The 57671-nt window shown below is 73.1% G+C and carries 47 protein-coding genes and 1 riboswitch (2 of these 48 cut by a window edge); of the genes, 29 read left to right on the top strand and 18 right to left on the bottom strand.

The features are described from left to right. Positions 1 to 256 carry the start of a glycine oxidase ThiO gene (gene thiO / locus IE096_RS24575; RefSeq protein ID WP_229820574.1) on the bottom strand. Its footprint begins 893 nt before the window's first position, so the window shows 256 of its 1149 coding nt (coding positions 1-256); the start codon lies at positions 254 to 256; the stop codon falls past the left edge of the window. A gap of 105 nt (positions 257 to 361) precedes the next feature. Then, a riboswitch (TPP riboswitch) is annotated at positions 362 to 474 on the bottom strand. 166 nt (positions 475 to 640) lie between these two features. Between thiO and IE096_RS24570 the strand changes: the two genes are divergently transcribed. The 5 genes from IE096_RS24570 to IE096_RS24550 all read left to right on the top strand — a co-directional run bounded on the left by IE096_RS24570 (position 641) and on the right by IE096_RS24550 (position 5205). Next, a complete protein-coding gene (locus IE096_RS24570; RefSeq protein ID WP_189455258.1) occupies positions 641 to 1867 on the top strand; it encodes an NAD(P)/FAD-dependent oxidoreductase in 1227 nt (408 codons plus the stop codon). Between the two features lie 125 nt (positions 1868 to 1992). Continuing rightward, positions 1993 to 2358 (top strand): Rv2175c family DNA-binding protein, encoded by a 366-nt coding sequence (locus tag IE096_RS24565; RefSeq protein WP_189455256.1) that lies wholly within the window; start codon positions 1993 to 1995, stop codon positions 2356 to 2358. Positions 2359 to 2462: 104 nt separating this feature from the next. After that, entirely contained in the window at positions 2463 to 3116 is a 654-nt protein-coding gene (gene thiE / locus IE096_RS24560) for a thiamine phosphate synthase (protein WP_189455254.1), read from the top strand. Between the two features lie 108 nt (positions 3117 to 3224). Continuing rightward, a complete protein-coding gene (gene metF, locus IE096_RS24555) occupies positions 3225 to 4142 on the top strand; it encodes a methylenetetrahydrofolate reductase [NAD(P)H] (protein ID WP_189455253.1) in 918 nt (305 codons plus the stop codon). Positions 4143 to 4182: 40 nt separating this feature from the next. Then, positions 4183 to 5205, top strand: a complete 1023-nt coding sequence (locus tag IE096_RS24550; RefSeq protein WP_189455251.1) for a hypothetical protein — start codon at positions 4183 to 4185, stop codon at positions 5203 to 5205. A gap of 88 nt (positions 5206 to 5293) precedes the next feature. Here IE096_RS24550 and IE096_RS24545 read toward each other — a convergent pair whose 3' ends face one another. The 5 genes from IE096_RS24545 to IE096_RS24525 form a co-directional block, all read right to left on the bottom strand. Next, positions 5294 to 6802, bottom strand: coding sequence for a phytoene desaturase family protein (locus tag IE096_RS24545; protein WP_189455248.1), 1509 nt, complete (start codon positions 6800 to 6802; stop codon positions 5294 to 5296). A gap of 84 nt (positions 6803 to 6886) precedes the next feature. After that, a complete protein-coding gene (locus IE096_RS24540) occupies positions 6887 to 7477 on the bottom strand; it encodes a DUF4126 domain-containing protein (protein ID WP_189455246.1) in 591 nt (196 codons plus the stop codon). 283 nt (positions 7478 to 7760) lie between these two features. After that, the gene (locus IE096_RS24535) at positions 7761 to 8375 is read right to left on the bottom strand and encodes a TetR/AcrR family transcriptional regulator (RefSeq protein WP_126913749.1); all 615 of its coding nucleotides are present in this window, start codon (positions 8373 to 8375) and stop codon (positions 7761 to 7763) included. 35 nt (positions 8376 to 8410) lie between these two features. Next, positions 8411 to 10618 carry a YhgE/Pip family protein gene (locus IE096_RS24530; RefSeq protein ID WP_189455245.1) on the bottom strand — a complete coding sequence of 736 codons (2208 nt, stop codon included), beginning with the start codon at positions 10616 to 10618 and terminating at the stop codon, positions 8411 to 8413. Then, positions 10590 to 11351, bottom strand: a complete 762-nt coding sequence (locus tag IE096_RS24525; RefSeq protein WP_189455243.1) for an ATP-binding cassette domain-containing protein — start codon at positions 11349 to 11351, stop codon at positions 10590 to 10592. Before IE096_RS24525 ends, IE096_RS24530 begins: the two co-directional genes overlap by 29 nt. Positions 11352 to 11579: 228 nt before the next feature. Here IE096_RS24525 and IE096_RS24520 point away from each other — a divergent pair, with 228 nt between their 5' ends. Then, positions 11580 to 12335, top strand: coding sequence for a methyltransferase (locus IE096_RS24520; protein WP_189455241.1), 756 nt, complete (start codon positions 11580 to 11582; stop codon positions 12333 to 12335). A 258-nt stretch (positions 12336 to 12593) separates the two neighbouring features. Further along, positions 12594 to 13004, top strand: a complete 411-nt coding sequence (locus tag IE096_RS24515; protein WP_189455239.1) for an SCO2097 family morphological protein — start codon at positions 12594 to 12596, stop codon at positions 13002 to 13004. Between the two features lie 106 nt (positions 13005 to 13110). On the opposite strand, the gene IE096_RS24510 is transcribed toward IE096_RS24515, so the two are convergent. The 4 genes from IE096_RS24510 to IE096_RS24495 form a co-directional block, all read right to left on the bottom strand. After that, the gene (locus IE096_RS24510) at positions 13111 to 15498 is read right to left on the bottom strand and encodes a transglutaminase TgpA family protein (protein WP_189455237.1); all 2388 of its coding nucleotides are present in this window, start codon (positions 15496 to 15498) and stop codon (positions 13111 to 13113) included. Further along, on the bottom strand, positions 15495 to 17045 hold the full coding sequence (locus IE096_RS24505) for a DUF58 domain-containing protein (RefSeq protein WP_189455235.1): 1551 nt from the start codon (positions 17043 to 17045) through the stop codon (positions 15495 to 15497). The genes IE096_RS24510 and IE096_RS24505 overlap by 4 nt, the downstream gene beginning before the upstream one ends. Further along, positions 17045 to 18091 (bottom strand): AAA family ATPase, encoded by a 1047-nt coding sequence (locus tag IE096_RS24500; RefSeq protein WP_189455232.1) that lies wholly within the window; start codon positions 18089 to 18091, stop codon positions 17045 to 17047. Before IE096_RS24500 ends, IE096_RS24505 begins: the two co-directional genes overlap by 1 nt. Positions 18092 to 18293: 202 nt before the next feature. Beyond that, positions 18294 to 18857 (bottom strand): beta-class carbonic anhydrase, encoded by a 564-nt coding sequence (locus IE096_RS24495; RefSeq protein ID WP_189455230.1) that lies wholly within the window; start codon positions 18855 to 18857, stop codon positions 18294 to 18296. A 410-nt stretch (positions 18858 to 19267) separates the two neighbouring features. Here IE096_RS24495 and rsmH point away from each other — a divergent pair, with 410 nt between their 5' ends. The 16 genes from rsmH to IE096_RS24415 all read left to right on the top strand — a co-directional run bounded on the left by rsmH (position 19268) and on the right by IE096_RS24415 (position 37434). Then, positions 19268 to 20227: a 16S rRNA (cytosine(1402)-N(4))-methyltransferase RsmH gene (gene rsmH / locus IE096_RS24490; protein ID WP_189455229.1), complete on the top strand. Its 960-nt coding sequence runs from the start codon at positions 19268 to 19270 to the stop codon at positions 20225 to 20227. Beyond that, positions 20224 to 20859 carry a cell division protein FtsL gene (gene ftsL / locus IE096_RS24485; protein WP_189455228.1) on the top strand — a complete coding sequence of 212 codons (636 nt, stop codon included), beginning with the start codon at positions 20224 to 20226 and terminating at the stop codon, positions 20857 to 20859. Before rsmH ends, ftsL begins: the two co-directional genes overlap by 4 nt. 7 nt (positions 20860 to 20866) lie before the next feature. Beyond that, the gene (locus IE096_RS24480) at positions 20867 to 22765 is read left to right on the top strand and encodes a peptidoglycan D,D-transpeptidase FtsI family protein (RefSeq protein WP_189455227.1); all 1899 of its coding nucleotides are present in this window, start codon (positions 20867 to 20869) and stop codon (positions 22763 to 22765) included. Positions 22766 to 22780: 15 nt separating this feature from the next. Beyond that, a complete protein-coding gene (locus IE096_RS24475; RefSeq protein WP_189455226.1) occupies positions 22781 to 24475 on the top strand; it encodes a UDP-N-acetylmuramoyl-L-alanyl-D-glutamate--2,6-diaminopimelate ligase in 1695 nt (564 codons plus the stop codon). 65 nt (positions 24476 to 24540) lie between these two features. Continuing rightward, positions 24541 to 25962, top strand: a complete 1422-nt coding sequence (locus IE096_RS24470; RefSeq protein WP_189455225.1) for a UDP-N-acetylmuramoyl-tripeptide--D-alanyl-D-alanine ligase — start codon at positions 24541 to 24543, stop codon at positions 25960 to 25962. Further along, on the top strand, positions 25962 to 27026 hold the full coding sequence (gene mraY, locus IE096_RS24465; RefSeq protein WP_189455224.1) for a phospho-N-acetylmuramoyl-pentapeptide-transferase: 1065 nt from the start codon (positions 25962 to 25964) through the stop codon (positions 27024 to 27026). Before IE096_RS24470 ends, mraY begins: the two co-directional genes overlap by 1 nt. Further along, positions 27008 to 28450 (top strand): UDP-N-acetylmuramoyl-L-alanine--D-glutamate ligase, encoded by a 1443-nt coding sequence (gene murD / locus IE096_RS24460; RefSeq protein ID WP_189455222.1) that lies wholly within the window; start codon positions 27008 to 27010, stop codon positions 28448 to 28450. Before mraY ends, murD begins: the two co-directional genes overlap by 19 nt. Positions 28451 to 28559: 109 nt before the next feature. Beyond that, positions 28560 to 29945, top strand: coding sequence for a putative lipid II flippase FtsW (gene ftsW, locus IE096_RS24455; RefSeq protein WP_189455220.1), 1386 nt, complete (start codon positions 28560 to 28562; stop codon positions 29943 to 29945). A 6-nt stretch (positions 29946 to 29951) separates the two neighbouring features. After that, entirely contained in the window at positions 29952 to 31046 is a 1095-nt protein-coding gene (murG, locus tag IE096_RS24450; RefSeq protein ID WP_189455219.1) for an undecaprenyldiphospho-muramoylpentapeptide beta-N-acetylglucosaminyltransferase, read from the top strand. Positions 31047 to 31075: 29 nt separating this feature from the next. Further along, a complete protein-coding gene (locus tag IE096_RS24445) occupies positions 31076 to 31972 on the top strand; it encodes a cell division protein FtsQ/DivIB (protein WP_189455217.1) in 897 nt (298 codons plus the stop codon). A 240-nt stretch (positions 31973 to 32212) separates the two neighbouring features. Next, positions 32213 to 33460: a cell division protein FtsZ gene (gene ftsZ, locus IE096_RS24440; RefSeq protein ID WP_189455215.1), complete on the top strand. Its 1248-nt coding sequence runs from the start codon at positions 32213 to 32215 to the stop codon at positions 33458 to 33460. A 119-nt stretch (positions 33461 to 33579) separates the two neighbouring features. Beyond that, entirely contained in the window at positions 33580 to 34344 is a 765-nt protein-coding gene (gene pgeF, locus IE096_RS24435) for a peptidoglycan editing factor PgeF (RefSeq protein ID WP_373298200.1), read from the top strand. Further along, positions 34341 to 35066, top strand: a complete 726-nt coding sequence (locus IE096_RS24430; protein WP_189455211.1) for a YggS family pyridoxal phosphate-dependent enzyme — start codon at positions 34341 to 34343, stop codon at positions 35064 to 35066. The genes pgeF and IE096_RS24430 overlap by 4 nt, the downstream gene beginning before the upstream one ends. A gap of 121 nt (positions 35067 to 35187) precedes the next feature. Then, entirely contained in the window at positions 35188 to 35802 is a 615-nt protein-coding gene (locus IE096_RS24425; RefSeq protein ID WP_126913729.1) for a cell division protein SepF, read from the top strand. 71 nt (positions 35803 to 35873) lie between these two features. After that, on the top strand, positions 35874 to 36158 hold the full coding sequence (locus IE096_RS24420; RefSeq protein ID WP_086567466.1) for a YggT family protein: 285 nt from the start codon (positions 35874 to 35876) through the stop codon (positions 36156 to 36158). A 61-nt stretch (positions 36159 to 36219) separates the two neighbouring features. Then, positions 36220 to 37434, top strand: a complete 1215-nt coding sequence (locus IE096_RS24415) for a DivIVA domain-containing protein (protein ID WP_189455209.1) — start codon at positions 36220 to 36222, stop codon at positions 37432 to 37434. A gap of 212 nt (positions 37435 to 37646) precedes the next feature. On the opposite strand, the gene ileS is transcribed toward IE096_RS24415, so the two are convergent. Beyond that, a complete protein-coding gene (gene ileS, locus IE096_RS24410) occupies positions 37647 to 40784 on the bottom strand; it encodes an isoleucine--tRNA ligase (RefSeq protein ID WP_189455207.1) in 3138 nt (1045 codons plus the stop codon). A 441-nt stretch (positions 40785 to 41225) separates the two neighbouring features. Between ileS and IE096_RS24405 the strand changes: the two genes are divergently transcribed. The 4 genes from IE096_RS24405 (at position 41226) to IE096_RS24390 (ending at position 46016) form a co-directional block, all read left to right on the top strand. Beyond that, complete coding sequence (locus IE096_RS24405) at positions 41226 to 42659, top strand: TraR/DksA family transcriptional regulator (RefSeq protein WP_229820569.1); 1434 nt, start codon at positions 41226 to 41228, stop codon at positions 42657 to 42659. Positions 42660 to 42723: 64 nt separating this feature from the next. Further along, a complete protein-coding gene (lspA, locus tag IE096_RS24400; RefSeq protein ID WP_189455205.1) occupies positions 42724 to 43290 on the top strand; it encodes a signal peptidase II in 567 nt (188 codons plus the stop codon). A gap of 48 nt (positions 43291 to 43338) precedes the next feature. Continuing rightward, on the top strand, positions 43339 to 44280 hold the full coding sequence (locus IE096_RS24395) for an RluA family pseudouridine synthase (protein WP_189455202.1): 942 nt from the start codon (positions 43339 to 43341) through the stop codon (positions 44278 to 44280). Positions 44281 to 44423: 143 nt separating this feature from the next. After that, on the top strand, positions 44424 to 46016 hold the full coding sequence (locus IE096_RS24390; RefSeq protein ID WP_189455200.1) for a Na+/H+ antiporter: 1593 nt from the start codon (positions 44424 to 44426) through the stop codon (positions 46014 to 46016). A gap of 9 nt (positions 46017 to 46025) precedes the next feature. On the opposite strand, the gene IE096_RS24385 is transcribed toward IE096_RS24390, so the two are convergent. Then, positions 46026 to 47129, bottom strand: a complete 1104-nt coding sequence (locus IE096_RS24385) for a mechanosensitive ion channel family protein (RefSeq protein WP_189455198.1) — start codon at positions 47127 to 47129, stop codon at positions 46026 to 46028. Positions 47130 to 47210: 81 nt separating this feature from the next. On the opposite strand from IE096_RS24385, the gene IE096_RS24380 reads away from it, so the two are divergent. Continuing rightward, on the top strand, positions 47211 to 47798 hold the full coding sequence (locus IE096_RS24380) for a dienelactone hydrolase family protein (RefSeq protein WP_189455196.1): 588 nt from the start codon (positions 47211 to 47213) through the stop codon (positions 47796 to 47798). Positions 47799 to 47850: 52 nt separating this feature from the next. On the opposite strand, the gene IE096_RS24375 is transcribed toward IE096_RS24380, so the two are convergent. The 6 genes from IE096_RS24375 to IE096_RS24350 form a co-directional block, all read right to left on the bottom strand. Further along, on the bottom strand, positions 47851 to 49503 hold the full coding sequence (locus IE096_RS24375) for an alkaline phosphatase D family protein (RefSeq protein ID WP_189455194.1): 1653 nt from the start codon (positions 49501 to 49503) through the stop codon (positions 47851 to 47853). A 111-nt stretch (positions 49504 to 49614) separates the two neighbouring features. Then, on the bottom strand, positions 49615 to 50466 hold the full coding sequence (locus IE096_RS24370) for a thioredoxin domain-containing protein (RefSeq protein WP_189455192.1): 852 nt from the start codon (positions 50464 to 50466) through the stop codon (positions 49615 to 49617). A gap of 45 nt (positions 50467 to 50511) precedes the next feature. Then, positions 50512 to 51135, bottom strand: coding sequence for a hypothetical protein (locus IE096_RS24365; RefSeq protein WP_229820568.1), 624 nt, complete (start codon positions 51133 to 51135; stop codon positions 50512 to 50514). A gap of 118 nt (positions 51136 to 51253) precedes the next feature. Then, positions 51254 to 52084, bottom strand: coding sequence for a thioredoxin domain-containing protein (locus IE096_RS24360; RefSeq protein ID WP_189455188.1), 831 nt, complete (start codon positions 52082 to 52084; stop codon positions 51254 to 51256). A gap of 86 nt (positions 52085 to 52170) precedes the next feature. After that, positions 52171 to 52812, bottom strand: a complete 642-nt coding sequence (locus tag IE096_RS24355) for a hypothetical protein (RefSeq protein ID WP_189455186.1) — start codon at positions 52810 to 52812, stop codon at positions 52171 to 52173. Between the two features lie 37 nt (positions 52813 to 52849). Continuing rightward, positions 52850 to 54187 (bottom strand): DUF2252 domain-containing protein, encoded by a 1338-nt coding sequence (locus tag IE096_RS24350; protein ID WP_189455184.1) that lies wholly within the window; start codon positions 54185 to 54187, stop codon positions 52850 to 52852. Positions 54188 to 54344: 157 nt separating this feature from the next. Between IE096_RS24350 and dnaE the strand changes: the two genes are divergently transcribed. Continuing rightward, on the top strand, positions 54345 to 57671 hold the 5' portion of the coding sequence (gene dnaE, locus IE096_RS24345) for a DNA polymerase III subunit alpha (RefSeq protein WP_189455182.1). The gene runs 213 nt beyond the window's last position; 3327 of the gene's 3540 nt are visible here — the first part of the coding sequence; the start codon lies at positions 54345 to 54347; its stop codon lies off the right edge, out of view.

Raw genomic sequence — 57671 nt, 5'->3', positions numbered from 1 at the left:
CGCAGGCGCGGTAGCCGGTGTCCTGGCCGCTGGCCTCCTCCAGCTCGGCCGTGAAGGCGGGGTAGCGCCGGGCGGAGGCCAGGTTGAGGGCGAGCAGGGTCTCCTCGCCGTAGTGGAGCTCGGTGACGGCGGCCAGCATCCCGGCGGCCACCCGGGCCGCGCCCCCGCCGGGCGCGGGGTCGGCCACAGCCACGCGCAGCCCCCGCTGGGCCGCGCGCCAGGCCGTGACCAGGCCGATCAGACCGCCGCCGACCACCAGGACGTCGGGTGTCCGCGGGCCGGGGCCGAGATGACGCGGGCGCGCGGGGCGCGCCCTGGTTCGATGTGCCGGTGTTCGATCCCCAGGGGTTCGATGCGCGTGCATGGGCGTCCAGCCCCTCCCTTCGCCGGCATGACCCGGATCAGGTTCGTACGGTCGGAGGCCGTCCAGCCTCCCTCTCAGCCCGGTCCGCCCGGGCTCCCGCGAGTGCTTGCAGCTTGCCACCCTAGTACGGCCCGAGGACCGCCCGGAAGGGCGGCCGGGCCCGGTCGGCGACCCGTACGGCCCAGCGCGGCGTGAGGCCGTGGTCATGACGTTGTGTCAGAGGTCTCCTCACGCGGCGCTCCGGCCTACCGGGGCGTCGGGCCTACAGTTGATCGTGTGAGCGAGGAGACGAACACCAGCAGTGACCGGCGCGTCGTGATCGTCGGCGCGGGCATGGCCGGGGTGCAGACCGCCGTCGCCCTGCGCGAACAGGGCTGGCAGGGCGCGATCACCCTCCTGGGCGCCGAGCCCCACCAGCCCTACGACCGGCCGCCCCTGTCCAAATCCGTGCTGCTCGGCAAGGCCGAGGGCTCCGCCTTCGCCGTGGACTTCGGCTCGCTCGGCATCGACCTGCGGCTCGGCCTCACGGCCACCGGCCTGCGCGCCGCCGAGCACGTCCTGGACACCGACGCGGGACCCCTCGGCTACGACGTCCTGGTCGTCGCCACCGGCGCCGAGCCCATCGGCCTGCCCGGCGCCGGGGACCTGCCCGGCGTCCACGTCCTGCGCACCGTCGACGACGCCGAGCGGCTGCGCCCCGTCCTCACCCGGCAGCAGGACATCGTCGCCGTCGGGGCGGGCTGGATCGGCGCCGAGTTCGCCACCGCCGCCCGCGAGGCGGGCTGCCGGGTGACGGTCGTCGAGGCCGCCGACCGGCCGCTCGCGGGCGCCATGCCCGCCGAGGTCGCCGCCCACATGGTCGACTGGTACGCCCACAGCGGCGCCCGGCTGCTGACCGGTGCCCGGGTCACGGCCGTCGAGCCCGGCGCGGTCGTCCTCGACGACGGCACCCGGCTGCCCGCCGACGCGGTCGTCGTCGGCATCGGGGCGCGCCCCGCCACGGGCTGGCTCGCGGGCTCGGGCGTCGAGCTGGCGGCGGACCGCTCCGTCGTCACCGACGACCGCCTGCGCACCTCGCTGCCGGACGTCTACGCGGTCGGCGACTGCGCCTCCTTCCCCTCGGCCCGCTACGGCGAGCGGCTGCTCGTCCACCACTGGGACAACGCCCTCCAGGGCCCCCGGACCGTCGCCGAGAACATCGTGCACGGCCCCGAGGAGGGCTCGGTCTACGACCCCGTGCCGTACTTCTGGTCCGAGCAGTTCGGCCGGTTCGTGCAGTACGCGGGGCACCACGCCTCCGCCGACGAGCTGGTCTGGCGCGGCAACCCCGCGGGTGCGGCCTGGACGGTGTGCTGGCTGCGCTCGGGCGTGCTGGTGGCCCTGCTGGCCGTGGGGCGGCCGCGCGATCTGGCCCAGGGGCGCAAGCTCATCGAGAAGGGCGCGGTCCTCGACCGGACCAGGGCGGCGGACGCGTCCGTCCCGCTGAAGGCCGCCGTGGTCTGACGGGCCGTGCTCCGAGGCGGTCGGAGGGTGGTTCGGGGGTGGTTCAAGGGGCCGGTGGGGTGGCCGGGGCCCGGCTCGGGTCAACCCGGCTACCGGCTGTCAGTCCCGGATGGCAGGCTTGTCCCGTGACCGAGATTGACGTGAAGATCGATGCGCTCGTACCCGCCTGGCTCAACCTCCCCGACATCGCGGAGATGATGGGCGTCGAGGTGACGCGTGTCCGGCAGCTGGTCAAGGAGGGCCAGCTGATCGCCGTGCGCCGTGGCGAGAACCGTGTGCTCATGGTGCCCGCCGCTTTCATCAGCGAGGGCAAGGTCGTCAAGGGCCTGGCCGGGACCCTGACGCTGCTGCGCGACGACGGCTTCAGCGATGAGGAGATGCTGGAGTGGCTGTTCACCGCCGACCCGACCCTGCCCGGCACCCCCGCGCAGGCGCTGAGCGAGAATCGCGGCACGGAGGTGAAGCGCCGCGCCCAGGCGCTCGCCGTCTGAGCCGTACGTAGCACCACCAGCACCACCTGAGAACCACCGTCCGGTGTGCGGGCGCGAGGCCCCGGCCCGCGCCCGCACACCGCCCACCCGGGGGAGAAGCACCCATGTCCGTCACCGCGCGCGAGCGGCTCGCCGAGGCCCGGCTGTACCTGTGCACCGACGCGCGCAAGCGCCAGGGTGACCTGCCGGAGTTCCTCGACGCGGTCCTCTCCTCCGGAGTGGACGTCGTCCAGCTCCGCGACAAGGGCATGGAGGCCGGGGAGGAGCTGGAGCACCTCGCCGTCCTCGCCGAGGCCGCCCGCCGCCACGGCAGGCTCCTCGCGGTCAACGACCGGGCCGACGTCGCCCACGCCGCCGCCTCCGACATCCTCCACCTGGGCCAGGGCGATCTGCCCGTGCCCGCCGCCCGGGCGATCCTCGGCGACGAGGTGCTGATCGGCCGCTCGACGCACGCCGAGGCCGAAGTGGCCGCCGCCGTCGCCGAGCCCGGTGTGGACTACTTCTGCACCGGCCCCTGCTGGCCCACCCCCACCAAGCCCGGCCGCCACGCCCCCGGCCTCGACCTCGTCCGCTACGCGGCCTCCCTCGCACCCGCCCGGCCCTGGTTCGCCATCGGCGGCATCGACGCGGGCAACCTGGAGCAGGTGCTGGAGGCGGGCGCGCGCCGTGTGGTCGTGGTCCGCGCGATCACCGAGGCGGACGACCCCGGCGAGGCCGCCGCCCAGCTCGCCAAGCGCGTCCGCGCCTACGACGCGTGACCGCCGCTGTCCAAGGAGTGGGACGGATCATGGACCTCCGCCGGATCAAACGGGCATAACGTCATTCTTGGTTGGGGTGCCCGGCGCGCCGCTGGTTAACTTGCCGGTATGGCCCTTGGCACTGCCTCCACCAGGACGGACCACGCGCGCACCGTCCGTGAGCTGCTCGCCTCCGGAGAGCGCTCGTACTCGTTCGAGTTCGCCGCCCCCAGGACGGAGAAGGGCGAACGGACCCTGTGGGACGCCATCCGGCGGATCGAAGCCGTCGCCCCCACGTTCGTCTCCGTGACCTACGGCGCCGGCGGCTCCTCCCGCGAGGGCACGGTCCGCGCCACCGAACGCATCGCCACCGACACCACGCTGACCCCCGTCGCCCACCTCACGGCCGTCAACCACTCGGTCGCCGAACTGCGCAATGTCATCGGACAGTACGCCGACGTGGGCATCCGCAACATGCTCGCGCTGCGCGGAGACCCGCCCGGCGACCCCATGGGCGAGTGGGTGCGCCACCCCGAGGGCGTCCGGTACGCCGCCGAGCTTGTCAGCCTCATCAAGGAGTCCGGCGACTTCTGCGTGGGCGTCGCCGCCTTCCCCGAGATGCACCCGCGCTCCACGGAATGGGAGTCGGACATCCGGCACTTCGTGGACAAGTGCCGGGCGGGCGCCGACTTCGCCATCACCCAGATGTTCTTCCACGCGGAGGACTATCTGCGGCTGCGCGACCGGGTCGCGGCGGCCGGCTGCGACACCCCGATCATCCCCGAAATCATGCCGGTCACCAACGTGCGGCAGATCGAACGGTTCGCACAGCTCAGCAACGCGGCGTTCCCCTCGGAGCTCGCTGAACGGATCCTCGCGGTCAAGGACGACACGGCCGCTGTACGCTCAATCGGGATCGAGTACGCGACGGACCTGTGTGCTCGGTTGATGGCCGAGGAGATTCCCGGGTTGCATTTCATTACCCTGAACCACTCCACGGCCACGTTGGAGATCTACCAGAACCTGGGACTGCACCAGCGGTCCTGACGGCCGGCCGGCGACGGCGGCCGTACGAGAGGGGCGTTGGATGGGCTGGACGGTCCTCTACATCGCGTTCGGCGTCGTCGCGCTCTGGCTGCTCGCCGAGGTGCTGCTGCAGTACAAGGCGCGGTTGCGCTGGCGGCTGCTCGCCTTCACCGGCTTCCTCGGCGTGGTCGCGGGCGTGCTCGTGCCGTCCGTGGTCGTCATCGTCATCGGCGCCCTCGCCTTCGGAGTGGGGCAGACCTTTGTGACGCTGTCCTTCCGGCGCGGCTTCTCCCGGGGCTGGGCCCTGCGCCGGGGCGCGGCCGACGACGGCGACGGGCCGGGCGGCGCCGGTGCGGGGCCGGGCGGACAGGCCGGTTCCGCCGGTGCCACCGGTTCCACCCGTTCCACCCGTTCCGCCGCGGGGAACTCCCGGGCCGCCGGCGGCCGCGCCGGGCGCCGCCGCAAGGGCGGCGAGCGGCCCCCGGCCCCGGCCGCCCCCTCCCCGACGGCCTCCGACCTGACCCTGCCCGCCTCCGGCCCGGACGCCCTGCCGACGCTCGGCGGCGAGGCGGCGGGCGCCCCGGCCATGAGCGCCGGCCTCGGCGGCGCCCCCGACCTGACGCACGGCGTCCCCCCGCAGCCGACCGCCGAACAGCCCCACCTCATGGGCCACGAAGCCCCGGCCGCGACCGACTTCGGCCAGTACGGCGGCCAGCCCGCCCAGGGCGGCCAGTACGGCGGCGGCTTCGACTACGGGCAGGCCCAGGGCCAGTACGCGTCCTACTCCGACCCGTACATCGGCAACCGTCCCCCGTCCTACGAGACGTACGACGCCTACGGTCAGCAGCAGTCCTACCCCCACCAGCAGCAGTACGGTGTCGGCGCCTACTCGGCGGGCGCGTACGCCCCCCAGCAGTACGACACGGACACCCCGCCCGGCGGGGTCTGGGTGCCGCAGCAGCGCGACACCGACGCCGCCCCGGGCACCACCCCGGCGGCCCCGCCCGCGCCGCACGCCCCGCACGAGCAGAACCCGCCGTACGGCCAGGGCCAGGGGTACGACGAACAGCGCTACCGCTACTGAGTGCTCCGCTGGAGGTCCGGCGAGTCATCCGCGGGTGCGTCGTGGCTGGTCGCGCAGTTCCCCGCGCCCCTTCGGGGCGCCCTGGTGGCTACTGGGAGCCCCGCCAGTCGGCCCCGGAGACGACCAGGCCCGCGACCATCGCCCCCGACATCCCGGCGTGCGCCAGCCCGCCGCCGGGGTGGGCGAAGCCGCCCACCAGATAGCACCCGGGCAGCCGGGTGAGATTGCCCGGCCGCAGGAACGCCCCCCGTGCCCCGGCCAGTACGGGCGCGGGCACCCCGCCGCCCTCGGCCCCGGTCGCCGCCTCCGTGTCGGCGGGGGTACGCACCTCCCGCCACAGCAGCCGCTCCGCCAGATCCGGGACCGCCGCCTTGGCGGACTCGACCACGCGATCGGCGAAGGCGGCGGCGGCCCGCTCGTCACGCCAGTCGGCGCGCTCGCCGTGCGGCGCGACGGTGGCCGTCAGGGTCACGGCCTCGTGCCCCTCGCCGGGGACGGTGGCCGGGTCGTCCGGCCGGAGCACGGTCACCGTCGGGCGGTACGAGGCCGCGCCCGCCGTGCCGAAGACGGCCTCCAGCTCCGCCGCGCGGTCACCGCCGTGGACGACCGTACGGTGGGCGGTGCCCTCGGGGCGGGCGCCGGAGAGCGCCAGGAACACGCTGAACCTGCCCGGGGGCACGGGCGCCGCCGGCGCGGTCTCCGCCGCTCCCGGGGCGACGGCCGCCAGCCGGGCGGGGGAGACCCCGGCCACCACCACGTCCGCCTCGGCCACGCTTCCGTCGGCCAGCCGCACCCCGGCCGCGCGCCCGTCCTTCTCCACGACGCCGACGACGTCCGAGCCGAAGCGGAACTCCACGCGCCGCGCCAGGCACCGCTCGTACAGCGCGTCCGCGAGGCCGCGCATGCCGCCGGTCACGTACCAGCTGCCGAAGGTCTGCTCCAGGTACGGCAGGACCGTCGCGCTCCCGGGCGCCTCGCGCGGGTCGAGCCCGTAGGCGAGGGCGTGGCTCTCCAGCAGGGCGATCAGCCGCGGGTCCGCCAGCTCCCGCTCGGCGACGGACGCGAGCGTCACCGGCACCGGGCGGCGGAACAGCCCCTTGCGGTGGGGCAGCGCCGGGTACGGATCGCGGCCCAGCGCCTCGGTGCGCTCCGCCCGCAGCGGCTCCTCCAGCAGCGGCCGCCGCGTCGCGTCCCACACCTCGCGCGCCCGGTTGACCAGCTCGCTCCACCGCTCGCCCGCGCCCGCCCCCACCGCCGCGTCGAGCGCGGCGACCACACCGGCCCGGGAGGCGTTGGGCAGCGCGAAGTCCGTGCCGTCGGGGAAGAGATGGCGGCTCGCCGGGTCGACCTGGACGAGCCCGAGGCTCTGCTCCAGCGACTCCTTGCCGGTCTTGACGAACAGGTCGCGGTAGACGGCGGGCAGGTGGAGGAGGGCGGGGCCGGTGTCGAACGCGAAGCCGGCGCGGGTGAGGCGTCCGACGCCTCCGCCGTGGGTGTCCGTTCGCTCGTACACCGTCACCCGGTTGCCCGCGACGGCGAGCCGGGCGGCGGCTGCCATCGCGCCCATCCCGGCGCCGATCACCACAATCTGTGCCATGACGCCGACCTTATCGGGGTGGTGAGAGTGCCCCAGTCCCGCCCTTTCCCCGTTTCCCGGGGCTCCGCCCCAGACCCCCGCGCCTCAAACGCCGGCGAGGCTGGATCGCCGTTCGCGACGGCGCCGCAGGAACGCGCGTACCCGCTTCCAGAGGAAGACGACCAGCCCGATCCCCGCCGCCAGCAACGTCGCCGCGATGATCGCCGCCGCCACCGGGTGGAAGATCGCGAACACGATCAGCGCCGCGACCCCGAGGTCCTCCACCAGGCTCAGCACGATGTTGCTGGCCGGCTCCGGTGACGTGTTGACCGCCATGCGCGTGCCCGTCTTCACCAGGTGGCTCAGCAGCGCGGCCGAGCCGCCCACCGCGCCCGCCGCGAGCTCGGGGAGGGAGCCGTGCTGGCCGGCGAGCAGCGCGCCCACCACGCCTCCGGCGACGGGCCTGATGACGGTGTGGACCGCGTCCCAGACCGTGTCCACGTACGGGATCTTGTCGGCGACGGCCTCGCAGAGGAAGAGCACGCCCGCCGCGATGAGGACGTCGGGGCGCTGGAGCGCCCCGGGCACGTCGTCGCTCACCCCCGTCGCGCCGAGCAGACCGAGCAGCAGGACCACGGCGTAGGCGTTGACACCGCTGGCCCAGCCGCTTGTGAACACCAAGGGAAGCACCGACACGCGGAAGATCGTAACCGCCGTCCCGGGGTCCCTGAGTACGCGTACTCAGGCGCGGAGATGAGTACGCGCGCGGATGGGGCGCACCCCGTCCGGGAGGAAGAGTGGTGGTCGCGGAAGGGGCCGCCGGAGCCGGTACCGCCGATACGGGGCGGCGGAACGGCGGACGGCGGACCCCGACGCGGGCGGGGGAGGTACGGGGGAACACGGGGGAATCGCGGGGGAACGACGGCCCGGTGCGGACCGAGGGGGATCGGGCCGCACCGGGCCGGCGGACGTCCGCGCGCTAGCGGCCCGCGCCGCTCACCCGCCCCTGCAGCAGCCGCGACAGCGCCGAGTGCACCTCGTCGATCGACCGTTCCGGCTGGAACGACTGCCAGTCCAGCGCCGCCACCAGCACCATGCCGAACAGCGCCGACGCCGTCAGCGGGATGTCCAGCTCGGTGCTCAGCTCGCCCGTCGCGACCGCTTCGGTCAGGACGGCCTCGATGACGGCGATCGCCTTCTGCCGCACCTGCATCAGCGTCGACTGCCAGGCCCGGTTGGTGCGCCACAGCTCGGCCACGTAGAGCTGGGTGAGCGAGGGGTAGCGGGTGATGAAGTCCAGGCCGGCCCGGATCATCGCGTCCAGGGCGTCGACCCGGCTGCCGCCGCGCTCGGCCGTCTCGTCGGCGGCGGCCTGGAGGGAGTCGGTCAGCAGCTCGATGCCGTGCCGCAGCAGCTCCTCGAAGAGCACGGTCTTGCTGGCGAAGTTGTAGTAGACCGTGCCCTTGGCGACGCCGGCGCGCTCGGCGATCTCGTCCACGGTGGTGGAGGAGAAACCCTGTTCGGCGATGAGGGTGACCGCTGCTTCGAAGAGCTTGCGCCGGGTGTTCTGCCGCCGTGTACCGCTGCTGTCCATGACGGTGATTCTCCCCGTACCGGCCGTGTCCGCGCTCACAGGCTCAGCTCCGGGTGCAGCCGGTCCACGGACCAGACCTGTTTGCCCCGCGCCGAGAGGGCCGTCAGGGCCAGGGCGGCGGCGGTGAAGGCCGCCAGGACGCCGCACGCCTGCCAGACGGGGGCGAGGCCGCCGCCGGTGATGAGGTGGCGCAGCCCCTGTACGACGTAACTCATCGGCAGGAAGGGATGGATCGCGTTGAAGAAGCCGGGGCTGGTCTGCACCGGGTAGGTGCCGCCCGCCGAGGTCAGCTGGAGCATCAGCAGGGCGAGGACGAGGATGCGCCCGGCGGGCCCGAAGCGGGCGTTCAGCCATTGGACGACGGCCGCGAAGCACGCGACGACGAGGACGACGAAGCCCGCCGTGCCCGCCGCCCGCACCGGTCGCAGGCCCAGCCCCCAGTGGAGGACGGCCAGCAGCGCGGCCGCCTGGACGACGCCGATGGCGACGACGGGCAGCCAGCCCGCCACGGCGATCCGCCAGGCGGAGGCGCCTGCGGCCAGCGCGCGCCGGTTGAGGGGCTGGATCAGCATGTAGGCGACCATCGCGCCCACCCAGAGCGAGAGCGGGATGAAGTAGGGGGCGAATCCGGTGCCGTATTCGGGGGCCTTGTGGAGCGCCTTGGCGGCCAGGGAGACCGGGTCGGCCATCACCTCGGTGCGGGCGTCGCGCTCCTTCTTGCCGTAGTCGGGGATCTTCGCGGCGCCGTCGTGGAGGCCGCCCGCGAGTTTGGCGGAGCCGTCGGACAGCTTGACCATGCCGCCCTGGAGGGTGTCCGCGCCCTCGCGCAGCCGGCCGATGCCGTCGTCGAGGTCGGCGGCGCCCGTCCTGGCGGTGCCGAGCCCGTCGCGCAGCCGTCCGGTGCCCTCGCCGATGCGGCCGGCGCCCTCGGCCACCTGCTGGGCGCCGTCGTTGAGGGCGTTGACCTTCCGTACGGCGCCGTCGATGTCCCGGGCGAGGTGCGGGGCCTCGTCGGCGAGCCGTTCGGCGGCGGCGCTCAGGGCGTCCAGCTGCCCGGGGAGCCGGTCGAGTTCGCCGTTCTCGTTCCGCACGAGGGCGTCGAGCTTTTCCGCGCCCTCGGCCGACTGCCGCGCGGCGAACACGGCTTTCTTCAGGGCCGGGCAGTAGTCGCCCGGCGTGGAGGCGCCGGTGGCGGTGCCGGTCCCGGTGGTGGTGCCGGCCCGGGTGCCGGTGCCGGTGCCGGTGCCGGTCGCGCACAGCTTGTCGTACGCGGCGGACAGGTCGTCCGCGCCGCGCCTGGCGGCCCTGGCGAGCGGGCCCGTGACGGCGGGGGAGGGCAGGTCGGCCAGGTGCTCGCGGACGGTGCGCGCCTCGCGGGCGACGCCACGGGCGGCCTCCCCTATCTCGCCCGCGTGCTCCTTGACGAACGCGCCCTCCTTGCCGGCGACGCCGTTCACCTTGTCGGCCAGCTGCCGGGTGCCGTCCGCCACGCGCGCGGCGCCGCCGGCCAGTCGCCGGGCGGCGGAGTCCAGGGTGCCGGCGCCGTCGTGCAGCCGGTCCACGCCCTGCTCGAGCTCGCCGCTGCCATGACGGGCGCGGGTCAGGCCGTCCTTGAGGTCCCCGGCGCCCTTGCGGGCCTCGCCGATGCCCTCGCCGAGCCGGTCGGCGCCGCCCGCCGCCTCCTCGGTCTTGCCGTGGAGGCTGGAGAAGGAGACGAAGATCTTGTCGTAGAAGGACCGTGACGTCCTGCGCGACGCGGCCGCCCGGACCTCGGAGAAGACCGAGCGGGAGATCTGGCCGACGATGTAGTTGTTCGCGTCGTTCGTCCGGACCTGGAGCGCGCCGGTCACGGGGGAGCCGCCGGAGCCGGAGCCGGCACTGGAGGCGAGCAGCCTGCTGAAATCGGCCGGGATGGTCAACGACAGGTAGTACGTCCCCTTCTCGACCCCCTTCCGGGCCTCGGCGGCGCTCGTCTCGTGCCACTGGAAGGACTTGGAGTCGCGCAGCCCCTTGACGATCGAGTCGCCGGCCGCCAGCCGCTCGCCGTCCACCGTCGTGCCCCGGTCGGCGTTGACCAGCGCCACCGGCACCTTGTCGAGCCGCCCGTAGGGGTCCCAGAACGACCACAGGTACAACGCGCCGTAGAGCAGGGGCAGCAGGAGCAGGGCGACGAGCGCGGCGCGCGGCAGCCGGCCCCTCCCGAATCGTTTCAGCTCAAGGACGGCCAATTTCGGCGAGCGCATCCGCCGCTCCCTTCGGGGCCTGTGACATGGTCCGGTCGGTGCGGACGACCAGCGCGTCGCCCGGTGGCGGCGCCTCCGCGCACACCGCGAGCACGGTCGTACCGGCCCCGGCGAGGGCGCGCAGCAGCGCCCACGCCTGCTCGCGTTCGGCCGCTGTGAGCTTGAGGTCGGTGTCGTCCACCGCGATAAGCCGGGGCGAGCCGACGAGCGCGAGGGCCAGCGACAGCCGCAGCGCCTCCAGCCGCCCCAGATCCCGTACGGCCGTGCCGGCGCCCTTGGGCAGCGCGGACACCTCCAGCCCGGCGGCCGCGAGCGCGGCCTCGGTACGGGCCGCCTCCCGCGCCGCCTTCTCCGCCCCGGTGCGGAACAGCGCGCCGGGCGAGGCGCCGAACCTCCGCTGGAGCAGCGCGCGTTCCCGCAGGTGCTCGCCGACGGTCAGGGAGGCGTCGAGCTCGGCGACGCCCGGGACGTGCGCGAGCGCGCTCAGGCGCCGGACGGCCGCCATCCGCCGGGGCAGGGTCAGGCCCGCGATCTCGGCGTGCCCGGCGGACGGCCGCATACGACCGGTGAGAGTGAGCAGGAGACAGGTGCGGCCCGAGCCGGAGGGGCCCTCGACGGCCACGAGCGAACCGGGTGGCGCGTCGACGTCCACCGCGCGGAACGCCCAGCCGCGCGGCCCCCGGACACCGAGGCCCGTCGCCGCGATCGCGGCTCCGTGCGGGATGCCGTCCACAGGACCTCCAAGCAACCTTGGACTGACCGGTCAGTGCAAAAGTATGCGGATCGCTCCCTTCCTCCGTCAACCCCGTTCCCGAACGCGGGAGTTCGCGCAGGTCGTGGCCGGTTCGCACCGATGCGGGAGGGCGCGTGGCGCGAGGTGCCGGGCGGTGCGGTCCGGCCCATTAGGCTGGTGCCGCCCGACGTCAGTCACCCGCAGTCACCCGCCGAGGAGTCACCCGCCGTGTCAGACCCGCTGCGCCCCCGGGCGTCCCTCCGTACCGCCGTGGTCTGGGAGGTCCTCAAGGACGCCCTCGACCGCCGGGTCAAGGCCGCCGGACGGGAGGCCCTGGACGTCCTCGACACCGGTGGCGGCTCCGGCAAGTTCGCGGTGCCCCTCGCGCGGCTCGGCCACCACGTCACCGTCGTCGACCCCAGCCCCAACGCGCTGTTCGCGCTGGAGCGCAGGGCCGCCGAGGCCGGGGTCGCCGAGCGGGTGCGCGGCGTCCAGGGCGACGCCCACGGCCTGTTCGACGTCGTCGACCGCGACGGATTCGACGTCGTGCTCTGCCACGGCGTGCTGGAGTACGTCGAGGACCCCGCCGACAGCGTCCGCAACGTCGTCGCGGCCCTCCGCCCCGGCGGCACCCTCAGCCTGCTCGCCGCCGGCCTCGGCGGCGCCGTGCTCGCCCGCGCCCTCGCCGGGCACTTCACCGAGGCCCACCAGGCCCTCACCGACCCCTCCGGCCACTGGGGCGCCGGGGACCCGCTCACCCGCCGCTTCTCCGCCGAGCAGCTCTCCGGCCTCGTCGGCGACGCGGGCCTTGAGGTCTCCGCGGTGCACGGCGTGCGCGTCTTCGCCGACTTGGTGCCCGGCGTGCTCGTCGACCACGAGCCCGGCGCGCTGGACGCGCTGCTGCGGCTGGAGGCCGCCGCGGCCGAACTGCCGGCCTTCCACTCCATCGCCACGCAGCTGCACGTCCTGGCCGAGCGGGACTGACGCGACCCCCCGTCCCCGCCTCGTCCCCGCCTCGGGCGGACCCCACCCGATCAGCTCGTTCGCCCCGTATGATCGGGGGACACCGTCCGGCATGGCCGATCGGCAGGCAGGGAATGTACGTCCCGACGGCATCGATCGCCACACCGGGGCCGGTGGCCGAATTGGCGCAGAGGGGCGGGTTTCACGGGGGCGATTCCCTGCCTATCCTGAAAGGGTCGCACCCGGTCGCCCCCCGCGACCGACGAGTAGGAGGACTCCGTGCCGCTCTCGGAGCACGAGCAGCGCATGCTCGAGCAGATGGAGCGAGCGCTGTACGCCGAAGATCCCAAGTTCGCCACAGCGCTCGAGGGCAGCGGCCTGCGCACGTACACCCGGCGACGGGTCTACCAGGCGGTCGCGGGTTTTCTGGTGGGCATCGCGCTCCTCATGGCCGGAATGGTCACCCAGCGGATCTGGATCAGCGTGGCGGGCTTCCTCGTCATGCTGGGCTGCGCCGTGCTCGCGGTGACGGGGTGGCGCAAGGCGCCGAGGCCCGGCGTCCGGCGCGTCGGCGGTCCCGGCGGGCCCGGTGGTCCGGGCATGGCACGGCGGCCGGTCGGCCGCCGGCGCGGCATGATGGACCGCATCGAGCAGCGATGGCAGCGGCGACGGGACGAGCAGGGGCACTAGCCCGCTTTGTCTTGACACGTGTGCTCCTTACCCGTGGGGCCAGGACGGACGTCCTGGCCCCACGGGCGTATGCGGGGGTCGCCAGGGGCACGCGGCCCAGCCCCGGTCACGGGAAGGGGCGGGAGCGGGGGATCAGCCGCCGCAGGCGCGCCCTCGCCGCCGACCGGACGCCCGCCCAGAACCCGGCGCACGCCCACACCACCCGCACCGCCGACCGGGGCGCCACCACGGCCCGCACCCGCGCCCGGCGCCCCGCCGAGGCCCGCAGGCCCGCCCGGGCGGCCTCGACGTCGGCGCTCGCCGTCGCCCCGGCGGGCGGCGGCGACGGCGCGTACAGCGTCTGCTCGACCGCCGTCGCCAGCCGCCCCACGGCCTCCGCGTGCGGTCCGGCCAGCCGCGCGTCCCGGACGATGCGGGCCGCCGCCATCCTGGGGGTCAGGGAATCGTCCGGCGGGATGCCGTAGTCCCACGCGGAGTCGGTCAGCTCGCGCCAGGCGGCCAGCGGGCGCGGCCCGGCCCGGCCGTCGAGCCGCCGGGCGCACGCCCGCCTCCGCCACAGGTGGGGCAGCGCGGGCAGCAGCAGCGCGGCCAGCGCTGCCACGATCACGACGGCCAGGGTGAGCGGCGACGTACCGCCGGAGGACCCGCCCGCCTCCAGCCGCACGACGCCGCCGCAGCCGTCGACCTTCTTCAGCTCGGGCGGGCAGCCGCCGTCCGCCGAGGGCGCCGGCTGCGGCGCCCTGCTCCGGCCGGGCTCCGGGGCCGGGACGCCCGGGTCGGGGGCGGAAGGAGCCTGCGCGACCGTGTACTCGGGCGGGGTGCCCCGGCTGGGCGTGGGCTCGAACCGGGTCCACCCGGCGCCCTCGAAGTACAGCTCGGGCCAGGCGTGGGCGTCCTTGGTGCCGACCGACACCGTGCCGTCCGGCTGCGGGGTGCCCGGGGTGAAGCCGACCGCCACGCGCGCGGGGATGCCCAGCGTCCTCGCCATGGCCGCCATGGCGAAGGAGAAGTGGACGCAGAAGCCCTGCTTCTCCTCCAGGAAGCGCGCTATGGCGTCGGGGCCGCTGCCCGAACGCACCTCCGTGTCATAGCGGAAGCCCCCGCTCGCGGCGAACCAGTCCTGCAGCTTCACCGCCTGCTGGTAGGAGTCGGCCGCGCCGGCGGTCACCTTCCGGGCCGTCTCCGCCACGACCTTGGGCATCGCGGGCGGCACCCGCGTGTATTCGCGCAGCAGTTGCTCCGGGGGCGCGGGCGCGGCGGCGAGCTGAGCGGCCGTCGGCTCCACGAGCAGCCCCGCCACCTGATAGCGCACGCCCCGCGTGGTCTGGCCGTGGTCGCCGACCAGCGCCCGGCCCTCCGGCTCGTACCGCCACTGGCCCGGGACCCGCACCCGCTCGGCCGGATAGGGCAGGGGCAGATAGTTCTGGCCGTAGCCGTCGGAGGCCGCGACGGAGACCCCGATGCGGGCCGTACGGACCCCGGTGGTCAGCCCGGCGGGGGTGGGCAGCGGGTCGGGCACATCGGTGATGCGCCGCTCGGAGGCGCGCCATGACGCGCCGTCGAACCGGTCGAGGGCGACGATGCGCAGGTACAGGTCCTGGACGGACGGCGCGGAGGTGCGGTAGCGCAGCAGCTCCCGGTTCTCCGGCTGGTTGAGGCTGTTCTGCAGCGAGACCAGCGGGTTGACGGCGGAGATGGTGCCGCCGTCGGAGCCGGGGCCCTCGCCGGCGCCGCGCGCGGCCAGCAGCCCGCCGCCGATCGAGGGCAGCGCGACCGGGAGCGCCAGGGCGAGCCCCAGCGCGAGTGCCCCGATGCGCCGGCCGGTGCGCACCGGGGCCAGGGCCGGGCCGCCGCCCGCCGCGAGGCCGGCGGCGACGCCGGCCGGGGCGCCGGCGGCCCCGCCGCCGAACACCCTGCCCCAGCGCGCGAGCCGGTCCCGGCCCTCGGCCAGGAGCAGCAGCAGATAGCCGGCGGCCGCTATGAGGAACCACAGCCGGCCCGCGCTGCCCTTGGACAGCCCGGCGCCGACCGAGTAGAGCGCCAGCAGGGGCAGGCCCGCCGGGGCCGCGCCGCGGAAGGTGACCGCCAGGGCGTCCACCACCAGCCCGACCAGCAGCACACCGCCGATCAGCAGCAGCCGGATGGACGTCGTCGCGGGCGCCGGGATGGCGTACCGCCCGACGTCGTCCACGCCCTGCCGCAGCAGTCGGCCGAACTCCTCGAAGGCGTCGGGGCCCGGCAGTATCCCGCCGACGGCCCGTTCGCGGGCGAAGACGAGCGTGAGCAGCAGCAGGACGACGAGGGCCTGCGCCGCGACCGTCAGCCACCGGGCCAGCGGCACGCGGCGGGCCGCCACGCCGACCGCCGTCTGGACGCACAGCAGCAGCGCGGCCTGGAGGATCCAGACGGTCCGCTCGACCAGCGGCAGCATCGCGCAGGCCGTCCCCAGGGTGGCCAGCACCCCGCACACCGCCAGCCGCGACCGCCCGCTCACGCCCGGCCCCCCGCCCCGTTGCCGCCGGGGGCACCGCTCGCGGTGGCACCGTTGCCCGTCGCCCCACCGCCTGCCGCGCCCGCCCGCGCCGGGCCGGCCGCCGTGCCGTCGGCCGCCGCCCCCGGGGCCGTCGCCGTGCCGTACCCACCCGCGCCGTACCCATCGGCCAGGGCGGCGCCCGGCACGCCGTACGCGCCCGCGCCGTACGGGCCGCCCGCAGGGCTGCCCGGTGTCCCCGCCAGCCGCCACAGGTCGGGCAGTGCCGTGCCGGGAGCGACGGGCAGGGCCGTCCAGCCCGCGTCGCGCAGGACGCGCAGGCGTTCCTCGGCCTCGGGGTGGGCCGGGTCGCCCTCGGGGGCGCCCGACCAGGTGGCCGTGGGCAGGACGAAGGCGACCGCCGTGCCGCCACGGGGGCGCATCCGGGCGGCCAGGGCCGCCTGCGGCTCGTCCAGGTCGCCGAGGAACGCCACCAGCAGGCCCTCGCCGCCGGCACCGAGCAGCGCGTCATGGGCGGGGGAGAGGCCGCTGCCCTCGGAGTGGTCGATCACGGCGAGGGCGTCCAGCATCAGCCCGGCGGCGCCGGACGGGTCCGGCGAGGAGCTCGCGTAGCCGCCGGAGGAGACGTCGTGGCCCGGCAGGGCGCTGCCCGTGTCGGTCAGCAGCCGGACGGTGAAGCCCCGCTCCATCAGGTGCGACGCCACCGAGGCCGCCCCGGAGACGGCCCACTCGAAGGGCGAGCCGGGCCCGGCGCCCTCGTAGGCGACGGCCCGGGTGTCCAGCAGCACCGTGCAGTGGGCGCGCCGGGGCCGCTCCTCGCGGCGCACCATCAGCTCGCCGTAGCGGGCGGTGGAGCGCCAGTGGACCCGGCGCAGATCGTCGCCGTGCCGGTAGCCGCGCGGAATGACATCGTCCTCCCCGGCCAGGGCGAGGACGCGGTAGCGGCCGTCGCCGTGGCCCGCCGCCTCGCCGCCGAGGCGCACCGGCGGCAGCCGGTCGACGCGCGGCACGACGGTCAGGGTGTCGTACGCGCTGAAACCGCGGGTCAGCTCGCACATCCCGAACGGGTCCGTCAGCCGCAGCTGGAGCGGGCCCAGGGGGTAGCGGCCGCGCAGATCGGCGCGGACCCGGTAGGAGACCTCGCGCCGCCCGCCCGGCTCCATCCGGTCCAGGACGAAGCGCGGGCGCGGGCCCAGCACATAGGGCACCCGGTCCTGGAGCATCAGCAGGCCGGTGGGGAGCCGCGAGACGTTGTCGACGCGCAGGCTCACCCGGGCCTCGGCGGAGGCGGGCACGCGCGCGGGCGCGAGCCGCCGGCTGCCGGTGACCCGGTGCCGGGTGAGGTGGAGCACCACCACGCACACCACGGGCAGCACGGCCAGCAGCAGCCCCACCCGCAGCAGGTCCTCCTGGCCCAGCACATAGGCGCAGGCCGTCGCGGCGACGCCCGCCGCCAGGAAGGAGCGGCCCCGGGTGGTCAGCCCGCCGAACGCGGCCCACAGCCCGCCGCGTCCCTCCCCGTCGCCGGGCGGGCCGCCCGGGGCGGGCATCACAGCCCCCGCGCGCCCGGCGGCTGCCGGCCGAACGGGTCGGGCAGCGGGGTGCGCCGCAGGATGTCCACGACGATCTGCTCGGCGGTGCGCCGGCCGAGCTGGGCCTGTGCCGTGGGCAGCAGCCGGTGGGCGAGCACCGGCACCGCCAGCGCCCGGACGTCGTCGGGCAGGGCGAACTCCCGCCCGGCCAGCGCCGCCGCGGCCTTGGCCGCCCGCAGCAGATGCAGCGTCGCGCGCGGCGACGCGCCGAGTCTGAGCTCGGGGTGCTGCCGGGTGGCGCCGACCACGTCCACCGCGTAGCGCAGGACGGGCTCGGCGACGTGCACCGCGCGGACCGCCTCGATCAGCTTGCCGATCTCGTGTGCGTGGGCGACGGGCTGGAGATCGTCCAGCGGGGAGAGGGCGCCGTGCGAGGCCAGCATCCGCAGCTCGGCCTCCGGCCCCGGATAGCCGATGGACACCCGGGCCATGAAGCGGTCGCGCTGGGCCTCGGGCAGCGGGTACGTGCCCTCCATCTCGACCGGGTTCTGCGTGGCCACGACCATGAAGGGGCTGGGCAGCTCATAGGTGTGCCCGTCGATGGTGACCTGGCGCTCCTCCATCGACTCCAGCAGCGCCGACTGGGTCTTGGGCGAGGCGCGGTTGATCTCGTCGCCGATGACGATCTGCGCGAAGATCGCGCCGGGCTTGAACTCGAAGTCCCGGCGCTGCTGGTCGTAGACGCTCACGCCGGTGATGTCGGAGGGCAGCAGGTCCGGGGTGAACTGGATGCGCCGCACCGAGCAGTCGACGGACCGGGCCAGCGCCTTGGCGAGCATCGTCTTGCCGACGCCCGGCACGTCCTCGATCAGCAGGTGCCCCTCGGCGAGCAGGACGGTCAGCGCCAGCCGCACGACCTCCGGCTTGCCCTCGATCACGCTCTCCACCGAGCGGCGCACCCGCTCCGCGGTGGCGGTCAGCGCGGCGGCCGGCCCCGCCGCTCCGCCCGGCTCCGCCGGAGCGGGCGGAGCCCCGTGGCTGGCTCGCTCGTCATACGTCGTCACCCGGCCCTCCTCGGCCCTTCACAGGGCCGGAAGGCCCGCCGGAAACTCCGGCGGCGCGTGGCCGGCCCACCCCGCTGCGGCGCCCGGGGCCGCGTGGCGGCCGGGCGTCCCTACGCATTCTGGCCGCCCGCACGGCGTGGCGTCACCGCCTGTGGACAACTGGTGCGGCGCGTGCCGCGCCAGTTGTCCACAGGGCTTGCGGTCAGGGGCGCGGGTCGATCTCGCGCAGCAGGCCGGTCGTGACGTCGAAGACGAAGCCCCGCACATCGTCGCGGTGGGGCAGGAACGGGGAGGTCCGCACCCGCTGCATGGACTGGCGGACGTCCTGGTCGAGGTCCTTGAACGCCTCCACGGCCCACGGCGGCCGCTGGCCGACCTCGGCCTCGATGTCGTGCCGGAAGTCCTCGGTGAGGTCCAGCAGACCGCAGCCGGTGTGGTGGATCAGCACGACCGAGCGGGTGCCCAGGGCACGCTGGCTGATGGTGAGGGAACGGATGATGTCGTCGGTGACGACGCCACCCGCGTTGCGGATGGTGTGGCAGTCGCCCAGCTCCAGGCCCAGGGCGGCGTGGAGGTCGAGACGGGCGTCCATGCACGCGACCACGGCGACCTTCAGCACGGGCCGGGCGTCCATGCCCGGGTCGGTGAACGCGGCGGCGTACTGGGCGTTGGCCTGTACCAGCCGGTCGGTGACGGTCGGTTCCGGGGAGTCCGTGCGGTCCTGTCCGGTGCCGGGCGTGGGGGACTGTGACGCGGATATGGGCATAGGGATGAACGTAGCCGCTGACCGGCTCCGGCGCACGCGCGACCGTCCCTGACCAGGGCAGCGCCCGGTAACCGGCCGCTCACCGGGCCCGGCCCGCCGCCCCGCCGGAACCCCTCGTCCCGCCGGGGGCCACCGCCGGGCGGGCGGTGGGACGCGCACGCACCGGCCGGTTGATTGACCGCGGGGGCGAGTGGACTAAAGTGGCGCGAAGTGGGAGGCGTGACGCTCCCCGGAACGCTCCCCGGAACCGAAGAACCACCACGTGGCACGGTGCGTACGTACCCCTCGGCCTCCTCCCGCTCCCGGTCGCCCGGCGTCACTTCCCCGGCGCCGGAACGTCCGTTCCCCTTCGAGCGGGCGGGGACCCGGCGGTACGCCGCGCCGCGCCTCCCCGTATCTCAGAAGGGCGCATGAGCAGCAACGCGCGACACGTCCCCGTCATGCTCCAGCGCTGCCTGGACATGCTCGCCCCCGCGCTGACCGCGCCCGGAGCCGTCGTGGTCGACTGCACCCTCGGCGCCGGCGGGCACAGCGAGGCGCTGCTCAAGACCTTCCCCGACGCCCGGCTCGTCGCCCTCGACCGCGACCCCACGGCGCTCGCGCTCGCCGGTGAGCGGCTCGCCCCCTACGGCGACCGCGCCACGCTGGTGCGCGCCGTCTACCACGAGCTGCCCGAGGTGCTGGAGCGCCTGGGCATCCCCAAGGTCCAGGGCGTCCTCTTCGACCTCGGCGTCTCCTCCATGCAGCTCGACGAGGCCGACCGCGGCTTCGCCTACGCGCAGGACGCCCCGCTGGACATGCGCATGGACCAGACGACGGGCATCAGCGCCGCCGAGGTCCTCAACACCTACCCGCCGGGCGAGCTGGTGCGCATCCTGCGCCAGTACGGCGAGGAGAAGCAGGCCAAACGCATCGTCTCGGCCATCGTCCGGGAGCGGGCGAAGGAGCCCTTCAGCAACAGCGCCCGCCTCGTCGAGCTGATCCGCGACGCCCTCCCGCAGGCCGCCAAGCGCACCGGCGGCAACCCCGCCAAGCGCACCTTCCAGGCGCTGCGCATCGAGGTCAACGCCGAGCTGGCCAGCGTGGAGGCGGCCATCCCGGCCGCCGTCGCGTCCCTCGCCGTCGGTGGCCGGATCGCGGTGCTGTCCTACCAGTCGCTGGAGGACCGCATCGTCAAGAGCGTCTTCGCCGCCGGCGCCACGAGCACCGCGCCGCCCGGCCTGCCGGTGGTGCCCGAGCAGTACCAGCCGCGCCTGAAGCTGCTGACGCGCGGCGCGGAACTGCCCACGGAGGAGGAGATCGCCGAGAACCGGCGGGCCGCCCCCGCCCGGCTGCGCGGCGCCGAGCGCATCCGCGAGGACATCCGGTGAGCCCGGCCGGACGCCGGGGCGGCCGCCTGGTGCGGCTGCTGCCCGCCGGACCCGCCGGGGCGAAGCGCACGCCGTTCGTCCTGCTGGTCGTGGTGCTCCTCGGTTCCGGCCTCATCTCGCTGCTGCTGCTGAACTCCTCCCTGAACCAGGGCTCCTTCGAGCTCAGCCGGCTCCAGCGCACCACCACCGAGCTGACCGACGAGCAGCAGGCGCTCCAGCAGGAGGTCGACCAGCTCGCCGCCCCGGACGCGCTGGAGCGCCGCGCCCGGGAGCTGGGCATGATCCCCGGCGGCAGCCCCGCCTTCCTGCTGCCCGACGGCACGGTCAAGGGCGCCCCCGCCCCGGCGACCACCGCCAACCCCGCCGACCCGGCGGCCTTCGCGCCCCCCGAGCCCCGGGGCCTGCCCCCGCTGGCCCCCGACCCCCTCGTCGCCCCGGCCCCGCCCGGGCAGCCGCCCGTCGTGCTCCGCGGCGGGGACGCGCCGTCCCCGGCCGCCCAGGCCCCTGCGGCACAGGCCCCGGCGGCACGGCCCCCGGCCGACGGGCGGCCCGCCGGCGCCCCGGCGCAGCCACAGCCCCACCCGGCCCTCCCCCCGGCCCCGGTGGGCGGGAACCCCCAACAGGTCAGGTAGGTGAGTCGTGACGGCGCCCAGGCAGCCCCGCCGCCCGGTTCCCGGGCCCGCGCGCCCCGTCGCCCGGCCGGCGCGCCCCCGCCCCGGTGACCGCTCCCTGCGGCTGGGCAACCCCCGGCCCCGGTTGCGGGCGATCGGCGTGGGCCTCACGCTCGTCCTGCTGGTCTTCACGGTCCGGCTGCTCCAGGTGCAGGCCGTCGACGCCAGCGCCTACGCGGCCCGCGCCAACGTCAACCGCTACATCCCGGTGACGCTGGCCGCCGAGCGCGGCGCCATCACCGACCGCACCGGCGTGGACCTGGCCACCACCGTCGACGCCTACGACATCACCGCCGCCCCCGACCTCCTCGCCCCCGACCGGATCAAGACCGAGGGCGCGGCCGCGCGGGCCGCGAGGCTGCTGGCCCCCGTCCTCGGCGAGGACGCGGCCACGCTGGAGCAGAAGCTCACCGCCAACCCCAAGTCCAAGTACGTGGTGCTGGCCCGCCGGCAGACCCCGCAGGTCTGGAAGAAGATCTCGGAGCTGAAGAAGGCGCAGGCGGAGAAGGCCCGCCGCAAGGAGGGCGCCAACGTCCTGGCCGGGGTGAACCGCGAGTCCCACAGCAAGCGCGTCTACCCCAACGGCGACCTGGCCGCCGGCCTCCTCGGCTTCGTCAACGGCGACGGCCGGGGCAGCGGCGGTCTGGAGGCCCTCCTCGACGACACCCTCGCCGGCAAGAACGGCAAGCGCGTCTACGCCCAGTCCGGCGGCCGGCAGGTGCCCACCGGCGATCTGAAGGAACAGGCCGCCGTGCCCGGCTCCGACGTGGAGCTGACCATCGACCGCGACATCCAGTGGGCCGCCCAGAACGCCGTCGCCAAGCAGGTGCGCGAGTCCGGCGCGGACCGGGGCTACGTCGTCGTCCAGGACACCCGCACCGGACAGATCCTGGCCATGGCCAACGCCCCCGGCTACAACCCCAACGACCTGGAGCACGCCGACCGCTCCGCGCTGGGCAACGCCGCCCTCCAGGACGCCTACGAACCCGGCAGCGTCAGCAAGATCATGACGATGGCCGCCGTGCTGGAGGAGGGCGTCGCCACGCCCGACACCCATGTGGAGGTCCCCAACCGGCTGCCGCGCGCCGACCGCGCCTTCGCCGACGACGTGGACCACCCCACCTGGCACCTGACGCTGAACGGGGTGCTCGCCAAGTCCAGCAACATCGGCACGATCCTCGCCAGCGAGCAACTGGGCAAGACCCGCGAGGAGGCCAACGAGGTCCTCTACACCTACCTCCGCAAGTTCGGCATCGGCCGCCCCACGGGCCTCGGCTTCCCCGGGGAGACGCCCGGCCTGCTGGCCCGGCCGGGGGAGTGGAAGTCCTCGCGGGCCTACACCATCCCCTTCGGCCAGGGCCTCTCCCTCAACGCCGTCCAGGCCGCCTCCGTCTACTCCACCATCGCGGCCGGCGGCGAGCGCGTACAGCCCTCCCTGGTGCGCGGCGCCAAGGGGCCCGACGGCCGCTTCACCCCCGCCCCGACGCCGCCCCGCACCCGGGTGATCAGCGAGAAGACCGCCCGGCAGCTCTCCGCGATGCTGGAGTCGGTCGTCGACGACCAGGAGGGCACCGGCACCAAGGCCAAGATCCCCGGCTACCGGGTCGCGGGCAAGACCGGCACGTCCAACCGGGTGGACCCCACCACCGGCCGCTACCACGGCTACACCGCCTCCTTCGCCGGCTTCGCCCCCGCCGACCAGCCCCGGATCACCGTCTACTGCGCCATCCAGAACCCCACCAAGGGCAGCTACTTCGGCGGCCAGGTCTGCGGGCCGGTCTTCAAGCAGGTCATGGAGTTCGCGCTGAAGACCCTCCAGGTGCCCCCGTCGGGCACCCGGCCGCCGCGGCTGCCGGTGAGCTACTAGCGAGCCGGGCCGGCCGTGACGACGATCACTCCCGACCCGGGGAACCGCGGCCGGCGACGCCCCTCGCTTCGCGACGAGGCGGGTACGCCCGGTACGCTCACCGCCGTGCCCCACGCTGATCAGTCCCACACGACCTCCCAGGACGCGCCCGCCGTGTCCCCGGGAGCGCCCCGCCCCACCCGGGTCCGCCCCGTGCCCCTCGCGGAGCTGGCCGCTCAGCTGGGCATCGCCGCCCCCGAGGGCGCGTCGGCCGTCGCGGTCACCGGGATCACCCACGACTCGCGCGCCGTCCGCCCGGGCGACGTCTACGCGGCCCTGCCCGGCGCCCGCTTCCACGGCGCGGACTTCGCCGCGCAGGCCGCGGGCCTCGGTGCCGCCGCCGTGCTGACCGACCCGGCGGGCGCCGAGCGCGCCGGCGCCACCGGCCTGCCCGTGCTGACCGTCGCCGCCCCGCGCGAGCGGATGGGCGCCCTGGCCGCCACGATCTACGGCGAGCCCGCCCGCGAGCTGCTGACCGTCGGCATCACCGGCACCTCCGGCAAGACCACCACCGCCTACCTGATCGAGGGCGGCCTGCGCGCCATGGGCGGCCCCACCGGCCTGATCGGCACGGTGGAGTCCCGGATCGGCGACGAGCGGGTCAAGTCGGAGCGCACCACCCCCGAGGCCACCGACCTCCAGGCGCTGTTCGCGGTGATGCGCGAGCGCGGCGTCCGCTCGGTCGCCATGGAGGTCTCCAGCCACGCCCTGCGCCTGGGCCGCGTCGACGGCTGCGTCTTCGACGTCGCCGTCTTCAACAACCTCAGCCCCGAGCACATGGAGTTCCACTCGGGCATGGAGGACTACTTCTCCGCCAAGGCGGAGCTGTTCACCAAGGAGCGCAGCCGCCTCGGCGTGGTCAACGCCGACGACGAGTACGGCCGCCGCCTCGCCGCGGGCGAGGCCGAGGTCCCGGTGATCACCTTCTCCGCCGAGGGCCGCGCGGACGCCGACTGGCGCGCCGCCGACGTCGAGATCGGCCCGTTCGACTCCACGTTCACCGTGCTCGGCCCCGAGGGCGTCTCCGCGACGGCCCGGGCGCCGCTCGCCGGCCCGTTCAACGTCGCCAACGCCCTGGCCGCGATCGTCGCGCTCGTCGCCGCGGGCGCGGAGCCGCAGGTCGCCGCCGACAGCGTCGCGGCCGTCCCCGGCGTCCCCGGCCGGCTGGAGCGCGTGGACGCCGGCCAGCCCTACCTGGCCGTCGTCGACTACGCCCACAAGACGGACGCCGTCGAATCGGTTCTCCGCGCCCTGCGCGCGGTCGGCAGCGGCCGGGTCCACGCCGTGCTCGGCTGCGGCGGCGACCGCGACACCACCAAGCGCGCCCCCATGGGCCGCGCGCTGGCCCGCCTCGCCGACACGGCCGTACTGACCTCCGACAACCCCCGCTCCGAGGATCCCCTCGCGATCCTCGCCACCATGCTCGCGGGCGCCGCCGAGGTGCCCGCCGCCGAGCGCGGCACCGTCCTCCTGATGGAGGACCGCGCCGCCGCCATCGCCGCCGCCGTCGCCCGCGCCGAACCCGGCGACACCGTCCTGGTCCTGGGCAAGGGCCACGAACAGGGCCAGGACATCGCCGGAGTGGTACGCCCCTTCGACGACCGCCAGGTGCTGCGCGAGGCCATCGAGCACCGTGAAGCGGCCATCACGCACCGGAACGACCAGGGATGACCAACCGCCATGCGCGCACAACCCTCCCCCCGGCAGCTCCTCCGAACGGCAGGAGGTGACCTCCGGTGATCGCACTCTCCCTCGCCGAGGTCGCCGCGATCGTCGGCGGACAGCAGCACGACATACCGGACCCGGGGCTCATCGCCACCGGCCCGGTCGTGATCGACTCCCGTGAGGTGCGGCCCGGCAGCCTCTTCGCCGCGCTGCCCGGCGACCGCGTCGACGGCCACGACTACGCCGAGCGCGCCATCGCCTCCGGCGCGGCCGCCGTACTGGCCGCCCGTCCCGTCGGCGTACCCGCGATCGTCGTCCCCGACGTCGTCGAGGCGCTGGGCACCCTCGCCCGCGCCGTCGTGGAGCGGCTCGGCACCACCGTCGTCGGGCTCACCGGCTCGGCCGGCAAGACCAGCACCAAGGACCTGATCGCCCAGCTGCTGGAGCGCCTCGGCCCCACCGTGTGGACGCCCGGCAACTTCAACAACGAGATCGGCCTGCCGGTCACGGCCCTGATGGCCGACGAGGACACCCGTCACCTCGTCCTGGAGATGGGCGCCCGCGGCATCGGGCACATCCGCTACCTCGCCGGGCTCACCCCGCCGCGCGTCGGCCTCGTCCTCAACGTCGGCACCGCCCACATCGGCGAGTTCGGCGGCCGCGAGGCGATCGCCGAGGCCAAGGGCGAGCTGGTCGAGGTGCTGCCCGCCGCCGCCGAGGGCGGCGTCGCCGTGCTCAACGCCGACGACCTCCTCGTGCGCGCCATGAGCGCCCGCACCAAGGCCCGGGTGGTCCTCTTCGGCGAGTCCCCGGACGCGGACGTCCGTGCCGAGAACGTCCGGCTCGACGACTTCGGCCGGCCCTCCTTCACGCTTCACACACCCACCGGGTGCGCCGACGTGACCATGCGGCTGTACGGTGAGCACCACGTGTCGAACGCGCTCGCCGCGGCCGCCGTCGCCCATGAGCTGGGCATGCCCGTAGCGGAGATCGCCGCCGCGCTCTCCGGGGCCGGTCAGCTCTCCCGCTGGCGCATGGAGGTCACCGAGCGCGCGGACGGCGTGACGATCGTCAACGACGCCTACAACGCGAACCCCGAATCCATGCGAGCGGCGCTGCGCGCGCTGGCCGCGATGGGCGAAGCCGCCCGGGCTAGGGGTGGACGGACGTGGGCAGTACTCGGTCGGATGGCCGAGCTGGGCGAGGAGTCACTCGCCGAGCACGACGCGGTCGGACGGCTGGTCGTCCGGCTCAATGTCGGCAAGCTCGTGGCAGTCGGGGGCAGGGAAGCGGCCTGGTTGCAGATGGGCGCCTATAACGAGGGTTCGTGGGGTGAGGAGTCGGTGCACGTGTCCGACGCGCAGGCGGCCGTCGACCTGTTGCGCAGTGAGCTGCGCCCGGGAGACGTCGTGCTGTTGAAGGCGTCCCGGTCGGCGGGGCTGGAGCGGGTGGCCGAGGCGCTGCTCGCGGTCGACGGCGAGGTCGCCGGCTGATGAACCAGATCCTCTTCGCGGGTGTCATCGGTCTGTTCCTGACCCTCATCGGCACCCCGCTGCTGATCAAGTTCCTCGCCCGCAAGGGCTACGGCCAGTTCATCCGTGACGACGGCCCGCGCGGCCACGCCGGGAAGAAGGGCACGCCCACCATGGGTGGCATCGCCTTCATCCTGGCCACGCTGATCGCGTACGCCGTCACCAAGGTGATCACCAGCAAGGCGCCCACGACCTCGGGCCTGCTGGTGCTCTTCCTGACCGCCGGCATGGGCCTGGTCGGCTTCCTCGACGACTACATCAAGATCGTCAAGCAGCGCAGCCTCGGTCTGCGCGCCAAGGCGAAGATGGCCGGCCAGCTGATCGTCGGCATCGCCTTCGCCGTCCTCGCGCTGCAGTTCGCCGACACCCGGGGCCAGACCCCGGCGTCCACGCGGCTGTCCTTCACCCAGGACTTCGGCTGGTCCGTCGGCCCCGTGATCTTCGTGATCTGGGCGCTGTTCATGATCCTCGCGATGTCGAACGGCGTGAACCTCACCGACGGCCTCGACGGCCTGGCCACCGGCGCCTCCGTGATGGTCTTCGGCGCCTACGTCTTCATCGGCACCTGGCAGCACGGCCAGTGGTGCGGCAACTCGCTCACCGCCGGCGCCGCCTGTTACGAGGTGCGCGACCCGCTCGACCTCGCCGTGGTCGCCTCGGCCCTGATGGGCTCCTGCTTCGGCTTCCTGTGGTGGAACACCTCGCCCGCCAAGATCTTCATGGGCGACACCGGCTCGCTCGCCCTCGGCGGCGCCCTCGCGGGCCTGGCGATCTGCTCCCGCACGGAGCTGCTGCTCGCCCTCCTCGGCGGTCTGTTCGTCCTCATCACCATGTCCGTGGTGATCCAGGTCGGCTCGTTCCGCCTCACCGGGAAGCGCGTCTTCCGGATGGCCCCGCTCCAGCACCACTTCGAGCTCAAGGGGTGGAGCGAGGTCCTTGTGGTGGTCCGCTTCTGGATCATCCAGGGCCTGTGCGTGGCCGTCGGACTCGGAATCTTCTACGCCGGATGGTTGGCCATCAAGTGAGTACCGCGGAGTTCAGCGGCAAGCGCGTCACCGTCGCCGGCCTCGGGGTGAGCGGCGTCAGCGCCGCCCGCGCCCTGGCCGGCCTCGGCGCGAGCGTGACCGTCGTCGACGGCGGCGACAGCGAGGCCCTGCGCGAGCGCGCCGCCTCCCTTCAGGCCGCCGGGATCGCCGTCCGCCTCGGCGACGCGGACACCCTGCCCGAGGGCACCGACCTCGTCGTCACCTCGCCCGGCTGGCGGCCCGACAGCCCGCTCTTCGCGGCCGCCGCCGAGGCGGGCGTGGACGTCGTCGGCGACGTCGAGATCGCCTGGCGGCTGCGCGGCCCCGACGCCGCGCCCTGGCTGGCGGTCACCGGCACCAACGGCAAGACCACCACCGTGCAGATGCTCGCCTCCATCCTGAGGGCCGCGGGTCTCCGCACGGCCGCCGTGGGCAACATCGGCACCCCGATCATCGACGTGGTGCTCGGCGACGAGCCCCACGACGTGCTCGCCGTCGAGCTCTCCAGCTACCAGCTGCACTGGGCGCCCTCGCTGCGCGCCCACTCCGCGGCCGTGCTCAACCTCGCCCCCGACCACCTCGACTGGCACGGCTCCATGCGCGCCTACGCCGCCGACAAGGGCCGGATCTACGAGGGCAACACGATCGCCTGCGTCTACAACGTCGAGGACCCGCGCACCGAGCGCCTGGTGGAGCAGGCCGACGTCGAGGAGGGCTGCCGCGCCATCGGCTTCACCCTCGGCGCCCCCGGCCCCTCCATGCTCGGCGTCGTCGAGGGCCTGCTCGTCGACCGCGCCTTCGTGGAGAACCGCCACCAGCAGGCCCAGGAGCTCGCCGAGGTCTCCGACGTCCACCCGCCGGCGCCGCACAACATCGCCAACGCCCTGGCGGCCGCCGCCCTGGCCCGCGCCTTCGGCGTCGACGCCCGGGCCGTCCGCGACGGCCTGCGCGCCTTCCGGCCCGACGCCCACCGCATCGCCCACGTCGCCGATGTCGACGGCGTCGCCTACGTGGACGACTCCAAGGCCACCAACACCCACGCCGCCCAGGCGTCCCTCGCGGCGTACGAGTCGATCGTGTGGATCGCAGGCGGCCTGGCCAAGGGTGCCACCTTCGACGATCTGGTCGCCTCCGCCGCGAAGCGGCTGCGCGGAGCCGTCCTGATCGGGGCCGACCGGGCGCTGATCAGGGAAGCCCTGGCGCGACACGCCCCGGATGTGCCGGTGGTGGACCTCGACCGGACCGACACTGGGGCGATGGCCGAGGCGGTCCGCGAGGCGGCGCGGCTCGCCGGCCCGGGGGACACCGTCCTCATGGCCCCGGCCTGTGCGTCGATGGACATGTTCACCAACTACAACGAGCGCGGCGAGGCCTTCGCCGAGGCGGTGCGGGCCCTGACCGCCGGCCGCGGCACGGACGCTTAGCCCGCCGGTCCCCGCGGCCGGGCGCCGCGCCCGTCAGGAACCGACGAGCGCGGCGATCCGGCCCCGGCGACACGGCCGGACGCCGCGGGAGACCGAAGGGGCGACCCGGATGCACGCGGACGACATGCTGACGCCGGCCGGCGTGTGGCGGGCCCTGCGCGGGCCCGCGGCGGGCTCCCGGTCCGTACGGGCGCCCCGCCCCGCCGCCCGTGGCGGGTCCGGGCGCGCTCCCGCGCCCCGGCGGCCCCCCGGCGGCCGGGGCGGCGGCCTGCGGGGCCTCCACGCCCGCGCCAGGCGCGCCTGGGACCGGCCGCTGACCGCGTACTACCTGGTGCTCGGCGGCTCCCTGCTGATCACCGTGCTCGGCCTGGTGATGGTCTACTCCGCCTCCCAGATCAAGGCCCTCCAGAACGGCCTCGCCCCCAGCTACTTCTTCCGCAAACAGCTGCTGGCCGCCGCCATCGGCACCGTCCTGCTGCTCGCGGCCGCCCGCACCCCGGTCCGGCTGCTGCGCGCCTTGGCCTACCCGCTGCTGGCCGTCTCGGTCTTCCTGCTCTGCCTGGTCCAGGTGCCGGGCATCGGCGAGACCATCAACGGCAACACCAACTGGATCTCGCTCGGCGGGCCCTTCCAGATGCAGCCCAGCGAGTTCGCCAAGCTCGCGCTCGTGCTGTGGGGCGCCGACCTGCTGGCCCGCAAGCACTCCAAGAAGCTCCTCACCCAGTGGAAGCACCTGCTGGTGCCGCTGGTCCCGGTCACCTTCCTGCTGCTGGGCCTGATCATGCTCGGCGGCGACATGGGCACCACCGTGGTCCTCACCGCCGTGCTGCTCGGCCTGCTGTGGGTGGCGGGCGCCCCCACCCGGCTCTTCTCCGGGGTGTTCGGCGTCACCGCCGCCCTCGCCGTACTCTTCATCAAGACCAGTGCGAACCGGATGTCCCGGCTGGAGTGCATCGGGGCCACGGACCCGGGCGACCACGACCAGTGCTGGCAGGCCGTCCACGGCATCTACGCGCTGGCCAACGGCGGCTGGTTCGGTGCCGGACTCGGGGCGAGTGTGGAAAAATGGGGTGAACTGCCCGAGCCCCACACCGACTTCATCTTCGCGATCACCGGCGAGGAGCTGGGTCTGGCGGGGACGCTGTCGGTACTCGCCCTGTTCGCGGCTCTAGGCTATGCGGGTATCCGCGTGGCCGGACGCACGGAGGACCCCTTCGTGAGGTACGCCGCGGGAGGCGTGACCACCTGGATCACGGCCCAGGCCGTGGTCAACATCGGTGCGGTGCTCGGCCTGCTGCCGATCGCCGGTGTCCCGCTCCCGCTGTTCTCCTACGGAGGGTCAGCCCTGCTGCCGACCATGTTCGCCATCGGACTGCTCATCGCCTTCGCGCGCGACGAACCCGGTGCGCGGGCGGCGCTGGCCATGCGGCAGCCTGGGGTGAGATGGAAGACGATGAGACGGCGCGTCAAGAAGCGACCGTCCGGAGAGCGGTGAATTTCGGTGCATGTCGTACTCGCCGGCGGAGGAACCGCCGGACACATCGAGCCCGCGCTCGCCCTCGCGGACGCCCTGCGCAGGCAGGACCCGACCGTGGGGATCACAGCGCTCGGCACGGAGCGGGGCCTGGAGACCCGCCTGGTGCCCGAGCGGGGCTACGAGCTGGGGCTGATCCCCGCCGTACCGCTGCCCCGCAAGCCCACCCCGGAGCTGATCACCGTCCCCGGGCGGCTGCGCGGCACCATCAAGGCCGCCGAGCAGATCCTGGAGCGCACCAAGGCCGACTGCGTGGTCGGCTTCGGCGGCTACGTGGCGCTGCCCGGCTACCTGGCCGCCAAGCGGCGCGGCGTGCCGATCATCGTCCACGAGGCCAACGCCCGCCCCGGCCTGGCCAACAAGATCGGCTCGCGCTACGCCGCCGGCGTCGCGGTGTCCACCCCGGACAGCAAGCTGCGCAACGCCCGCTACGTGGGCATCCCGCTGCGCCGCACCATCGCGACCCTGGACCGGGCGGCCGTCCGCCCCGAGGCCCGGGCCGCCTTCGGGCTCGACCCCAACCTGCCCACGCTGCTGGTCTCCGGCGGCTCGCAGGGCGCCCGCCGGCTGAACGAGGTCGTCCAGGCCGTCGTGCCGTTCCTCCAGCGCGCGGGCATCCAGGTGCTCCACGCGGTCGGTCCGAAGAACGAACTGCCGCGCGTCGACAACATGCCCGGAATGCCGCCCTATGTCCCGGTATCGTATGTAGACCGGATGGACCTCGCGTACGCCGCGGCCGACATGATGCTCTGCCGCGCGGGCGCGATGACCGTCGCGGAGCTGTCCGCCGTCGGCCTCCCGGCGGCCTACGTCCCGCTGCCCATCGGCAACGGCGAGCAGCGGCTCAACGCCCAGCCGCTCGTCAAGGCGGGCGGCGGCCTGCTGGTCGACGACGCCGAGCTCACCCCCGAGTGGGTGACGTCCAACGTCCTTCCGGTGCTGTCCGATCCGCACCGGCTGTACGACATGTCCCGGGCCGCCGCCGAGTTCGGCCGGCGCGACGCCGACGAGCTGCTGGTCGGCATGGTGTACGAGGCGATCGCCGCACACAGAGCGGGCTGACGGCCCGTAGGAGCAGGAGGCTGGGGAGCGTGGCCGGACCGACGACCGCCCGGCGTGGGGCGGCCAAGAACGGCAAGTCCAAGTCCTCCGGGACCGCGAGGTCTTCCGGGTCCGCCGGACCGGCCGGGCGGCCCAAGCCGTCCCGGTCCCCGTCCTCCGGCACGCCCCGGCGGGGCCGCGCGCCCCGCCGGAGCGCCCCGGGCGGCCCCCGGGCCCGCCTCCGCTCCGGCGCGCGCGGACCGCTTCTCTGGGCGGTCGTCAGCCTGCTGTCCGGCGCCGCCGCCATCTGGGTGCTCTACGGCTCCGGCTGGCTGCGCGTCACCCGCGTGGAGGTCAGCGGCACCACGGTGCTGACGGCCGCACAGGTGAGCGAGGCGGCCCGGGTGCCGCTGGGCGACCCCCTGGCCTCCGTGGACACCGGCGCCATCGAGGAACGGCTGCTGACCCGGCTGAAGCGGATCGAGTCGGTGGACGTCGTACGTTCCTGGCCGCACACGATCGGTCTGAAAGTGACCGAACGCCGCCCCAAGGTCCTGCTCGAAAAGGGCGGGAAGTTTATTGAAATCGACGGCAGTGGAGTGCGGTTCGCCACAGTCGATCAAGCCGTGGCCGGGGTGCCCCGGCTCGTGGTGGAGGACTCCGGCTCGCCCGGCAACCGCCGGTTCGGCGTCGACCGGCTGGAGCGCGAGGCCGCGCGCGTCGCCGCCGACCTGCCCGCCGAGGTGCGCCGGGACACCCGCGCCATCCGGGTGCGCTCCTACGACTCCATCACCGTGGAGCTGACGGATGATCGGACGATCGCCTGGGGCAGTGGTGAGCGGGGCGAGGCGAAGGCCCGTACGCTCGTCGCGCTCCTCAAGGCGGCGGGGGGCGCGAAACACTTCGATGTGAGCGCCCCGGCGGCGCCCGCGGTGTCCGGGAGTTGACGTCGATCCCGGCTGGCCAGCACCCTGGTTGGCTACGGCTATGGGTGATCACATAGGGTGAAAAGAAAAACGGGAGGTTCGGCGTGTTCGTTGAAGCCGCGCCGCTTGTCGACTTAGTGTCCTGTTTCGGAGAACCCAGGGAACAGTGGCACCGGTAACCCTAAACTTCAACGTTAGGGTTCGGGTCGGCATTGAGAACCGCCCCCAGGCATACGTAACTCGAGGCGAGAGGCCTTCGACGTGGCAGCACCGCAGAACTACCTCGCAGTCATCAAGGTCGTCGGCATCGGCGGCGGTGGCGTGAACGCCATCAACCGGATGATCGAGGTCGGTCTCAAGGGCGTCGAGTTCATCGCGATCAACACCGATGCACAGGCCCTGCTGATGAGCGACGCCGACGTCAAGCTCGACGTCGGCCGGGAACTCACGCGTGGCCTCGGTGCCGGCGCGAACCCCGATGTCGGCCGCAAGGCGGCCGAGGACCACCGCGAGGAGATCGAGGAGGTCCTCAAGGGGGCCGACATGGTCTTCGTCACCGCCGGCGAGGGCGGCGGCACCGGCACCGGCGGCGCGCCCGTCGTGGCCAACATCGCCCGCTCGCTGGGCGCCCTGACGATCGGTGTGGTCACCCGACCCTTCACCTTCGAGGGCCGGCGCCGGGCGAACCAGGCCGAGGACGGCATCGCCAGCCTCCGCGACGAGGTGGACACGCTCATCGTCATCCCCAACGACCGGCTGCTGTCCATCTCGGACCGCCAGGTGAGCGTGCTCGACGCGTTCAAGTCGGCCGACCAGGTCCTGCTCTCCGGTGTCCAGGGCATCACCGACCTGATCACCACCCCCGGCCTGATCAACCTGGACTTCGCGGACGTCAAGTCCGTGATGTCCGAGGCGGGCTCGGCCCTGATGGGCATCGGCTCGGCCCGCGGCGACGACCGCGCCGTGGCCGCCGCCGAGATGGCGATCTCCTCGCCGCTGCTGGAGGCGTCCATCGACGGCGCCCGCGGTGTGCTGCTCTCCATCTCCGGCGGTTCCGACCTCGGTCTCTTCGAGATCAACGAGGCCGCCCAGCTGGTCAGCGAGGCCGCCCACCCCGAGGCCAACATCATCTTCGGTGCCGTCATCGACGACGCCCTGGGCGACGAGGTCCGGGTCACCGTCATCGCGGCCGGCTTCGACGGCGGCCAGCCGCCGGCCAAGGGCAGCCGCGACAAGGTGCTCGGCGGCTCCTCCTCGTACGGCTCCGGCCGCGAGGAGAGCCCGGTCGGCGCCACCGGCCGGCCGGCCCCGGCGCCGTCCGAGCCGTCCCGCCCGTCCTTCGGCGGCCTCGGCAGCGTGACCCCGCGCACCGAGGAGCCCGCGCCGGCCGAGCCGTCGCCGGTCGCCGAGGTCCCCCCGCCGCCGGTCAGCTCCCCGCAGGTGCCGCCGGCCCGGCCGTACCAGGACTCGACGGCCGAGGAACTGGACGTCCCCGACTTCCTGAAGTGACCGCACTTCACGGGAGCTCGCCCGAGGCGGCAGCGCCTCGGGCGAACCGGTCCACCGGTGACCGGCCCTGAAGCCGAACCAGCCCGAAGTGACACCGAAGAACCACTGAACGGCAGCGAGTGATAGGGCAACAGCACACAGTGCCCCCCGTAGAACACGTGGCACACGCGAGCGGCGCGCACTTCGCCTCCACCGACAGGTGGGGCGGGGTGAGCGCCGCTCCGTATGCGGAGCTCAACCTCGGCGGAGCGGTCGGCGACGACCCGGCCGCCGTGCGGACCAACCGGGCACGGGCCGCCGAGGCCCTCGGCCTCGACCCCACCGGCGTCGTCTGGATGAACCAGGTGCACGGCAAGGACGTCGCGGTCGTGGACGGACCGTGGCAAAAGGGGGAGACCCCGGCGGTGGACGCGGTGGTGACCACCCGTCGGGGCCTGGCCCTCGCGGTGCTCACCGCCGACTGCGTCCCGGTGCTCCTCGCCGACCCGGTCGCCGGGATCACGGGTGCCGCCCACGCCGGGCGCCCCGGGCTCGTCGCCGGAGTGGTCCCGGCGGTGGTGACGGAGATGCTCCGGCTCGGCGCCGAGCCGGACCGGATCCTCGCGCACATCGGCCCCTCGGTCTGCGGCGGCTGCTACGAGGTGCCCGAGGCGATGCGCGCCGAGGTCGCCGAGGCGGCGCCGGAGTCCTGGGCCACCACCCGGCGGGGCACCCCGGCGGTGGACGTGGCGAACGGGGTCGTGGCCCAGCTCGGCCGAATGGGCGTCACATCCGTGGGCAGATCGGACACCTGCACGATGGAGTCCGCCGACCACTTCTCCTACCGGCGCGAGCGGACCACGGGCCGGCTGGCCTCCTACGTATGGCTGGAGGAGCAGTCGTGACGGACCGCAAGGACCAGTTGGCCCACAACCTCGCTCGGGTGGAGGAACGTATCTCCGCCGCCTGCGCCTCGGCGGGCCGGCCGCGCGAGGAGGTGACCCTCATCGTGGTCACCAAGACCTACCCCGCGAGCGACGTCCGTCTCCTCGCGGAGCTGGGGGTCCGTCATGTAGGGGAGAACCGCGACCAGGACGCCGCCCCCAAGGCGGCGGAGTGCTCGGATCTGCCCCTTACCTGGCACTTCGTCGGACAGTTGCAGACAAACAAGGTCCGGTCGGTGGTGAATTACGCCGGTCTGGTGCACTCCATTGACCGGGACCGACTGGTCACCTCCCTGTCCCAGGCGGCCGTCCGGACCGGGCGGGAGACCGAGCTCGATTGCCTGATCCAGGTGGCGCTCGACGCGGAGTCGGGCGAGCGCGGGGCGCGGGGTGGTGTCGCGCCCGACGGCGTGGCGGCCCTGGCCGACGAGATCGCCGCGGCGGAAGGGCTGCGACCGGCGGGTTTGATGACGGTCGCTCCGCTCTCCGGCCCCTTCGCGGGCAGACCGCGGGCCGCCTTCGACCGGCTGATGGAAATCGCAACGCACCTGCGCGCGGCTCATCCGACTGCGAACATGGTGTCAGCAGGGATGAGTGCGGATCTCGAGGACGCCGTCGCGGCCGGTGCGACACATGTACGTGTCGGCTCAGCGGTACTCGGAGTCCGACCCCGGCTCGGGTAACGTCGCCAGGAAGTCGGACCACAGCAGAAAATATGGTCATTCCCGTCAAAAGGCGGGCGGACCACGTGGATCCGGGCGCCGTTGACGGAGCCGATCCACCACAGAGCGGAGGATGCGGAGAATGGCCGGCGCGATGCGCAAGATGGCGGTCTACCTCGGCCTCGTGGAGGACGATGGGTACGACGGCCCGGGGTTCGACCCCGATGACGAGTTCGAACCCGAGCCGGAGCCGGACCGGCGCCGGCAGCAGCAACACCAGGCGCACACGGCACAACAGACGCAATCGGACGAACCGGTTCGAGTCGCCCAGCCGCCCGCACAGCGTGAACCGGCTCCGCTCGTAGCGGAACCGGGACGACCCGCCCGAATCGCCCCCGTGTCGTCCATCACACCCGAACGCCACTCTCTGGAGAAGAACGCACCGGTGATCATGCCCAAGGTTGTGTCCGAGCGGGAGCCCTACCGCATCACGACATTGCACCCCCGGACCTACAACGAGGCCCGTACCATCGGGGAACACTTCCGCGAGGGCACTCCGGTGATCATGAATCTCACCGAGATGGACGACACCGACGCGAAGCGACTTGTCGACTTCGCGGCCGGTCTGGTCTTCGGACTCCACGGCAGCATCGAGCGGGTGACACAGAAGGTGTTCCTGCTGTCGCCTGCTAACGTCGATGTCACGGCGGAGGACAAGGCCCGCATCGCAGAGGGTGGGTTCTTCAACCAGAGCTGAGACGCAACACCGGGCAATCCGGACAACGGCCGGTCAGGTCGAGTACGAGCAAGGGGAGAGGGAAGCGCGAGATGGGCATCGCACAGCAGGTGATCTACATCGCGCTGTACTGCTTCCTGATCGTGCTGATCTTCCGGCTGGTGATGGACTACGTCTTCCAGTTCGCCCGCTCGTGGCAACCCGGTAAGGCGATGGTGGTCCTCCTGGAGGCCACCTACACTGTCACCGATCCGCCACTCAAGCTTCTGCGGCGGGTCATCCCGCCGCTGCGTCTCGGGGGCGTAGCGCTCGACCTGTCCTTCTTCGTACTGATGATCATCGTCTACATCCTGATCACCGTCGTGAGCCGGCTGTGAACGCGGCTGTGAACGATACGGTCTTGCCGATTGCCGACGACTACGTTGAGGTGAAGAAGAGATGCCGCTGAGCCCCGAGGACGTGCGGAACAAGCAGTTCACGACCGTCCGCCTCCGAGAAGGCTATGACGAGGACGAGGTCGACGCCTTTCTCGACGAGGTGGAGGCGGAACTGACCCGCCTGCTCCGGGAGAACGAGGACCTGCGCGCCAAGCTGGCCGCCGCGACGCGTGCCGCCGCGCAGAACCAGCAGCAGAACATGCGCAAGCCCGAGCCCCAGGACCAGCGACCCGGCGCTCCGGTGCCCGCCGCCATATCGGGCCCGCAGCCGGTACCGCCGAACCAGCAGCAGATGGGCGGCCCGCCGCAGCTTCCGGGCGGTGCCCCGCAGCTGCCGGCCGGTCCGGGCGGTCACGGCCACGGTCCCCAGGGCCCGCACGGTCCCGGCCCGATGGGACAGAACGGACCGATGGGGCAGAACGGCCCCATGGGTCAGAACGGCCCGATGGGCCAGAACGGTCCGATGGGTGGCCCGATGGGCGGACCCATGGGACAGAACGGACCGATGGGGCAGAACCCCATGGGGCAGAACGGTCCGATGGGCCAGAACCCCATGGCGCAGAACGCCCCCATGGGCGCACCGCAGCTGCCGCAGCCGGGCCAGGGTCCGGGTGGCGACAGTGCGGCCCGCGTTCTCTCGCTCGCGCAGCAGACGGCCGACCAGGCGATCGCGGAGGCCCGTTCCGAGGCCAACAAGATCGTCGGCGAGGCGCGCAGCCGCGCCGAGGGCCTGGAGCGGGACGCCCGTGCCAAGGCGGACGCCCTGGAGCGGGACGCGCAGGAGAAGCACCGCGTCGCGATGGGCTCCCTGGAGTCCGCCCGCGCCACGCTGGAGCGCAAGGTCGAGGACCTGCGCGGCTTCGAGCGCGAGTACCGCACGCGACTGAAGTCCTACCTGGAGAGCCAGCTGCGTCAGCTGGAGAACCAGGCGGACGACTCGCTGGCCCCGCCGCGCACCCCGGCCGCCGCGTCGCTGCCGCCGGCCCCCTCGATGAGCGGGTCGATGGCCTCGGCCGGCGCGGGCATGGGCGGTCACAGCATGGGCGGCAACCAGTCGATGGGCGCTCCCTCCACGGGTGCCCCGTCGTACGGCGGTCAGCAGCAGATGTCGCCGGCCATGACGCAGCCGATGGCTCCGGTGCGGCCGCAGGGGCAGCAGCCGATGCAGGCGCCTTCGCCGATGCGTGGGTTCCTCATCGATGAGGACGACAACTGACGGCTTCAGCGCCGTCGGCACACATTGGGCCGGGCCCCTGGGATCTCCCAGGGGCCCGGCCCATTTGCGCGCGCATGTGCGCGCCTTCGGCGCGTTTCCGCCCACCCGCCCGCCCGTTTGCCCACACACGTCATGACGTTTCTGGGTAAACGGGTGGGCGGGTGGGCGAAAGCCCCCGGCGCGGTAGCGCCGGGGGCTGTTCACTCGTCTGCTTACGCCTTACGAAGGCGGAACGTCAGTCCGAGCCCCTCGTCCACGAACGGCTCACCGTAAGAGCCATCCGCCTCGCCGGACGCGAAGTCCGTGGCGAGCACCTCGTCCGCGATGAGACCGGCGTGCTCGGTCAGAGCGGTCACCGTCTCCTCGTCGGCGGACTGCCAGCGCAAGGCGATCCGGTCGGCCACGTCCAGCCCGCTGTTCTTGCGCGCCTCCTGGATCAGCCGGATCGCGTCGCGGGCAAGGCCCGCGCGCCGCAGCTCGGGCGTGATCTCCAGGTCGAGCGCGACGGTCGCACCCGAGTCGGAGGCCACGGACCAGCCCTCGCGCGGGGTCTCGGTGATGATGACCTCGTCCGGAGCGAGAGCGACGGTCTCACCGTCGACGACGACCGAGGCCGTCCCCTCGCGCAGGGCCAGCGACAGCGCCGCCGCGTCGGCCGCCGCGACCGCCTTCGCCACCGCCTGGACGCCCTTGCCGAAACGCTTGCCCAGCGCACGGAAGTTCGCCTTGGCCGTGGTGTCGACCAGCGAGCCGCCGACCTCCGAGAGGGAGGCGAGCGAGGAGACGTTCAGCTCCTCGGCGATCTGGGCGCGCAGCTCCTCGCCCAGCGTCTCGAAACCGGCCGCCGCGACGAGCGCGCGCGACAGCGGCTGGCGCGTCTTGACGCCGGACTCGGCGCGCGTGGCACGACCCAGCTCGACCAGACGACGGACCAGCAGCATCTGCTGGGACAGCGCCGGGTCGATGAGGGAGGCGTCCGCGACCGGCCACGTGGAGAGGTGCACCGACTCCGGGGCCTGCGGGTCGACCGGGACGACCAGGTCCTGCCACACCCGCTCGGTGATGAACGGAGTGAGGGGGGCCATCAGCCGCGTGACGGTCTCGATGACCTCGTGCAGCGTGCGCAGCGCGGCCGCGTCGCCCTGCCAGAAGCGGCGGCGGGAGCGGCGGACGTACCAGTTGGAGAGGTCGTCGACGAAGGACGACAGGAGCTTGCCGGCACGCTGGGTGTCGTAGGCCTCCAGGGCCTGGGTGACCTGGTCGACGAGCGTGTTGAGCTCACCGAGCAGCCAACGGTCGATCAGCGGGCGGTCGGCCGCCGCCGGGTCGGCCGCGCTGGGCGCCCAGCCGGACGTCCGGGCGTACAGGGCCTGGAAGGCGACGGTGTTCCAGTAGGTGAGCAGCGTCTTCCGCACCACCTCCTGGATCGTGCCGTGGCCCACGCGACGCGCGGCCCACGGGGAGCCGCCGGCCGCCATGAACCAGCGGACGGCGTCGGCGCCGTGCTGGTCCATCAGCGGGATGGGCTGGAGGATGTTGCCCAGGTGCTTGGACATCTTCCGGCCGTCCTCGGCGAGGATGTGGCCCAGGCAGACCACGTTCTCGTACGACGACTTGTCGAAGACGAGCGTGCCGACCGCCATCAGCGTGTAGAACCAGCCACGCGTCTGGTCGATGGCCTCGGAGATGAACTGCGCCGGGTAGCGCTGCTCGAAGAGCTCCTTGTTCTTGTAGGGGTAGCCCCACTGGGCGAACGGCATGGAGCCCGAGTCGTACCAGGCGTCGATGACCTCCGGCACCCGGACGGCGGTGTGCGAGCACCCTTCGGCCGTACAGCCGAAGGTCACGTCGTCGATGTACGGACGGTGCGGGTCGAGGCCGCTCTGGTCGGTGCCGGTCAGCTCGGAGAGCTCGGCGAGCGAGCCGACGCAGGTGAGGTGGTCGTCCTCGCAGCGCCAGATGGGCAGCGGGGTGCCCCAGTAGCGGTTGCGGGACAGGGCCCAGTCGATGTTGTTGTTCAGCCAGTCGCCGAATCGGCCGTGCTTGACCGAGTCGGGGAACCAGTTGGTCTTCTCGTTCTCCTGGAGCAGCCGGTCCTTGACGGCGGTGGTGCGGATGTACCAGGACGGCTGCGCGTAGTAGAGGAGCGCGGTGTGGCAGCGCCAGCAGTGGGGGTAGCTGTGCTCGTAGGCGACGTGCTTGAAGAGCAGGCCGCGCTCGGCGAGGTCGGCGACGAGCTTCTCGTCGGCCTTCTTGAAGAACTCGCCGCCGACGAGGCCGAGGCCCTCCTCGAAGGTGCCGTCGGGACGGACCGGGTTGACGACCGGGAGGCCGTAGGCGCGGCAGGTCCTGAGGTCGTCCTCACCGAAGGCCGGGGCCTGGTGGACCAGACCGGTGCCGTCCTCGGTGGTGACGTACTCGGCGTTGACGACGAAGTGGGCGTCCTCGGGGAACTCGACCAGGTCGAACGGGCGACGGTACGCCCAGCGCTCCATCTCACGACCGCTGAAGCTTTGGCCGGTGGCCGTCCAGCCCTCGCCGAGGGCCTTCTCCAGCAGCGGCTCGGCGACGACCAGCTTCTCGGTGCCGTCGGTGGCCACGACGTAGGTGACGTCGGGGTGGGCGGCGGCCGCGGTGTTGGAGACCAGCGTCCACGGGGTGGTCGTCCACACCAGCAGAGCGGCCTCGCCGGCGAGCGGGCCGGAGGTCAGCGGGAAGCGGACGAAGACGGAGGGGTCGACGACCGTCTCGTAGCCCTGCGCGAGCTCGTGGTCGGACAGGCCGGTGCCGCAGCGGGGGCACCAGGGGGCGACGCGGTGGTCCTGGACCAGGAGGCCCTTGTTGAAGATCTCCTTCAGCGACCACCAGACGGACTGGACGTAGTCCGGGTCCATGGTGCGGTAGGCGTCGTCCAGGTCGACCCAGTAGCCCATGCGGGTGGTGAGGTCGGCGAAGGCGTCGGTGTGGCGGGTCACGGACTCGCGGCACTTGGCGTTGAACTCGGCGATGCCGTACGCCTCGATGTCCTGCTTGCCGGAGAAGCCGAGCTCCTTCTCGACGGCGAGCTCGACCGGCAGGCCGTGGCAGTCCCAGCCGGCCTTGCGGGCCACGTGGTAGCCCTGCATCGTGCGGAAGCGGGGGAAGACGTCCTTGAAGACGCGGGCTTCGATGTGGTGGGCGCCGGGCATGCCGTTGGCGGTGGGCGGGCCCTCGTAGAACACCCACTCGGGGCGGCCCTCGGACTGCTCGAGGGTACGGGCGAAGGTCTTGTGCTCGCGCCAGAAGTCGAGCACCGCGTGCTCGAGGGCGGGCAGATCGACCTGTGCGGGTACCTGGCGGTACTGCGTCATCGGCTTCCTCCGGCGGAACGTCGTCGCACTGTCCGTCGGAGGGACGAGACGCGCTGCGCGCTCCCGCGGTACCACCCTCCTTGGCCGCAGACGATCCCCGTCTCCGGCCCCCTCATTAGGGTCGCGACGCCGGTTCTACTGGCCCCCGTCGGTCCGGGGGTGTTCTTCCGGCGGCTCCGGGCTGATCTTCACCCCGCGCACACCCCCGGGCTCGCACCGTCCCCGGATCGCTGATGGCTGCGTGCGGCGCTACTGGTCCCTTCCACGCCTTTCGCTGCGCCCAGTGTACGGGGCGGACGGCGCGGCGGCCGACCGAATAAGGGGCCGGAGGCGGGGCACGGAGGGGGAGACCGGCGAGCCCCGTTGCCGAGGGGGTCCGGACGATTTATCGTTCCCGCACGATTTGCGCCCAAGATCATAAAATGTGAAGGGATCGCGGCCATGGCGGAGAAGTCGACGGCGGCGAAGTCGGCTGCGCCTGCGCTCGCGGGGGAGACGGCGGCGACGCCGCCCGCGAAGCGGGCCGCGTCATCCGGCCGGAAGGCGAACGCCGCGTCCGCGGCGGGGAAGGCCGCCAAGGCGGGGAAGGCCGCGCCTGCGAAGAAGACGGCGAAGTCGGCGAAGGCCGCGCCTGCCGAGGACACTGCGGCGCCTGCAAAGGCCGCCCCCGCGAAAAAGACCGCGCGGGCTCCGAAGACGACTCCCCCCGCGAAGGCGGCCCCGGCCGGCAAGAAGGCGACCCCGGCCAAGAAAGCCACCTCCACCGGGGAGGCGAAGGCCGCCCCGGCCAAGAAGCGCGCCTCCGGCGCGAAAGCGGCACCCGGGGCCGGGGCATCTCCTGGTGGTGAGGTCGCCCCGGCCAAGAAGGCAGCGTCCTCAGCGAAGGCGCGTGCCTCCGCGGTGAAGGCGGCTGCTGCCAAGAGCGGTGCCTCGGCCCGTGAGGCCGCTCCCGCAGACGGGACCGCCCCGGGCGGCGAGGCCGCCCCGGCGAAGGGGCGTGCTTCCGCCGCGAAGGCGGCCCCGGCCAAGAAGGCCGCGAAGGCAGCGAAGGCCGGGAAAGCCGCCCCGGCCAAGACACGCACCCCCCGTGCGAAAGCCGCGCCGGGGGCCCAGGCGCCGTCCGGCGGCGCGGCGGGCGCCGCCCCCAAGGGCGCACCCGCCGGGAAGGCGGCGGGTGCCGCCAAGGGGGGCGCCCCGGCCAAAAAGTCGGGACGCGCGGGAGAAAGCGTCGCGGCGGGGAAGACTGCCACGGTGGCCACGGCCGCGGCGGCCCGGAAGGGCGGAGCCGCCGGGGCCACCGCACCAGCGAAGAAAGGCGGCCGGGCCCGGCAGGGCGCGGCCGCCGCCGATGAGCTCGCACCGGCGGCGACGGCGGTGTCCGCTGAGGAGACGGGAGCCAGGACGGTGGCTGCGAAGAAGACCATGGGGCAGGCCGCGAAGAAGGTGCCGGGAGCCCGCACGGGCACGGGCACCGCCGCACCCGGCGAGCTCGCCGTACGGCCGGGGGAGGAGCCCTGGTCGCCGGCGGAGGTGGCCGAGGCCCGTACCGAGCTGATGGGCGAGGTGATGCGGCTGAGCGCGGAGATCGAGGCCGCCCGGGCCGCGATCAGCGGCCTGATGCGCGACTCGGGCGACGGCGCCGGCGACGACCAGGCGGACACCGGGACCAAGAACATCACCCGGGAGCACGAACTGGCCCTCGCCGCCAACGCCCGGGAGATGCTGACGCAGACCGAGCGGGCGCTGGAGCGCCTGGACGCCGGTACCTACGGCCTCTGCGACAACTGCGGCAAAGCGATCGGCAAGGCCCGTATGCAGGCATTTCCCCGGGCCACGCTGTGCGTGGAGTGCAAGCAGCGGCAGGAACGTCGCTGACCGCCCCCGCACCACGTGCCGTACCCTCGTCCTCAGCCAGCAGGGACGACATCCAGGGACTCACGTGACTGAGGCGGAACAGGCCGGACGGCCCACCGAGCCCACCGGGGCGACGGCGACGGCCGGTGAAGGGAGCGCGCCCAAGGGCCCGCGGCGCATCGGGACGCTGCTGGCCGTGGCCGCCTTCGCGTACCTCCTCGACCTGGGCAGCAAGCTCCTCGTGGTCGCCCAGCTGGAGCACCACGACCCCATCCAGGTGTTCGGCAGCTGGCTCCAGTTCGAGGTGATCCGCAACCGGGGCGCGGCCTTCGGCATCGGCGAGGCGATGACGATCGTCTTCACGGTCATCGCCGCCGCCGTGATCGTGGCGATCGCCCGGATCGCCCGCAAGCTCCACAGCATGCCGTGGGCGATCGCGCTCGGCCTGCTGCTGGGCGGCGCCTTCGGCAACCTCACCGACCGGCTGTTCCGCTCGCCCGGCGGCTTCCAGGGCGGCGTGGTGGACTTCATCGCGCCCGCCCACTTCGCGGTCTTCAACCTCGCCGACTCCGCGATCGTCTGCGGCGGCTTCCTGATCGTGATCCTCTCCTTCCGGGGCCTGGACCCGGACGGCACCGTCCACGAGGACTGAGCCGAGGCCCGGGGCGGGGTCGCCGCGTCCGTCCGTCATACTCGACGGGTGAGCACCATTCCCGAGATCCGCGCCCTCCCCGTTCCCGACGGCCTTGAGGGCGAGCGCGTCGACGCCGCGATCGCCCGCATGTTCGGTTTCTCCCGCACCAAGGCCGCCGAGCTGGCTGCCGCGGGCAAGGTCCAGCTCGACGGGGCCGCGGCCGGGAAATCCGACCGGGTGACCGGCGGCGCCTGGCTCGAGGTCGAGATGCCCGCGGCGCCCGCGCCGGTGCAGATCGTCGCCGAGCCCGTCGAGGGCATGGAGATCATCCATGACGACGACGACATCGTCGTGATCGTCAAGCCGGTGGGCGTGGCCGCGCACCCCAGCCCCGGCTGGACGGGCCCCACCGTGATCGGCGGCCTCGCCGCGGCGGGCTACCGCATCTCCACCTCGGGCGCCGCCGAGCGCCAGGGCATCGTCCACCGCCTGGACGTCGGCACCTCGGGCCTGATGGTCGTCGCCAAGTCCGAGCGCGCCTACTCCCACCTCAAGCACCAGTTCCGCGAGCGGATCACCGACAAGCGCTACCACGCGCTGGTCCAGGGCCACCCGGACCCGATGAGCGGCACCATCGACGCCCCCATCGGCCGGCACCCCAACCACGACTACAAGTGGGCCGTCATCGCCGACGGCAAGGCGTCCGTGACCCACTACGACCTCATCGAGGCGTTCCGGGCCGCCAGCCTCCTCGACATCAAGCTGGAGACGGGCCGCACCCACCAGATCCGCGTCCACATGTCCGCCCACCGGCACCCCTGCGTCGGTGACATGACCTACGGCGCCGACCCCACCCTCGCCAAGCGGCTGAAGCTCACCCGCCAGTGGCTGCACGCCGTGCGCCTCGGCTTCGAGCACCCCTCGGACGGCCGCTGGGTCGAGTTCGAGAGCGAGTACCCGGAGGACCTGCGGTACGCCCTGGACAGGGTGCGCGCCGAGAGCGCGTAGCCGCCCGGCCCGGAGAACGCCCCGGGGAACGCCCCGGAAGGCGGGCGGGAGAACGCCCCGGAGGGCGGGCCGGAGGCGGGTGAGGCAGGCTGGGGGAACGGCCCCGGCAGTCACACCCGCACCGACCCGCCCGGAGGGAATCCGTGGACCAGCTCGCCCTGCTGTTCGTCCTACTGCTGGGAGCGCTGGTCACCGTGCCGCTGGGCGACCGGCTCGGGCTGCCGTCCCCGGTGCTGATGACCCTCGGCGGGATCGTCCTGGCACTGCTGCCGTTCGTGCCGAACATCGACATCGCGCCGGAGTTCATCCTCCCGCTGGTCCTGCCGCCCCTGCTCTACGCCTCCGCCCAGCGCACCTCCTGGCGGCAGTTCGCCGCGAACCGGCGGCCGATCTTCCTGCTCGCCGTCGCGCTGGTCTTCGTGACCACCGCCGTCGTCGCGGCCGTCGCCAACGCGATCGTGCCGGGGATCTCGCTGGCCGCGGCCGTGGCGCTGGGCGCGCTCGTCGCCCCGCCCGACCCGGTGGCCGCCACCGCCGTCGCGGGCTCCCTGGGGCTGCCCCGCCGCCTCGTCTCCATCCTGGAGGGGGAGGGGCTCTTCAACGACGTCACCGCCATCGTGCTCTACCACGTGGCCGTCGCGGCCGCCGTCAGCGGCAGCTTCTCGCTGCCGAGGGCGGCCGGCGAGCTGGTGTTCTCCGCCGTGGTGGCCGTGGGCGTCGGCCTGGCCCTCGGCTGGATCGCCAAGCGGCTGATGGACGTCCTCGGCGACCCCACGCTCCAGATCGGGCTCACCCTGCTGGTGCCGTTCGTCTCCTACGTCCTCGCCGAGGAGTTCAAGGGCTCCGGGGTGCTCGCGGTGCTGACCACCGCGCTGTTCCTCGCCGAGTTCGCGAGCGACGCCGACGACGTCCTGGGGCGGCTGGCCGGGCACACCTTCTGGGAGATCGTCGACACCCTCGTCACCGGTGTCGCCTTCGGCCTCGTCGGCCTCGAACTGCACAACGCCCTCAGCACCGCGTCCGGCCGCTGGGGCGAGATGCTCGGCATCGGCGGCGTCGTCATCGCCGTCGTGGTGGGCGTCCGCCTGGCGTGGCTGCTGCCCGCCGCCTGGCTGGCCAAGCGGCTCCACAAGGGCCGCGACATCGACGAGGAGATCCTCACCAGCTGGCGGGAGACCATCATCATGTGGTGGTCCGGGATGCGGGGCGTGGCCTCCGTGGCGCTCGCCCTGGCCATCCCGCTGACCACGGACGACAAGTCGCCCTTCCCCGCCCGCGGCGAGATCCTCTTCATCGCCTTCGCCGTCATCATCTCCACCCTCGTCGTCCAGGGCCTGACGCTGCCCCGGCTCGTCAGGCTGCTCGGCGTGCGCGCCGACTCCGACTGGACCCGGGAGCTGGAGCGCCAGCTGGCCATCCGCGCCGCCAAGGCCGCCAAGCACCGGCTGCTGGAGATCGAAGAACAGGAGGAGCTCCCCGAGGACCTGGTCGAGATGCTCCACCGGCGCGCCTACGACATCGGCGCCCGCATCAGCCCGGAGATGGTCGACGAGGAACGGCGCGAGGCCCACGTCCAGCGCGTCCAGCGGCTGCGCACCATCCAGACCATCCACGCCGAGCTGCTCTCGGCCGCCCGGCACGCGGTCCTCGACGCGCGCAGCGAGCCGTGGATGGACCCGGAGGTGGTGGACCGGGTGCTGCGGCAGCTGGACATGCGCAGCCTGCGCGGGGCGTGAACAGGGGGCTCATGTCGTCCCCGGCCCCGGCCCGATGTCCCCCGAGGTGGGCGGGGCCTGCCGGCGGTCCGGCGCCTCCTCCAGCCCGGGTGCCGGAGCGGTGTTGATCCGCGGCAGCGCGTACGGGTGCTCCCGGCGCAGCCAGGCGACCAGGGCCTCGCGGACCACGCAGCGCAGCGTCCAGATGTCGTCGGGGTCCTTGGCCGTGACCAGCGCCCGCACCTGGATGGTGGAGGGCGTGGTGTCGGTGACGACCAGGCTCCAGCCGCGCCCGTCCCACTCCGGGCACTCCTTGAGCACCTCGTGCAGCCGCTCGCGGAGCAGGTCGATGGGGGCCGTGTGGTCCAGATGGAGGAAAACGGTGCCGGTCATCCGGGGATTGCTCCGCGACCAGTTCTCGAACGGCCTGCTGGTGAAGTACGACACCGGCATGGTGATGCGCCGCTCGTCCCAGGTCGTCACCACCAGATAGGTGAGGGTGATCTCCTCGACGGTGCCCCACTGGCCTTCGACCACGACCGCGTCGCCGATGCGCACCATGTCGCCGAAGGCGATCTGGAGCCCGGCGAAGATATTGCCCAGCGTCGACTGGGCGGCTATGCCCGCGACGATGCCGATCACACCGGCCGAGGCCAGCAGGGACGCCCCCGCCGCCCGCATCGCGGGGAACGTCAGCAGCATCGACGCCACCGCCACGACGGAGACGGCCGCCGTGACGACCCGCTGGATCAGTGTCACCTGCGTCCGTACCCGGCGCACCCGGGCGGGGTCCTGCGCGCCCGCGGCGTAGCGCGCGTAGCCGGACTCCACGACGGCGGTCGCCACCCGCACCGCCAGCCAGGCGCACGCCGCGATCAGCACCAGCGTCAGCACCTGCCCGACCGCGTCCCGGGAGCCCTTCGGCAGCTCCGCCGAGGGATAGCCGGCGCGCAGCAGCGCGGTGCACAGCACCAGCCGCAACGGCATCCTGCACCGCTCCAGCAGCCCCCACAACGGCGTCTCGGGATGCAGCGCCCCCACGCGGCGCACCGCCTGGTCGGCCGCCCACCCCGCGATGAAGGTGATCAGGACGGCCCCGCCGAGAACCGCGAGGGGACGCAGTATGTGCTCCATGGGCAGCACCTCCGCTCCTTCGAACGTAACTGGCTGGCACGATGGGGGCACGTGATTCATGCCGTAAGGAAGTGACCTCCAGTGACGTCCCCTACCACGATTGTTCTATTCCATTCCGCATACGGCCTGCGGCCGGCCGTCCACGCCGCCGCCGACCGCCTGCGAGCCGCCGGGCACGAGGTGCACGTGCCCGACCTGTACGAGGGACGTACCGTGGAGACCGTCGAGGACGGCATGGCCATCAAGGACGAGATCGGCCGCGAGGAACTCCTGCGGCGCGCGGTGACGGCGGTGGCACCGCTGTCGGACCGGGGCCTGGTCTACGCGGGCTTCTCCCTCGGCGGCTCCATCGCCCAGAACCTGGCCCTGGCCGACGAGAAGGCCCGTGGCCTGCTCCTCCTCCACGGCACGTCGGACCTCCCGGAGGACGCTTCCGTGGACGACCTGCCGGTCCAGCTCCACGTCGCGGACCCGGACCCGTTCGAGCCGCACGACTGGCTGAACGCCTGGTACCTGCGCATGGGCCGCGCCGGCGCGGACGTGGAGGTCCACCGCTACGCCGGCGCCGGCCACCTCTTCACGGACCCGGACCTGGACGACTACGACGCGGAGGCGGCGGAGACGGCGTGGCGCGTGGCCCTGGCGTTCCTGGAGGACGTGGCGGCGTAGCCGCCCGCGAGCGGCCCCCGCGCGGGCGGGGGCCGCTCACGCCCGGCGAACCTCAGCGCACCGGCGCGTCCACCCGCTCGATCCGCTGCGACCCCGAGCGCGTCGCGTACGACCGGGCCCACGACGCCGTCGCCTTCGCGTCGCGCTTGTCCGACAGGACGTAGTAGTCCATCTGCGCGCGGTCGGCCGTGACGTCGAGGACGCCGTAGCCGTGGCCGTCCATGTCGAGCCACTTCACGTGGCGGTTGGACGTCTTGATGGCGGCCGCCGCCGGTACGGAGAGCGTGTGGGGCGCCACGTGGAGCAGGTCGTCGAGGTTGTCGGAGGACACCGACGTGACGACGAACTCCGTGGCGACGGACGACGACAGCGGGTAGGTCGCGGCCCGCTTGGGGACGTCGTTGGCCCAGGCCATGTGGATGTCGCCGGTGAGGAAGACCGTGTTGCGGATGGAGCGTCGCTCCAGGTGGTCGATGAGTTCGCGGCGGTCCTCGGTGTAGCCGTCCCACTGGTCGGTGTTGACGGCGATGCCGCCCGCCGGGAGGCCCAGGAGTTTGGCGATGGGCTCCAGGAGGTGGGCGGGGAGGGCGCCGAAGGCGACCGGGGAGATCATGACGGGGTTGCCGACGAGGCGCCACGTGGTGTCGGAGCTCGCCAGGCCCTCCTTGAGCCAGTCGAGCTGGGCGCGGCCGGTGATGGTGCGGCCGGGTTCGTCGACCTTGCCGCTGCCGGGCTTGACCTGCTGGGAGCGGAAGGATCTCAGGTCCAGCAGGTGGAGGTCGGCGAGCTTGCCGAAGCGCAGCCGGCGGTAGGTGGTGCCCTCGACGGAGGGGCGTACGGGCATCCACTCGAAGTACGCCTGCTTCGCCGCGGCGACGCGGTCCGTCCACGCGCCCTCGGCGCCGGGGGTGTGGTTCTCGGCGCCGCCGGACCAGGCGTCGTTGGCGAACTCGTGGTCGTCCCAGATGGCCACCATCGGGTGGGCGTGGTGGACGGCCTGGAGGTCGGGGTCGGTCTTGTACTGGCCGTGGCGGGTGCGGTAGTCGGCCAGGGTGATGATCTCGTGGGTGGGGGCGTGGGGGCGGACCACGTACTTGGGCGTGGGGTATTCGCCGGTGCCGTACTCGTAGATGTAGTCGCCGAGGTGGAAGACCGCGTCCAGGTCCTTGCGGCCGGCGAGGTGGCGGTAGGTGGAGAAGTGGCCGGACTCCCAGTTGGAGCAGGACACCACGCCGAAGCGCAGCCCGGCCGTGGCCGCGTCGTGGGCGGGGGCGGTGCGGGTGCGGGCGGTGGGGGAGACGGCGTCCCCGGCGGTGAACCGGTAGAAGTAGCCGGTGGCCGGGCGCAGTCCGCGGACGTCCGCCTTGACGGTGTGGTCGTGGGCGGCGGTCGCGGTGACGGTGCCCCGGGCGACGACGCGGGTGAAGCCGGCGTCCTCGGCGACCTGCCAGGCGACGTCCACGGCCGGGCCGCGCCCGGAGCCCGGCACGGCGTCCGGGACGGGCGTGACGCGGGTCCAGAGCAGGATGCCGTCGGGCAGCGGGTCGCCGGAGGCGACGCCGTGGAGGAAGGCCGGGCGGGGCGCTCCCGGCGGGTCCGAGTCGGCGAGGGCCGCCGGGGCCGTGGCCAGCGGGAGCAGGGCGGCGGTCGTGGTGGCGGCGACGGCCGTGACGGCGGTGCGGCGGGATATGTGGTGGGATGTCACGGGCCGTCACTTTACTGCCCGGTAGAACCAGCGGTAAGTCCTGCGACAGGGGCTTCGGCGGACGATCACCGAGTGTTCGTCCGCCCGTCGCCTACCGCCGGTAGCCCGACGTCACTTCACGAGCGCCCCGTCGACCAGCGACGTGAACGTCTTCGGGTCCTGCGGCGCCTGGCCGCGCTGGTCGCCCAGCACCTTGCCGTTGAGCTTCAGCCCCGGCGTGCCCTGGATGGGCTTGTTCGGGCCGACCTGCTTGTCGAAGGCGGCGGACATCTCCAGCGCCCACTTGTCGAAGGTGCCGTCCTTGACGCTCTTCTCGAAGGCGGCGTTGCCCTTGAGCGCGGGCACCTCCTGGGCGACGGAGATCAGCTTGCCGTCGTCGGAGAAGGCGTCGTCCCGCTCGTCGGGGTGGTTCTTGGCCGAGTAGAGCGCCTTCTTGTACTCCAGGAACGCCTCCGGGCTCACATCGAGCGCCGCGCCCAGCGCGCTCAGCGCGTTCTTCGAGCCCGAACCCTTGATCATCGGGTTGCGGTCGAGGAAGGTGCCCACCTCGAACCGGGCCTTGTACTTGCCGTCCTTGATGTCCTTCTGGATGGTCTCGCCGACGGCCTGCTCGAAGCCGGAGCAGACCGGGCAGCGCATGTCCTCGAAGACCTCCAGGGTGTTCTTCGCGTCCTGCTTGCCGATGACGACCACCGTGCCCTTGTCGCCGGTGGTGTTGGCGGGCTGTTTGAACCCCCGGTCCTTGGCGGCGGTCTCCCAGTCCTCGCTGCTGACCTTGGTGTTCTTGCCGCCGTCGGTGGCCTTGGAGACGGCCACGCCGATGCCGCCCGCCGCCGCGAGCACGGCGACGATCGCGCCGCCGATGAGGAGCTGACGACGGGTCTTGTCGCGCTTCGCCTGCTTCTCGCGCTCGGCGCGCAGGCGTTCGCGGGCGGCGGCCTTGTTCTGCGGGGTGTTGCTCATGACTCAGCTCCGTGGTGGAAGAAGGTACGGGTGCGGGACCGGTGCTCAGGCGGATGCCATGAGCGGCGGCGGTCCCCGCCGTACGACGGAGTGGACGAGCTGGGGGAGCGTCCGGGCGGCCAGGGTGTCGCGGACGGGCCGGACGGGCGCGGCGCCGGCGGGGCCGTACGACCGGAGCGCGGTGCCCGGCAGGAGGGGGTGGAAGGCGAGCGCGGCCAGCGCGCGCAGCAGCCGGGCCACGGCCACCTCGCCGCGCCGCAGCCAGCCGGCCGCGATCAGTCCGACCGTGACGTGCGCGGCGAGCAGCAGCCAGGGCGTCGCGGAATCCGTGACGGCCGGTCCGCCGGCCAGCGGTGAGCCGAACTCGCCGCCCCGGCAGACCAGATCGACGCCCATCGAGTGGAGGGGGCCCGCGACCGGGCCGCCGGCCTGGCCGTAACAGGCGTGCTGGCCGGTGGTGAAGACGGTGTCGGCGGCCAGTTCCAGCGGGACCAGCAGGGCGGCTATCGGCCAGAAGCCGCGCTCGCGGCCGGCCAGCGCGTAGGCGACGGCGAAGAAGACGGCCGCCAGTACGGCGACCGTGGACAGCGGCAACGGGGCGTGCGAGAGCAGCACATGGGCGGCCGCGGACAGCGTGAGGCAGAGCGCGGTGAACAGTCCGGCGCGCATCGCCCTGAGCCGAACGCCCGTCCCCTCCATGAGGGCGAGTGTGCCACGGCCGCCACCGGCCTGTCTGGTCAAGATTCGGCATCGGTGAGGGGCGGGCCGGGCCCGCCCCTCGGGGGCGTTACTTCAGCTGCGCGGCGACCAGCTCGCTGAACTTGTCGGCCGTGTTCGGGGCGCCCTCGCCGTAGGCGGACTTCACGCTCAGCTTCTTGCCGTCGAGCTTGATCGTGGGGGTGCCGGTGACGTCCTTGTGGCTGTCGAAGGAGTCGGACATCTCCAGGGCCCACTTGTCGTAGGTGCCCTCCTTGACGTCCTTCTCGAAGGCGGCGTTGCCCTTGAGCGCGGGGACCTGCTGGGCGACCTTCAGCAGGACGTCGTCCTTGGCGAAGTCGTCCTTGGTCTCCTCGGGGTGGTTGGCCTTGGCGTAGAGGGCCTTGTTGTAGGCGCTGAAGGCCTCGGTGCCGACGTTCAGCGCGGCGCCGAGGGCGCTGAGCGCGTTCTTCGAGCCGTCGCCGCGGATCTGCGGGTTGCGGTCGAGGAAGGTGCCGATGTGGTACGACACCTTGTACTTGCCGTCCTTGACGTCCTTGTCGATGGTGTCGCCGACGTTCTGCTCGAAGACGGAGCAGATCGGGCAGCGCATGTCCTGGAAGACCTCCAGGGTGTGCTTGGCGTCCTTGTTGCCGACGACGATCTCGGTGCCCTTGTCGCCGCCGGTGTTGGCGGGCTTGACGAGGGTCTTCTTCGCGGCGGCGGTCCAGGCGGAGTCGCTCTTCTTGCCCATCTGCGTCACCGCGACGCCGACGCCGGCGGCTATCGCCAGGACGCCGACGATCGCGCCGCCGACGAGGAGCTGGCGGCGCGTCTTGTCGCGCTTCGCCTGCTTCTCGCGCTCGGCGCGCAGCCGCTCGCGGGCGGACTGCTTGTTCTCCCAGTTGTTGCGCTTGCTCATGGTGGTCTTCTCCGTGGTGCGTGTCGTGGCTGTCGGTCGCGTGCCGCCCGGCCCGCGCGGGCCCGTCCCCGTGGACGGCCCGGCGGTCAGCAGGGCGAGGGCAGTGCGGCCGGCGGGCCGCGCCGTACGACGGAGTGCACCAGGAGGGGGGAGGCGTGCCGGGCGGGGGTCTCGTGGCCGGGCCGCACGCACAGCGCGGGCCCGGAGCCGACGCGCGCGTCCAGCACCGCGGCGGCGAGCCGCAGCGGGCGGAAGGCGACGGCCGCCGTGGCGCGCAGCAGCCCGGCGAGCGCGGCCTCGCCGCGCCGCAGCCAGGCGGCGGCCAGCAGGCCCACGGCGACGTGGCCGGCGAGCAGCAGCCAGGGGGCGGTGCCGGGGGCGGCCCAGCGGGCCAGCGGCCCGCCCATGCCGCCGCTGCACAGCCAGGTCAGCGCCCCGGCGGGGGCGGGGTGGCCGGGGCGGCCGTAGCAGGTGTCCTGCCCGGCGGTGAAGAGCGCCGCGGCGCCCAGCTCCAGCGGGACGAGGAGCGCGGCGATGCGCCCGTAGCCGCGCTCGCGGCCCGCGAGGGCGTAGGCGAGCGCGAAGACGGCGGCGCCGGCCCCGGCGACGGTCGCGAGCGGCAGCGGCTTCCCGGACAGCAGCACGTGCGAGGCCGCGGACAGCAGTACGCACAGCGCCGCGAAGAGCGCCGCGCGCAGTGCCCGCCACCGTGCCGCTGATATGTCCATGAGGGCCGAGTCTGTCATGCCGCGCGATAAACCTCGGCTAAAGCCCCGGAATGCGGCCGTTGCGGAACAGATCGACGAAGATCTGGTGGTCCGCGCGGGCCCGGGCGCCATAGGTGTGGGCGAAGTCCACGAGGAGCTCCGCGAAGCCCTTCTCGTCGGCGGCGATCACGGCGTCGATGGCGCGCTCCGTGGAGAACGGCACCAGCGAGTGACCGCTCTGGTCGTCGGCGGCCGCGTGCATGGCGGCGGTGGCCCGGCCCAGGTCGGCGACGACGGCGGCGATCTCCACCGGGTCGTCGATGTCCGACCAGTCCAGGTCCACGGCGTACGGCGAGACCTCGGCGACGAGCTGGCCGTGGCTGCGGCCGTCCTCCTGGAGCTCGGTCCAGCCCAGCCACGGGTCGGCGTGCGCCTGGAGCGCCCGCTGCGAGATCACCGTGCGGTGGCCCTCGTGCTGGAAGTACTGGCGCACCGCGGGGTCGGTGATGTGCCGGGAGACCGCCGGGGTCTGCGCCTGCTTCATGTAGATGACGACATCGTTCTCCAGGGCGTCGCTGTTGCCCTCCAGGAGGATGTTGTACGAGGGCAGGCCGGCGCTGCCGATGCCGATGCCCCGGCGGCCCACGACGTCCTTGACGCGGTAGGAGTCCGGGCGGGCCAGGCTGGTGTCGGGGAGGGTCTCCAGGTAGCCGTCGAAGGCCGCGAGGATCTTGTACCGGGTGGCGGCGTCCAGCTCGATGGTGCCGCCGCCGGGGAGGAAGCGCCGGTCGAAGTCCCGGATCTCCGTCATCGTGGCGAGCAGCCCGAAGCGGGTCAGCGAGCGGGCCTCGCGCAGGGCGCCGAGCAGCGGGCCGTCGGCGGTGTCCAGGGTGAAGGGCGGGATCTCGTCGTCCTTGGCGCCGGTGGCCAGGGCGTGGATCCGCTCGCGGTAGGCGGCGGCGTAGATCCGCACCAGCTCGGAGATCTTCTCGTCGCTGAGCGCCTTGGCGTGGCCCAGCAGCGCCACGGAGGCGGCGAAGCGCTTGAGGTCCCAGGTGAAGGGGCCGACGTACGCCTCGTCGAAGTCGTTGACGTTGAAGACGAGGCGGCCGTTGGCGTCCATGTACGTGCCGAAGTTCTCGGCGTGGAGGTCGCCGTGGATCCACACGCGGCCGGTGCGCTCGTCCAGGTAGGGACCGGCGTCGCGCTCGTGCGCCAGGTCGGAGTAGAAGAGGCAGGCGGTGCCCCGGTAGAAGGCGAACGCGGAGGCGGCCATCTTCCGGAACTTCACGCGGAAGGCCGCGGGGTCGGCCGCCAGCAGCTCACCGAAGGCGGTGTCGAAGACGGCGAGGATCTCCTCGCCGCGCCGTGCGGCCCGCTCGTGCTCGGTCGCCATCGCGGGGTCCTCCTGGGGTGGGGCATGGAACGAACGTCAGTGCTGTGGTGCTCAACGCGTGAGGGTACCGGCGCGTGCCCCCGGCTGTCGGTGGGGGCCGGTAACCTTCGAAGTTGTCCCCGCCGACCCGCTGCCCCGCCCCCGGAGGTCGTCCACCGTGGCCAAGACGCCGTTCACGCACCTGCACGTCCACACCCAGTACTCGCTGCTGGACGGTGCCGCGCGGCTCAAGGACATGTTCAATGCCTGCAATGAGATGGGCATGACACACATCGCCATGTCCGACCACGGCAACCTCCACGGCGCCTACGACTTCTTCCACTCCGCCCAGAAGGCCGGGATCACCCCGATCATCGGCATCGAGGCGTACGTGGCCCCCGAGTCCCGGCGCAACAAGCGCAGGATCCAGTGGGGCCAGCCGCACCAGAAGCGGGACGACGTCTCCGGTTCCGGTGGTTACACCCACAAGACGATCTGGGCGGCCAACGCCACCGGTCTGCACAACCTCTTCCGGCTGTCCTCCGACGCCTACGCCGAGGGCTGGCTGACCAAGTGGCCCCGGATGGACAAGGAGACCATCAGCCAGTGGTCCGAGGGGCTGATCGCCTCCACCGGCTGCCCCTCCGGCGAGCTGCAGACCAGGCTGCGCCTCGGCCAGTTCGACGAGGCCCTGAAGTCCGCCTCCGAGTACCAGGACATCTTCGGCAAGGACCGGTACTTCCTGGAGCTGATGGACCACGGCATCGAGATCGAGCGCCGGGTCCGCGACGGACTGCTGGAGATCGGCAAGAAGCTCGGCATCCCGCCGCTGGTCACCAACGACTCGCACTACACCTACGCGCACGAGGCGGCCGCCCACGACGCCCTGCTGTGCATCCAGACCGGCAAGAACCTCTCCGACCCCGACCGCTTCCGCTTCGACGGCTCGGGCTACTACCTGAAGTCCACGGAGGAGATGTACGCCATCGACTCCTCGGACGCCTGGCAGGAGGGGTGCGCCAACACCAAGCTGATCGCCGACCAGATCGACACCGAGGGCATGTTCCAGTTCCGGAACCTGATGCCCAAGTTCGACATCCCCGAGGGCTACACCGAGGTCACCTGGTTCCGCGAGGAGACCATGCGGGGCATGCACCGCCGCTTCCCCGGCGGCATCCCCGAGGACCGCATGAAGCAGGTCGAGTACGAGATGGACACCATCATCTCGATGGGCTTCCCGGGCTACTTCCTCGTGGTCGCCGACTTCATCATGTGGGCCAAGAAGCAGGGCATCGCGGTCGGCCCCGGCCGTGGCTCCGCGGCCGGCTCGATCGTCGCCTACGCCCTCGGCATCACCGACCTCGACCCCATCCCGCACGGCCTGATCTTCGAGCGGTTCCTCAACCCCGAGCGCATCTCGATGCCCGATGTCGACATCGACTTCGACGAGCGCCGGCGCGCCGAGGTGATCCGGTACGTCACCGAGAAGTACGGCTCGGACAAGGTCGCCATGATCGGCACCTACGGCACCATCAAGGCCAAGAACGCCATCAAGGACTCCGCGCGCGTCCTGGGCTACCCCTACGCCATGGGCGACCGCATCACCAAGGCCATGCCCGCCGACGTCCTCGGCAAGGGCATCCCGCTCTCCGGCATCACCGACCCCAAGCACCCGCGCTACAGCGAGGCCGGCGAGGTCCGCGCGATGTACGAGAACGAGCCGGACGTCAAGAAGGTCATCGACACCGCCATGGGCGTCGAGGGCCTGGTCCGGCAGATGGGTGTGCACGCGGCCGGCGTGATCATGTCCAGCGAGACGATCACCGACCACGTGCCCGTCTGGGTCCGGCACTCCGACGGCGTGACCATCACCCAGTGGGACTACCCGAGCTGTGAGGCGCTCGGCCTGCTGAAGATGGACTTCCTCGGCCTGCGCAACCTCACGATCATGGACGACGCCGTCAAGATGGTGAAGGCCAACAAGGGGATCGACATCGACCTCCTGGCCCTGCCGCTCGACGACCCCACGACCTTCGAGCTCCTCCAGCGCGGCGACACCCTCGGCGTCTTCCAGTTCGACGGCGGGCCCATGCGGTCCCTGCTGCGGCTGATGAAGCCCGACAACTTCGAAGACATCTCCGCCGTGTCCGCCCTGTACCGGCCGGGCCCGATGGGCATGAACTCGCACACGAACTACGCGCTGCGAAAGAACGGCCAGCAGGAGATCACCCCGATCCACCCGGAGCTGGAGAAGCCCCTGGAAGAGGTCCTGGCCGTCACCTACGGCCTGATCGTCTACCAGGAGCAGGTGCAGAAGGCCGCCCAGATCATCGCCGGGTACTCGCTCGGCGAGGCCGACATCCTCCGCCGCGTCATGGGCAAGAAGAAGCCCGAGGAGCTGGCGAAGAACTTCACCATCTTCCAGGCCGGCGCCCGGAAGAACGGCTACACCGACGAGGCCATCCAGGCCCTGTGGGACGTGCTGGTCCCCTTCGCCGGCTACGCCTTCAACAAGGCCCACTCCGCCGCGTACGGCCTGGTCTCGTACTGGACGGCCTACCTCAAGGCCAACCACCCCGCCGAGTACATGGCCGCCCTGCTGACCTCGGTCAAGGACGACAAGGACAAGTCCGCGACCTACCTCAACGAGTGCCGCCGCATGGGCATCAAGGTGCTCCCGCCGAACGTCAACGAGTCGGAGTCCAACTTCGCCGCCCAGGGCGACGACGTGATCCTCTTCGGCCTCACCGCCGTGCGCAACGTCGGCGCCAACGTCGTCGACTCGATCATTCGCTGCCGCAAGGCCAAGGGGAAGTACACCTCCTTCCCCGACTTCCTCGACAAGGTCGAGGCCGTCGTCTGCAACAAGCGCACCGTCGAATCGCTGATCAAGGCCGGCGCCTTCGACGAGATGGGGCACACCCGCAAGGGCCTCACCGCGCACTACGAACCGATGATCGACAACGTGGTCGCGGTCAAGCGCAAGGAGGCCGAGGGGCAGTTCGACCTCTTCGGCGGCATGGGCGAGGAGGACAGCGGCGAGCCGGGCTTCGGGCTGGACGTGGAGTTCTCCGACGTCGAGTGGGAGAAGTCCTACCTGCTCGCGCAGGAGCGCGAGATGCTCGGCCTCTACGTCTCCGACCACCCGCTCTTCGGCATCGAGCACGTCCTCAACGACAAGGCCGACGCCTCGATCTCCCAGCTCACCGGCGGAGAGCACGCCGACGGCGCCATCGTCACCATCGGCGGCATCATCTCCGGCCTCCAGCGCAAGATGACCAAGCAGGGCAACGCCTGGGCCATCGCCACCGTCGAGGACCTGGCCGGCTCCATCGACTGCATGTTCTTCCCCGCCACCTACCAGCTGGTCTCCACCCAGCTCGTCGAGGACGCCGTCGTCTTCGTCAAGGGCCGCCTCGACAAGCGCGAGGACATCCCCCGGCTGGTGGCCATGGAGCTGATGGTCCCCGACCTCTCCAACGCCGGTACCAACGCCCCGGTGATC

This window comes from Streptomyces abikoensis (assembly GCF_014648775.1).
GTDB lineage: Bacteria > Actinomycetota > Actinomycetes > Streptomycetales > Streptomycetaceae > Streptomyces > Streptomyces abikoensis.
Note: the sequence above shows the minus strand (reverse complement) of the source record. Positions and strands in the feature narration are given on the sequence as shown.

What these genes read in the sequence shown, in the direction of transcription:
- IE096_RS24355 (WP_189455186.1), bottom strand. Translation starts at nt 52,812, where the DNA reads ATGGACATATCAGCGGCACGGTGGCGGGCACTGCGCGCGGCGCTCTTC.
- mraY (WP_189455224.1), top strand. Translation starts at nt 25,962, where the DNA reads ATGAACCAGATCCTCTTCGCGGGTGTCATCGGTCTGTTCCTGACCCTC.
- IE096_RS24405 (WP_229820569.1), top strand. Translation starts at nt 41,226, where the DNA reads ATGGCGGAGAAGTCGACGGCGGCGAAGTCGGCTGCGCCTGCGCTCGCG.
- IE096_RS24535 (WP_126913749.1), bottom strand. Translation starts at nt 8,375, where the DNA reads ATGGACAGCAGCGGTACACGGCGGCAGAACACCCGGCGCAAGCTCTTC.
- IE096_RS24530 (WP_189455245.1), bottom strand. Translation starts at nt 10,618, where the DNA reads ATGCGCTCGCCGAAATTGGCCGTCCTTGAGCTGAAACGATTCGGGAGG.
- IE096_RS24550 (WP_189455251.1), top strand. Translation starts at nt 4,183, where the DNA reads ATGGGCTGGACGGTCCTCTACATCGCGTTCGGCGTCGTCGCGCTCTGG.
- rsmH (WP_189455229.1), top strand. Translation starts at nt 19,268, where the DNA reads ATGAGCAGCAACGCGCGACACGTCCCCGTCATGCTCCAGCGCTGCCTG.
- murD (WP_189455222.1), top strand. Translation starts at nt 27,008, where the DNA reads ATGGTTGGCCATCAAGTGAGTACCGCGGAGTTCAGCGGCAAGCGCGTC.
- thiE (WP_189455254.1), top strand. Translation starts at nt 2,463, where the DNA reads ATGTCCGTCACCGCGCGCGAGCGGCTCGCCGAGGCCCGGCTGTACCTG.
- IE096_RS24495 (WP_189455230.1), bottom strand. Translation starts at nt 18,857, where the DNA reads ATGCCCATATCCGCGTCACAGTCCCCCACGCCCGGCACCGGACAGGAC.
- IE096_RS24360 (WP_189455188.1), bottom strand. Translation starts at nt 52,084, where the DNA reads ATGAGCAAGCGCAACAACTGGGAGAACAAGCAGTCCGCCCGCGAGCGG.
- IE096_RS24425 (WP_126913729.1), top strand. Translation starts at nt 35,188, where the DNA reads ATGGCCGGCGCGATGCGCAAGATGGCGGTCTACCTCGGCCTCGTGGAG.
- IE096_RS24385 (WP_189455198.1), bottom strand. Translation starts at nt 47,129, where the DNA reads ATGGAGCACATACTGCGTCCCCTCGCGGTTCTCGGCGGGGCCGTCCTG.
- IE096_RS24545 (WP_189455248.1), bottom strand. Translation starts at nt 6,802, where the DNA reads ATGGCACAGATTGTGGTGATCGGCGCCGGGATGGGCGCGATGGCAGCC.
- IE096_RS24505 (WP_189455235.1), bottom strand. Translation starts at nt 17,045, where the DNA reads ATGCCCGCCCCGGGCGGCCCGCCCGGCGACGGGGAGGGACGCGGCGGG.
- IE096_RS24415 (WP_189455209.1), top strand. Translation starts at nt 36,220, where the DNA reads ATGCCGCTGAGCCCCGAGGACGTGCGGAACAAGCAGTTCACGACCGTC.
- IE096_RS24365 (WP_229820568.1), bottom strand. Translation starts at nt 51,135, where the DNA reads ATGCGCGCCGGACTGTTCACCGCGCTCTGCCTCACGCTGTCCGCGGCC.
- IE096_RS24350 (WP_189455184.1), bottom strand. Translation starts at nt 54,187, where the DNA reads ATGGCGACCGAGCACGAGCGGGCCGCACGGCGCGGCGAGGAGATCCTC.
- ftsW (WP_189455220.1), top strand. Translation starts at nt 28,560, where the DNA reads ATGCACGCGGACGACATGCTGACGCCGGCCGGCGTGTGGCGGGCCCTG.
- IE096_RS24420 (WP_086567466.1), top strand. Translation starts at nt 35,874, where the DNA reads ATGGGCATCGCACAGCAGGTGATCTACATCGCGCTGTACTGCTTCCTG.
- IE096_RS24370 (WP_189455192.1), bottom strand. Translation starts at nt 50,466, where the DNA reads ATGAGCAACACCCCGCAGAACAAGGCCGCCGCCCGCGAACGCCTGCGC.
- metF (WP_189455253.1), top strand. Translation starts at nt 3,225, where the DNA reads ATGGCCCTTGGCACTGCCTCCACCAGGACGGACCACGCGCGCACCGTC.
- ileS (WP_189455207.1), bottom strand. Translation starts at nt 40,784, where the DNA reads ATGACGCAGTACCGCCAGGTACCCGCACAGGTCGATCTGCCCGCCCTC.